Genomic DNA, 57,671 nt, shown 5'->3' with positions numbered 1-57,671 from the left:
AATACTGTAATAATAATGGCGGCTAGGATCATCACGCCGCCCATGGTTGGTGTGCCACGTTTGCTAAAGTGAGATTCAGGGCCGTCATTACGAACAACTTGGCCAATTTGTAGCATTTGCAGACGCTCAATTAAACGAGGTCCCATCCACAGCGACAGACATAAAGCCGTCAAAATACTCGCGATTGCACGAAACGATAGGTATTCGAACAAACGGAAAAAAGAAAGGTGTGGCTGTAGTAGCTCTGCAAGCCAAATTATCATGAAAAGTTCTCCTTTAAAGCAGCGGCTATTTTACTCATTCCTGCACTATTCGCGCCTTTTACCAACAAGGTATGTGACGCGTTTTCTGGCAAGCATAAGTGCTGCTCTATGTGCGCGATCATCGCTTGATGCGTTGCAAAGTGGGTACCATTACAGACCTCACTAATCACCTTGGTATCATCACCGTAAGTGAGTACATGCTCAAAAGCGAATGGGGCAGCATATTCACCGACTTGACGGTGAAGTGCAAGGCTTTCGTCGCCTAATTCAGCCATATTGCCTAAAATCAACCAACGTTGACCTTTGAAGCTCGACAGCAATTTGGCTGCCGCCTTCATCGCGGGTACGCTGGCGTTATAACTGTCATCTATCAGCTTGATATTCTGACTTAATTGTTGAACCTCAACTCGTCCTTTGACGGAGATAAGATTCGCTAAACCATTTTTTACTTCTTCAAGCGTGGCACCAAACTGAATACTCAACGCTGCCGCCGCCAACGCATTTGCTACGTTATGCTGACCAATAATGCCAAGCTCAACCGGCATAGCGCCTTGCGGTGTTTGCATCTCAAAGCAAGCTTCACCCTTCTCATTAATGCGAATATTCTTAGCAAAGTAATCTGCCGTACTGTCGCTTTCTGAAAATGTCAGTACCGTTTTATCTGCGAGTACTTCATTCCAAAAGTCGCCACCGTTGCTTTCTAGATTAACAATAGCAGTATCACCGGCAGCAAGCCCCTGAAAGATTTCACCTTTCGCTTGTTTAACACCATCAATTGAGCCAAAGCCTTCTAGATGCGCGGCAGCTACGTTATTCACCAACGCCACCTGCGGTTTCACAAGTTGCGTGGTATAGGCGATTTCACCAATATGGTTCGCGCCCAGTTCTATCACGGCATAGTCGTCATTGGGCTCACTGCCCAGTAAGGTTAGTGGTACACCAATATCATTATTGAAGTTACCCGCCGTAAACAGCACCTTGCCACGTTGCTGCAGAATGCTCGCCACCATCTCTTTGACGGTCGTTTTGCCACAGCTTCCTGTAATCGCCATGGTTGGCACGTCACATTGTTTGTGGATCCAAGCACTTAGCTGACCTAAAGCAAGTTTAGTGTCTTCAACAACAACTTGAGTAATATTTAGGTCAAGTTTTCGTTCGACTAACAACGCACTCGCATTTGCCTCAACCGCTTGATGACAAAAGTAATGCGCATCGAAGCGTTCTCCGACAATAGCCACAAACAATGCGCCTTCTTCAACGGTGCGAGTGTCGGTAGAAACGGCATTAATTACGGCATTGTTTGAGTTACCAGCCTCAATCAACTCACCGCTGACCGCTGAACAAATCTGTTCGAGTGATACATCAATCATTATGAAATACCTAAAAGTTGAAGCGCAGACTCTCGATCTGAGTAATGGATCGTTTCGTCTTTTAATACTTGGTAATCCTCATGGCCTTTACCAGCCAAAAGAATAATGTCATTGCTGTCTGCCTGTTCAAGCGCGAACTTAACCGCTTGGTAGCGATCGTGTTCCACAAATGCAGATTCTGGTTTGCTTAAGCCTGCCAGCATGTCTTTGACAATCAAGGCCGGATCTTCGCTACGAGGGTTGTCATCTGAAATAATGATTTTATCGGCGAACTGCTCTGCGGTCGCTGCCATCATAGGACGCTTACCAGTGTCACGGTCACCGCCGCAGCCAAAGATAGACCACAATTTTCCAGAACAGTGAACTCGCAGTGCTGCTAATGCTTTTTCTAAAGCGTCTGGCGTATGCGCGTAGTCGACAACCACTTTTGCTTTGTTCGGCACTTGGAACAGTTCCATACGACCAATCACAGGTTGCAGCTGAGGCGCAGTATCGACCAAGATTTGCTTATCTATACCTAATGACAGCAAGGTCGCAAAGGCCACCAGTACGTTTGATGCGTTAAACTGACCAATTAATGGAACCGAAAGATCGCCTTGTCCCCAACTACCATCGAAAGAGAGCTTAATCCCAGTTTCTGCATAGGCAACATCAGATGCCCATACCGACTGTTGGTAGCCCGTTAATGGAAGTAATGAAACAGCAATCGCATTCGATAAATCTGTCATCCAAGCTTTGCCCACTTCGTCATCAACATTTATCACAGCGTGCTTGCATTTGTGTTCAGTAAACAGGCTCTTCTTAGCCAAAGCGTACTCTTCCATCGTGCCATGGTAATCAAGATGATCACGGCTCAAATTAGTGAATACACCGACTTCGAAGTCCAAGGCTTTAACGCGACCTTGCACCAAACCATGAGAAGATATTTCCATAGCTGTGTAAGCCGCGTTTTCTTCAGCTAACTCACTCAGTGTGCGTTGTATTTCAATCGCACTGCCTGTGGTATTCGCCGCAGTTTTTAGATTGTCTAAAAAGCCATTACCCGTGGTGCCCATTACTGCAGAGCGTTGACCAACAAGATCAAGCCATTGAACAATCAATTGGGTGATGGTGGTTTTGCCATTGGTGCCGGTAACACCTATCAACTTAGTCGCTTGAGACGAGTAAACACGACCGGCCAACTCAGATAACACCAAGTTAAGGTCTTTAATGTAAATTACTGGAACAGCATCCAACCACTCAATCAGACCATGGGCCTTTTCAGCATCAGCTTGTGCGATAACGGCATTGGTTCCCTGTGCGACCGCTTTGTCGATGAAACGACGGCCATCAACAGCATGCCCAACCACAGCAACAAAAATATCGCCGTCTTTGATGGCACGACTATCCAACTCCAACTGCTCAACAGCAATCGCATCCAGCTCAGGTGAACTAAAGTCACCCCAAGGAGAAAGTAAAGATGACAGCGTGAGGCTATTACTCATATTGAATCCTGATTGGCTCTATTCTTGAAACTTGTTTTCATCAGCAGGGACATTCAGTATTTGCAATGCACCCTTCATGATTTCAGAAAAAACGGGGGCAGCAACTGAACCGCCATAGTAAAGGTCACCTTGAGGCTCATTGACCACAACAACCAGCGCGACTCTTGGGTCACTAACCGGGGCAAAACCTGCGGTGATCGCAATGTATTCGTCACTGTATCCGCCAGCTTCAGCCTTACGAGAAGTACCCGTTTTTGCTGCAACTCGGTAACCAGGAACGGCCGCTCTTGTTGCTGTGCCGCCTTTTTGAGTCACCCCTTCGAGCATATTCAAAACCAGTTCAGCGTTCTCGCGCTTGATGATCTGCTTAGAAAAGTCTTGGTCGTTGCTCTTAATAATATGAATCGGTTCATACATGCCTTTGTTGGCTAGCGTCGCATACGCGTGGGCCAACTGCATCGGTGTCACAGACAAACCGTAACCGAATGATAGTGTTGCAATTTCAAACTTAGACCAGCGACGACGATTCGGGAAAATACCGCTCGTTTCACCGATTAAGTTCAGCCCAGACATTTCGCCTAGACCAACAGAACTGTACATCCCAAGCAGGGCTTCTAAAGGCATGTTAAGTGCCAACTTCGCCACACCGATGTTACTCGACTTCTTGAGGATCAGTGCTAAATCAGCCTTACCGACTTTAGAAGAGTCTCGCACACGGCTACCACCGATCTGCATGATGCCGTTGCCAGTATCAATAACGATATCTGGATCTGCCGTGCCGTTCTCTAGCGCCGCCAAAACCACAAAAGGTTTCACGGTAGAGCCGGGCTCCATCGCATCAGTAAGTACGCGGTTACGCATCTTAAAACTTTGTAAATCCGCACGATTGTTCGGGTTATAAGAAGGGGCATTGACCATCGCCAACACAGCGCCGGTTTTTACATCCAACAGAATAGCAGAGCCAGAAGTCGCCTTATGATCGGCCACCGCCTGTTTAATCGCTCGGTAGGCGATCGCTTGTAATCGTTGATCGATCGTTAGCTCGAGTGGTTTGCCTTCTTCACGCTCTTCTAAAGCAATGTTTTCAACAACACGTCCGTAGCGATCTTTACGAATCGTTCGCTTACCCGCCTCGCCTGTGAGCCATTTGTCATAGCTGCGCTCAACACCTTCTAGGCCGTGTCCATCAATGCCGGTAACACCGATAAGGTGCGCGCTGACTTCGCCGGCAGGATAGTAACGTCGAGATTCCGCCTTCAGACCAACACCCACCAGCTTAAGCTCACGGATATACTTAGCCATTGCAGGGCTAACTTGTCTTTGCAGGTAAATAAATCGACGGGATTTGTTACTAGAGATCTTGTCGATCATCGATTGTCGCTCTAAGCCAAGTACATCGGCTAACGCGTACCAACGATCAATTTGGGCCATGCCGTTTTTATCGAAAATCGTTTTAGGATCGGCCCATACCGCTTCAACTGGAACACTCACAGCAAGCGGCTCGCCATTACGGTCTGAAATAATACCGCGAGCAGAAGGAATTGCCTTAACACGTACCGAGCGAAGGTCGCCCTGACGAATTAAGTTATCTGGTTCAATGATTTGGATGTAAGCCACACGACCAACCAGCGCAGCAAAGGCAAGAAACACGAAAGCAATAACGACGTTGAAACGCCATTTAATAAGAATTGGATCCGAGTCCTTTTCGCTCTTCACTCGCTCTTTCGTTGGTTTCTTAACGGCTTTTGCGGGTGCTTTTTCCTTTTTACCGGTCATTTCAGTGTGATCACAACTTCTTTTTCAGAGTCTGGACGTTTCATGTCTAGCTCTCTTTTTGCCGATGCTTGAACGCGACTATGTTCAGCCAGAGCCGTCTCTTCAAGCATTAAATTTCGCCACTCATCATCAAGCTGTTCTCGCTCCACCAACGCCGTGTCTTTTTGCGTGATCGCCTGACGTGACATATGTGTCGTAAGAACGACCCCCATCGCACTCGCGAAGATACAGATAAGAAGCATCAATGGGACCTTGCCCACGGAGATCAAATCAAAAAATATTATCTTGGCTAAGTTCGGTTTGGAGGTCTTCATTGACTATAGCTTTTCTGCGATTCGTAATACTGAGCTACGCGAACGAGTATTCTCATCCACTTCATCTTTAGAAGGCTTGATCGCTTTACCAATTGGTTTTAGATCGGCACTACCTAAAGCTTTAATTTGATCTTCTGTTAGCGGTAAACCATGAGGAACCTGTGGCCCTTGGCTCTCTTTACGGATAAAGCGCTTCACCATGCGGTCTTCAAGGGAGTGGAAGCTGATAACAGAGATACGACCTTGAGGAGCAAGAATGCTTGCTGCACCTTTCAGTGCGGTATCGATCTCTTCAAGTTCGCTGTTGATATAGATACGGAAGGCTTGGAAAGCACGTGTTGCTGGGTGCTTTTTCTCTTTGAAGCTTTTTGGAGCTACATCCGAGATAAGCTTAGCCAACTGACCAGTGCGCGTTAGTGGTTCGTTCTCTTCATTCTCTTGATAAGCGATGATTCCTTTCGCGATACGACGAGCGTGTTTGTCTTCACCGAACTCACGAATAACCCAAGTGATATCATCAAGATCCGCTTCAACTAACCACTGAGAAACAGGAATACCAGTTGTTGGGTCCATACGCATATCAAGCGGGCCGTCTTTCATGAAGCTAAAGCCACGCTCAGCATCATCTAGCTGTGGTGAAGAAACACCTAGATCCAGTAAAACGCCATCCACTTGACCGACTAAGTCATAACGCTCTGCATATTCAGCCATACCTGAGAACGGGCCGTGAATAATCGTAAAACGAGGGTCATCAATCTTTTGCGCTTCTGCAATCGCTTGTGGATCGCGGTCAATACTAAAGAGTCGTCCATTCTCGCCCAGTTTAGACAGGATTGTACGGCTGTGACCACCACGGCCAAAAGTACCATCGATGTAGGTACCGTCAGGTTTGATCGCAAGTCCGTCAATAGATTCGTTAAGCAATACTGAAATATGTTTGAATGCTTCTGTCATAGTCTTCTCAGTGAGTGGATTGAGCCATTAGTTCGGCAATAATTTGTTCTATTAACGTTTTAGTGTACTGATTTCACGCCGTATCTCCACCATATTGTGTATAGGCTTTGGGAATTTTTGACCCAAGCTCATATCAGGATGAAGGATTCTAAGGAAATCTAAATAATTTACGTCAATATAAAGCAAAAAACCCATCACTACCGTTAAGTAATGATGGGTTCTTTATATAGGTGGAGTTGACACATACGCCGGGTTCTGTTCCGCTTGCGCGGCGGTAACCATTCGTCTAGGCCTGCAATCGCTCACAGGCTCAAGCAATCTACCCGCCCCCATACGCGAGCAACGCAATGTGAGGGCCTATTTGATCTTGCTCCGGGTGGAGTTTACCTTGCTACGAACTGTTGCCAGTCGCACGGTGCGCTCTTACCGCACCCTTTCAGCCTTACCTGTACCCCTTCCGAAGAAATGAGGCCATCGGCGGTCTTCTCTCTGCTGCACTTGTCGTGGGCTCGCGCCCCCCAGACGTTATCTGGCACCCTGCTCTATGGAGCCCGGACGTTCCTCCCCTCTACCAGTCTCCCGAAGGACTTCAACGTCAGTTTCCCGAAGGACCTCAACGTCAGTCTCCCGAAGGACATCAGCAAAGCAGCGATTACCCGTTCAACTCCGAGGGCGGATTGTATAGAGATTAGGGTGCAGTGTCTAGCGAGATCACAAATATGGTGCAAACCTCTAAGCAACTGCGTAATTTTTACACAATTCAGACAAAAAAAGAGGAATGACGGCAATACCATCATTCCTCACAAGCTTTTTCAATAAAGGTTATCTACTCTATAAATAGGTATCTAGTCTATAAAGAGTTATCTAGTTGTCTAGATGCTCTAGGCCCCATTTGTATAAAGCGTTCTTTTTCAGATTGTAGATTTCTGCCGTCATCGCCGCCGCTTTTTTAAGAGGCAGCTCTTTGGTTAGAATGCCTAGTGTGCGAGTCGCTTCGTCTGGCAATTCTGTGCTCGCTTCTTCACGGTGGCCGTGAATCAGTAACACCATCTCACCACGTTTACGGTTCGCGTCTTCTTCAATCCACTCAATAAGTTCACCCAGTGGCAGCCCTTGGATGGTTTCGAAGGTTTTGGTTAGCTCACGCGCCAATACAACCTCACGGTCAGGACCAAGAATCTCAAGCATGTCTTGTAGAGAGTCTGAAATACGGTGCGGTGATTCATAGAAGATGCAAGTGCGCTCTGCTTTTGCGATCTCTAAGAACTTGTCTTTACGACCTTTGCTCTTTGGTGGCAAGAAGCCTTCAAAACTGAAACGATCCGACGGTAAACCAGAAGCACTCAACGCGGTAATCACAGCACAAGCACCAGGAAGTGGCACAACTCTCACACCCGCTTGACGACATTGTGAGACAAGATGGTAACCTGGGTCACTAATTAAAGGAGTACCCGCATCAGAGACTAATGCGATAGACTGACCTTCTAATAACCTTTCGACTAGAACTTGTGCTTTAGTTTGTTCATTATGCTCATGTAAAGCGAACGTTCTGGTTGATATATTGAAGTGAGCAAGCAGCTTACCCGTGTGGCGTGTGTCTTCGGCTGCAATAACATCGACACTTGATAAAATTTCAATTGCTCTTTGAGTGATATCTCCCAAATTTCCGATTGGGGTTGGCACAATGTAGAGAGTTGGGCTCTCTGTGAGCAAGGTTTTGTTATCTGTCATTTGTTTACCATCACTTCAACGATTAATATAGATACAAATTTATACGGAATTTAAAGAACTCATGGCAACGATGAACCATAAGAGACTCAGTGTACCACGCTTACTAACTCCAATTGCATTAGCAATTACATTGGCGGCTTGTTCTTCAGGTCCTCAAGCACCAACGAGCGTTGATATTACACTAGATCCAGCGCAATCAACTGAAAGTTACATGATGCAGGCGGATAGTAGCAAAGGAAGTCTACAAAACGACTGGTTAATCATGGCACTTAAGGCTTCTGTGCAAGCTGGAAAAACCGATCAAGCCACTCTGCTGATCAAACGCTTAGCAAAACAAGAGCTGAGCGAAACGCAACAAGCGGAATGGCAATTAGCTCGCGCTCAACTGTTGGTGAATAACTCGCAGCCTGAACAAGCTTATAGCCAACTGAACTTCCAGCCTTGGTGGAAACTTCCGAACGAGCAGTGGAAAGATTATCACGAGCTACGCGCGAACATTTCTGAAATGCAAAGCGAGTATTTTGAAGCAAGCCGTGAGTTAGTTCTTTATTCAGAATATCTAGACGCTGACGACGAGCTCCAACAACAAGCTGCTGACCGTATTTGGCAGAACCTAAATAGCTACTCTCAATATGAGATTCTAGAGCTTAAGACGTCGCCTACAGAAGACGTTCTTGCAGGTTGGTTACAGCTGGCGATTTACATGAAGACGCTGAACTCAAACCTTCCAAACCTGCAGGAAACCCTGTCTAATTGGCTAGCAGAGAACCCTCAGCACCCAGCAGCGACATACACACCTCAGGCGATCACTGACATCTTGGCGCTAGAGATCAGCAAGCCAACCAGCACTGCACTATTACTGCCTCTAACCGGTAAATACGGTAAGCAAGCACAACTTGTACGTGACGGTTTCATCTTTGCGATGATGAATGACAAAGAGCGTGAAGAAGATGCAACGCTGACGGTAATGGATACCAACGTGCAAAGTGCAGCTGAAATCAAAGCGACACTGGAAGAAAACAACGTTGATTTCATCGTTGGCCCGCTGATTAAGAGCAACATAACTAAGCTTCAGCAAGCGCAGAAAAACCACGAAAACTCGATTCCAGCATTAGCTCTGAACATTCCAACGCAACTAGAACCAGATACCAACATTTGTTATCTCGCTCTATCGCCAGAACAAGAAGTCGCTCAGGCAGCGAAACACCTATTTGCTCAAGGCTACAAGTACCCGCTTATCCTTGCGCCAAGAGGACGTTTAGGTGAGCGTGTTGAGCAAGCGTTTAAAGAAGAGTGGAAAAAATACAGCAGCAACGATGTTGCTATCAGCTTGTTCTCTGACAAACGCCAACTGCAACGTAATGTGAATCAGGTATTCGGCTTGCAAGAGAGCCAACAACGTATCGCTCAAATGGACGGGTTACTGAACCTAGACCTAGAAACAGAGCCACGCAGCCGTCGTGATATCGATTCTGTCTACATTGTGGCTAAGAACTCAGAGCTAACGCTAATCAAACCCTTCATTGAAGTTGCAATTAACCCTGATGCGAGCCAACCCGCTCTGTTCTCAAACTCACGCAGCAACAGCGGTGATAAGCAGTATGAAGACCTAACAGGTGTGTTCTACAGCGATATCCCGCTATTAGTTGAGAATAAAAACGAGCTTAATAAAGAGCTCAACGACCTATGGCCTGCACACTCAAACGGCCAAAAGCGTCTGCAAGCACTAGGAATGGATGCCTACTACCTAATGGATGCACTGCCACAGATGAAAGCAGTACAGGGTTACAGCATTCCAGGTGAAACGGGTGTGCTAACCATCGATAACAACTGTGTGGTTCAACGTGAAATCAGCTGGGCAGAGCATGGGGCTTTTTAGCCGAAAGTTCCTATCCAAACCAACCATCACCCACAAACAAGTGGGTGATAAATACGAGACCGTGGCAAAATCTTATCTGATTAACCACGGTTTATCGTTAATAGAAGAAAACTTCATAGCAAAATGTGGCGAGATTGATCTTATAATGCGCCATAACAATACGGTTGTGTTTGCTGAGGTAAAATACCGCAAGCAAACCCGCTACGGACATGCCGCTGAAATGGTGACTGTCAAGAAGTCACAGAAACTGCTCAAAACAGCCAATGTTTGGCTTATGCAGCAAGGCTTGTCGGTGCACTCTACAGATTTCAGGTTTGATATTGTTGCCATTGAAGGGCCGAATGACACTATCGACTGGATTCAAAACGCGATTACCCAAGGATAAACATGCTAGACAGCATTAAAGAAAGTTTCACAGAAAGTATTCAAATCCAAATTGCGGCTGCAGAAGCTCTGCCTGACGCAATCACGCATGCCGCTCAAGCAATGGTTGCGACCTTGCTTAACGGAAACAAAATTCTTTGTTGTGGTAATGGTGGTTCGGCGTCGAATGCTCAGCAATTTGTATCGTGCCTACTCAACCGATTTGAAACAGAGCGCCCTAGCCTTCCTGCGATGGCACTCACAGCAGACAACACCACGCTAACAGCCGTGGCTAACGACTACCACTATGAAGAGATCTTCTCTAAGCAGGTGCGTGCGTTTGGTCAAACTGGCGATATCCTGCTGGCTATCTCGACTAGCGGTAACAGCAAGAACATCATCAAGGCAATGGAAGCGGCGGTAACTCGCGACATGACCATCATCGCCTTTACCGGTAAAGATGGTGGCGAAATGGCAGGCTTGCTTGGTGAACACGATGTAGAGATTCGTATCCCTTCACACCGTACAGCACGCATTCATGAAGTACACATGGTGACACTCCACTGCCTATGTGACCTAATCGATCAAGTACTCTTCCCTGCTCACGAAGAGTGATAGACGGAGCATCACAATGAAATCATTAACCTCTATGAGGCTGTTTAAGCTGATTAGTGTTTCGCTACTTACACTGTCTCTGTCTGGTTGTGCTGGCATTTTCATTGCTGGTGCAGCAACTACAGCAAACCTAGTCACTGATACACGAACCACCAAAGAGATTTGGAACGACAACAACATCGAATTCGAAGTTGCAGCGATTACCAATAAACAACCTTTCCGTGGCAACGTACGCGTCACCGCAAGCTCATACCGAGGTTCGGTGGTACTGATGGGGCAAGCGACCACAGATTCAGAACGTCGCGCTTTTGAAAACCAAGCCAAAGAAGTGGCTGGCGTTGAGAGCATCCACAATCAAGTTCGAGTGAAAGAGCCATTGTCTGTGAGCGCTATCAGTAAAGACAGCTGGATTACCACTAAAGTGAAGTCAGCTCTGCTTGCAAATGCTGAGCTTAACGGCATCAAAGTAAAAGTGATTACTGAGGATTCAGAAGTATTCCTGCTTGGCCTCGTGACTAGAGAGCATGCCGATATCGCGACAGAAGTTGCGCGTAACATATCTGGCGTAAAACAGGTTATTCGAGCGTTTGAATACGGTGAAGAAGAGACGGCTGTTAACTAGCCGTAAGCCAGTCAATTAAATGCTATATAGCAGAAAAGAAAAAGCAGCGACGAGTCGCTGCTTTTTTATTTGGTTCGTTATTTAACTAACGTTATTTGATAACACGAAGGCTTGGGCGACCTTTCGCTGGACGAGGTGGCTCAGGATCTGAGTCAGGCTCTTCAGCATCTACGTCTGCCGTTGCTACGCTCAAAGATGGGCCTTTCTCTTGTTCTTCAAAAGGACTTTCTTCAATCCCTTCTTCAAACGCTTCCATGTAAGCCTCTTCAGGTTCAAACATGGTACCAGCACCATTTTCACGAGCATAAATCGCTTGTACTGCGTAAAGCGGAACGATCACAGAGTGTGGACGACCACTAAAGCGAGCACTAAACGTCACAGCTTCGTTACCCAGTTCAAGTTGTCCAACCGCACGAGGCGCGATGTTCAGAATGATCTGACCATCTTGAACAAACTCTTCTGGAACTCGCACACCCGGCAATGTTGCTTCAACAACAAGGTGTGGAGTTAGTTCGTTATCAACCAGCCACTCATAAAATGCACGAAGCATGTATGGTCGGCGTGGAGTCATATTTGAAATATCCATAAACGCTTAGCGAACGAGTCGCATCTCACGCTCAGCTTCAGTTAGAGAAGCTAGGAATGAATCACGTTCGAATACGCGGTTCATGTAAATCTTAAGCTCTTTAGAACCAGGACCAATCAGTTCGATACCAAGCTCAGGTAAACGCCATAGTAGCGGAGCTAGGTAACAATCAATTAGGCTAAACTCTTCGCTCATGAAGTATTCATACTCAGCGAAGATAGGAGCAAGAGTCAGTAGGTCGTTGCGCAGTTTAACGCGAGCTGCTTCAGATTCTTCAGCGTTGCCTTTAACGATCTTCTCTGCAACTGAATACCAGTTACGCTCAATGCGGTACATCATTAGACGGCTGTTACCACGAGCAACCGGGTATACAGGCATCAAAGGTGGATGAGGAAAACGCTCATCTAGGTATTCCATGATGATCTTTGAGTCATATAGAGCAAGCTCACGATCAACAAGAGTAGGTACTGATTTGTACGGGTTCAGTTCAACAAGCTCTGCTGGTAGATTTTTTTCATCAACCAACTCAACTTCAACACTTACGCCTTTTTCAGCAAGAACGATGCGCACCTGATGGCTATACATATCAGAAGCACTTGAGAAAAGAGTCATTACAGAACGTTTATTGGCAGCTACAGCCATGGAGCCCTCCAGTACACTTTAAATAAAAACAATGGAGGCCTAAAGCCTCCATTGAACATTAACATAATTTGGGAATTAGCACGGTATTATAGCACAATTAGTGCACATCACGCCAATACTCTTTCTTCAGCAAAATCACGATGATAGTGAAGATTACTAAGAAGGCCATTACCCACCAACCCATAGCGTGACGCTCAAGTTGAACTGGGTCGCCCGAGTAAACCAAAAAGTTAACAAGGTCACGAACAGCTTCGTCGTATTCACCAGCACTTAATTCGCCAGAGCCGTCAGTCTCAGTGCCGACAACAACCGTCACTTCCTCGCCATCTACCATATGAGTATCATAGATTGGTGTTGGGATACCTTGCAGTTCTTCAAGAACGTGCGGCATACCAACGCTTGGGAAAACAATGTTGTTCACGCCAAATGGACGAGACGGATCTTCATAGAAAGTACGAAGGTAAGTGTACAGCCAGTCTGCACCACGAACACGAGCAACCAATGTTAGGTCTGGTGGCGGAGCACCAAACCAACTTGCCGCTTGATCAGAAGGCATAGCATTAACCATCAGGTCACCGATTTTCGCTTCAGGGTCAAAAATCAGGTTTTCCTTCATAAGATCAACGGGGATCTCTAAATCATTCGCAACACGTTCATAGCGCTGGTACTGCGTTGAGTGACAAGCGAAACAGTAGTTCATGAACATCTTAGCGCCATTTTGCAATGAAGCTTTGTCTGTTAAATCATTGTTCGCTTTGTCTAATGGTACGTTTGCACCCGCTGCCATCACCAGTGAAGGCAACATAGCAAATAAAATTACAATCCACTTTTTCATTTGAATGTCACCCTTTCTGGTAATGGTTTCGTCGCTTCATTTTTACTGTAGAACCACAGTAGAACGAAGAACATGAAGTAACCTAAGCTAAAGATTTGAGCCAGTAGCGTGTATGTTGGCGTTGCTGGAAGCGCACCAAGTACACCAAGCGCAATAAAGCTTATTGTGAATTGGATGATATTAATCAAATGCAGTTTGCTACGGTAACGGTAAGAACGCACTTTACAACGGTCGAACCATGGTAGTAGGAATAGCACAACAATAGATGCGCCCATTGCTACAACACCTAGCAACTTATCAGGAACAGCACGCAGAATTGCGTAAAACGGCGTGAAGTACCATACCGGAGCGATGTGCTCTGGTGTTTTCAGTGGGTTAGCAGCTTCAAAGTTTGGCGGCTCAAGGAAGAACCCACCCATTTCTGGGTTAAAGAACAGCACATAACAGAAGAAGAATAGGAAACCGGCCACACCAACCATATCTTTCACAGTCCCGTATGGGTGGAAAGGAATAGAGTCAATGATGTCGTATTTCTTAGTGTAATCCTTGTGGAATGGGAACTGAGTTTTGTAGTCGTCGCCCATTGTGCCTTTAGGAAGTTTCGTCTCGATACCGTCTGGGTTGTTCGAACCCACTTCGTGCAGTGCCAGTACGTGAAGTACGATAAGCAGCAGAAGTACGATTGGTAAAGCGATAACGTGCAGTGCGAAGAAACGGTTCAGCGTTGCACCAGAGATGATGTAGTCACCACGGATCCAAAGCGTTAGGTCATCACCGATAACAGGGATCGCACCAAACAGAGAAATGATTACCTGAGCACCCCAGTAAGACATTTGACCCCATGGTAGTAGGTAACCCATGAAAGCCTCAGCCATAAGCACTAAAAAGATCAACATACCGAAGATCCAAAGTAGCTCACGAGGTTTTTGGTAAGAGCCGTAGATTAGGCCACGGAACATGTGCAGGTAGATAACCACGAAGAATGCCGAAGCACCTGTTGAGTGCATGTAACGTAGTAGCCAACCGTATTCCACATCACGCATGATGTATTCAACAGAAGCAAATGCACCCTCACCTGATGGTACGTAGTTCATTGTTAGCCAAATACCCGTAAGGATTTGGTTAACCAGTACCAACATTGCCAAAGAACCGAAAAGGTACCAAAAGTTAAAGTTCTTAGGCATTGGGTATTCAGATAAATGCTTTTTATAAGCATTCATCGCGGGTAGACGTTTCTCTACCCAATCAAGCAATCCTTGCATTACGCGTCTCCCTCGTCCACACCGATCATGATCTTAGTGTCACTCAAATACATATGCTTTGGTACAACAAGATTCAATGGAGCTGGTACGCCTTGGAATACTCGACCTGCCATATCAAACTTTGAACCATGACAAGGACAGAAGAAACCAGACTTAACACCCTGAACTTGTTCTGCAAAAGAATCCGGCAGGTAAGTTGGAGAACAACCTAAGTGCGTACAGAAACCAACAGCAACGAAGAATTCCGGCTTAATTGAACGGAACTCGTTCTGTGCGTATTCTGGTTGTTGTTCAGCTTCAGATTGAGGGTCACGAAGTTGACCACCGATCGATTTTAGGTTTTCTAGTACCGACTCAGCACGGCGTACAACCCATACAGGTTTACCTTGCCACTCGACACGAACCATTTGTCCCGGTTCTAACTTACTGACTTCCACTTCCACCGGCGCGCCCGCAGCTTTCGCCTTGGCACTCGGATTCCATGATTTAATAAAAGGCACGGCTACAGCAGCTGCTCCTAAACCACCAACAACGGCTGTTGTTGCGGTTAAGAAACGCCTGCGACCGTTATTTAAAGGCGCGTTGCTCATCCAAACATTCTCCCATTTGCTCCTTGTGGATTGAAATAATTCCGATTAAAGAGCATGGCTAACAAAATATGTATTTAGTTCTATTTATTGACGGCAAATGATAAATAAAACCCTACTTTTTGACAAGATAAAGCTACCTTTTTGTAACAATCATGAGGCAAAGCGCACATTGGGTTACAAAAGCTTTCAAAATATAAGAATTTGGAAATAAAACGAGGGAGGGGAAGCGTTTAGAGGGGGTATAAAAACAAAAAGCTCGGCATATAGCCGAGCTTTGAACCACAATTCCAGTCGTAAAACTGGGAGCGTGTACTTTTTCGTAAAGAAAAATTAACGCTTAGAGAATTGAGGTTTACGACGTGCTTTACGTAGACCAACTTTCTTACGTTCAACGCAACGAGCGTCACGAGTAACGTAGCCAGCTGCACGTAGAGCAGGACGTAGAGTTTCATCGTACTCCATAAGAGCGCGAGTGATACCGTGGCGGATTGCGCCAGCTTGACCAGAAATACCACCACCAGAAACAGTGATGTAAAGGTCAAGTTTCTCAGTTAGTTCAACTAGCTCAAGAGGTTGCTTAACAACCATACGAGAAGTTGGACGACCGAAGTAAACATCAAGGCTACGCTTGTTGATTACGATCTCACCAGAGCCTGGTTTGATGAAAACACGAGCTGCTGAGCTTTTGCGACGACCAGTGCCGTAGTATTGATTCTCTGCCATTTTCATAATCCCCTTAGATGTCTAGTACTTGTGGCTGTTGAGCAACATGGTTGTGCTCAGTACCAGCGTACACTTTAAGCTTACGGTACATCGCGCGGCCTAGAGGACCACGTGGAAGCATACCTTTAACTGCTAGTTCTAGAACCATTTCTGGTTTCTTAGCAATTAGCTTTTCAAAAGTGATAGTTTTAAGACCACCTGGGAACTCAGAGTGACGGTAGTAAACCTTACCCTTAGCTTTGTTACCAGTTACAGCAACTTTCTCAGCGTTAACAACGATGATGTAATCACCAGTGTCTACGTGAGGAGTGTATTCTGCTTTGTGCTTGCCGCGTAGGCGAGAAGCGATTTCACTTGCTAGACGGCCAAGAGTTTTGCCTTCAGCGTCTACAACATACCAGTCGCGTTTTACAGTTTCTGGTTTAGCAACGAAAGTTTTCATGCTAATAATTACCTATTTAAAAAATTTACACTTAAGGAATACTCGCGTATTCCCACTGTCTAAGAGTTACCATTCATCACCCCTTCGAGTGTTGGAAAACTCTTGGCATAACGTGATTTTACTCATCGCTAGAGGCCCGCAGTAACGGTAGGTCGCAGGATTATAGAGAAGAGCGAAGAAAAAATCACCTCTTTTTGAACAAAATCACGATTTTTTTAATTCTATTTCTTATTCGAGATAATCAAAGCTAACTTAAGTGTTCTTTTGCCAAATATTCATGGCTCTGCATTTCAATTAAACGCGACTGACAACGTTTAAATTCAAACTCTAGCTGACCATGGGTGTATAGCTTTTCTAGCTCCACTTCCGCTGAAATAATCAGTTTCACATTGCGCTCGTAGAACTCATCAACTAATGCAATGAAGCGCCTCGCAGCGTCATCTGAAGTCGCGCCCATTTGCAACACATCCGCCAATAGAACCGTGTGATAAACCCGAGACAACTCAATATAGTCGTTCTGGCTACGAGCCGACTGACAAAGCTGAGCAAAGGTACCGTGCAGTACGCCATCACTCGCTTCGACTACATCTAATTGACGGTGATTAACCTCTATCTGCTTAAGCTTCTCTTTATCTTCGCCAACCAACTGAGCGTAATACTTTTCGAGATTGATATTCGCTTGGCTATCTAGCGGGTAATGGTAAATCTCAGCCTGTTCTAAGGTACGCAGACGATAATCAATGCCGCTATCGACATTAAGGATATGACAGTTGTCTTGAATGAGCTTAATGGCCGGTAAGAAACGCGCTCGCTGTAATCCGTTGCGATACAGATCCGCGGGTGGAATATTAGAGGTCGCCACCAAGATAACGTTTCGAGCGAATAACTCTTGGAACAAGGTTCCTAGGATCATCGCATCGGTGATGTCTGAAACAAAGAATTCGTCGAAACAAATAATGTCCGCTTCTTCCTTCAACTTGTCTGCGACTAAAGGCAATGGATCACTCACATTACCTAGCGCCTTTAGCTCATCATGAACTCGATACATAAAGCGGTGAAAGTGCACACGCATTTTTTTAGTGGTCGGTAAGGCATCGTAGAACGTATCCATTAGGTACGTTTTTCCTCGCCCTACGCCCCCCCAGAAATAGAGACCTTTTGGTGGTTGTAGCAGTTCTGGCTTTTTGCCCAATAATTTCTGGAAGCGAGTCAGTTGAGGAATGGGCGTATTCATGTAATCTTGAAATAGATGAAAGAGTTCATCTAAAGATTTAACGGCTTGCTCTTGTGCTGGATCTCTTTGAAATCCATGTTCTTTTATATCTTGTTCGTATTTTTTAATGGGATTCATGACGACATTTCCACAATGAAAGCAATATCAGACAACAACTAAAAATGAGCCCAAACAGTACGAGGAATAACGTGATGTGGTGAATAATGCAGCATCAAACTGCTAACTAGCGCACACGCATTTCTCTTTATACTGCGGCTTTCTCATAGTACCATGGAGCTGTATCACGTGTAACTAAGCAGTAACAAACATGTTAAAAAACAATAATAAGGAGCTGTTATGCCTTGGATGTATGCCGTTGCCGGTTTACTAGTCGGAGTTATTTTAGGGGTCGCTATTTCTCGTCTCATGACACCTGAATACAAAAAACAAAAGAACGTACAGAAAGAATTAGATAGCGCAAAGTTTGCCCTTGAGCAGCAGCGACAAGAGCTGGCTGATCACTTTGCGAAATCAGCAGAAATGTTGGACACATTAGGTAAAGACTACACAAAACTGTACCAACACATGGAAAAAACAAGCTCAGAGCTGATTCCTAACCTGCCAGAGCAAGATAACCCGTTTGTGAAAACAGCCGCTGCCCATTCGGACAAGCCACAAGAGAAGTCTTCAGCAAAAGAGGCGACACTTGAGGAACAACCGAAAGATTACGCTAATGGCGCAACCGGTTTATTTACAGAGCAGAAGAAAGAAATCATGGATGCTCCCGATGTTGTAACAGCAAAAGCATCGTAAACATTTAACACTTCTGTGAACTTTACAAAGGTTTTTGAGTCATAACTTTCACTCAGGTCATTTGAAACTTCTCATACTTATTAAACGTATAAGAGGGTTAAGACCTTAACTAGAGAGGAGTTTATGATGAAAAAACCTTTGCTTGCTTTATCAGTACTGACTTTAAGCTTAAGTTCAATCATCACCCCCATTCAAGCAACAGCCGCACTGCCATTAAGTGTGGGTAATGAACAATTACCAAGCCTTGCTCCTATGCTTGAACAAGTGACCCCCGCTGTGGTTAGTATTGCCGTAGAAGGCAAACAGGTACAACGTCAGCAAATCCCTGAACAATTTCAATTCTTTTTTGGTCCAGAACAAACACGAGAGCGTCCATTCCGCGGGCTAGGCTCTGGTGTCATCATTGACGCTAAGAAAGGTCATATCGTGACCAATTACCATGTCATTAATGGCGCAGACGATATCAAAGTAAAATTGCATGATGGTCGAGAGTACGATGCTGAGCTAATCGGCGGCGACCAGATGTCTGATATCGCACTGCTAAAATTAGAAGAAGCCAAGAACCTTACCCAGATAAAAGTCGCAGACTCAGACAAACTAAGAGTTGGTGATTTTAGTGTCGCGATCGGTAACCCATTCGGACTTGGGCAAACCGTGACATCCGGTATTGTTTCTGCACTTGGTCGTAGCGGCCTGAATCTAGAAAACTTTGAAAACTTCATTCAAACCGATGCAGCAATCAATAGCGGTAACTCTGGTGGTGCGCTAGTGAACCTCAACGGTGAGCTGATTGGTATCAACACCGCCATTCTTGGCCCTAACGGAGGTAATGTCGGTATCGGCTTTGCAATCCCTTCTAATATGATGACAAATCTGACAGAACAAATTCTCGATTTCGGTGAAGTAAAACGCGGCATGCTTGGCGTTCAAGGCGGAGAAGTGACCTCCGAATTGGCAGAAGCACTCGGTTATGAATCAAGTAAAGGCGCCTTTGTTAGCCAAATCGTCCCTGACAGCGCAGCAGATAAAGCCGGACTGAAAGCGGGCGATATTATTGTCTCTGTTAATGGCAAACGCATTGATACCTTCAGCGAGTTAAGAGCTAAGGTCGCAACACTCGGCGCTGGTAAGCAGATTGAGCTGGGTGTGGTTCGTGACGGTAAGAGCAAAACCTTTGATGTGACGCTTGGTGAATCCACCAATAATAAGACACAGGCTGAGAAGCTCCATGAAGGACTAGCCGGAGCTGAATTAACCAACACAACAGAGAGTGACTCTGCAACGGGTGTCAAGGTCTCAAGTGTTGCTCAAGGCTCACCAGCCGAAGCCTATCAACTTCTGAAAGATGACATCATCATCGGGGTAAACCGTCAAACGGTTAAGAACCTTGCTGAGTTTAGAGAGATTCTTGAAAAACAACCTGGTGTACTGGCGCTTAATATCCAGCGAGGCGACCGAACTATCTATCTTGTAATTCGATAGTCTTACGTCAGCGCAATTACAGGGAGGCCCAGTAAGTTTGCTTTAAACTTACTCAGTCTCCCTTTTCTTTAGATCAATCAAAATGCTATGCTTCACTTGTAATCAAGTCAGTCATCCATTGATGGAGGCTTCAAACCTTACTTGTTGAAGAGGGAAACATGCTGTCCTTTCTATTTCGTTCTATTTCCCTTGGACTCGTTTCAGCGGCGCTTATTCTTCTCGCCTTCCCGAGCTTAAGACCAGCGATTGTCGCTGACGTCACTAGTCCTAAAATCGATAATATTGGCTCTCTTCAGATTTCATTTAACCAAGCAGTTCGCCGCGCGGCACCAGCAGTGGTTAACATTTATAGCCGTAAATACGCTGAAAGCGATCGAAACAAACTGCTCACTCAAGGTTTGGGCTCTGGGGTGATTGTTAGCGAGAAAGGCTACATCATTACCAACTTCCATGTTGTGGCTCAAGCAGACCAAATAGTTGTGGCACTTCAAGATGGCCGAGTAGCAGCTGCGCAACTTGTCGGTTCAGACAAGCGCACCGATATCGCGATACTTAGAGTCAGCGGTGATAACCTACCAGTGATCCCACTCAATCCTAATTACAAAGCCAATGTCGGTGATGTTGTACTGGCTATCGGTAACCCATACAACCTAGGTCAAACAACAACCTTTGGTATCATCTCTGCAACCGGCCGTTCTTCGATTAGTGCCGATGGCCATCAAGCCTTTATCCAGACCGATGCGGCAATCAATGAAGGTAACTCAGGTGGTGCGCTGGTGAACTCACAAGGTGAGCTAGTCGGTATCAATACCGCGTCTTTCCAGCAAGCTACCGACATGGAAACCTATGGGATCTCATTCGCTATCCCCTATCCGCTTGCTAATAAAATCATGGAAAAGATCATCGCCGATGGTCGTGTGATCCGTGGATATATTGGTATCGATGGACAAGACATCAATTCAGTCACCTCACGCATGTTGGGTACTAAGAATATCGGCGGGATTGTTGTGTTGGGGATAGACCCTAATGGACCGGCTGCCGATGCGGGGTTTGAAGCTCAAGACATTATTGTCAGTATCAACGATAACCAAGTAAATGGTCGCCAGAGTGTAATGGACATCGTTACCGACCTGCGACCGGGTACAGTTATCGATGTGGGTATATTGCGCCAAGGTGAAAGCAAAACTCTAAAGGTGACCATCGCCGAAGATACTCGCCTGTAGAGCAAACTCTGTAAGCAGTGATTCAAGCTGCTAATACACAAGTACAAAAAACCCAGCTCATAGGCTGGGTTTTCTTTTATCTAAAGATTGTTTCAAGTATCTCTACGATTCACTTTGCTCTTCGATATCGATACGCGTCACTCGCTGTAGTCCTCTAGGCAATAGACCACCACGACGACCACGTTCACCACGGAAGTTTTCAAGATCCGCAGGTTTCAAACCAAGCTTACGTTTACCGGCGTAAATAGTCAGCGTCGCATTCTCTGGGATAGCCATAAGATGCGAGACAAACTCTTCACGCTCTTTTGCTTTCGCAGAAGGGATGTTGATGATCTTGTTGCCTTTACCTTTGCTCAGCTGAGGTAGGTCTTTAATCGGGAACAACAACATACGACCTTGGTTAGTAATCGCCAGAATCTGGTTAGAGTCCAAGTCAGCAATCGGGCTTGGCATCATCACTTCAGAAGCTTGTGGCAAGTTAACCAAGGCTTTACCGCTCTTGTTCTTAGACAGCAGATCGCTACCCTTACAAACAAAACCATAACCTGCATCAGAACCGACTAACCATAATTGTTCATTCTCTCCCATCACCACTTGGCGAATAGAAGTACCTGGGCTGACGTTCAAACGGCCTGTAATTGGCTCACCTTGGCTTCGCGCCGACGGTAGTGAATGTGACTCAAGGGAGTAGCTTCGGCCATCGCTGCCGAGGAACACCGCTTGCTGGTTACTCTTACCCTTAGCACTCGCTAAGAATCTATCACCAGACTTGTAGTTCAAGCCTTCAGCGTCCACTTCATGCCCTTTGGCATGACGAATCCAACCTTTCTCAGACAACACAACCGTGATTGGTTCGCTTGGCACTAAGTCGCGTTCTGTTAGCGCTTTCGCTTCAGCACGCTCAATCAGAGGTGAACGACGATCATCGCCGTATTTATCTGCATCTGCTTGGATTTCTTTTTTGATCAGCGTATTCAAGCGACGCTCTGAACCGAGTAGCTTTTCAAGCTTTTCACGCTCAGCTTCAAGCTCTTCTTGTTCCGCTCGGATTTTAAACTCTTCTAACTTAGCTAAGTTACGAAGTTTAATATCAAGAATCGCATTGGCTTGAATTTCAGAAATGTTGAAACGGCTCATTAGGACAGGACATGGTTCGTCTTCTGTACGAATGATTTCAATCACTTCATCGATATTAAGATAAGCAGCAAGCAAACCTTCTAAGATGTGCAAACGTGCCAATACTTTATCTAAACGGTACTGCAAACGACGGCGAACCGTTGTGCGACGGAACTCGATCCACTCTTTCAGGATTTGAACTAAGCCTTTAACTTGAGGACGGTTATCTAAACCAATCATGTTCAAGTTAACGCGGAAGTTTTTCTCTAGATCCGTCGACGCGAACAGGTGACTCATCAATTGGTCACAGTCGATACGATTAGAACGAGGAACAACAACGATACGCGTTGGGTTCTCGTGATCAGATTCATCACGCAAGTCGTCAACCATTGGCAGCTTCTTAGCGCGCATCTGGTTAGCGATTTGCTCAAGTAACTTCGCACCTGACACTTGATGAGGTAAAGCCGTGATAACAATATCAGAGCCTTCCTTGTGCCAAACCGCGCGCATCTTGATGCTGCCACGTCCAGTACGGTAGATCTTTTCGATGTCCGATTTCGGAGAGATAATCTCAGCTTCAGTCGGGTAATCAGGACCTTGAATGAAACCCATCACGTCTGAAAGCTCAGACTTCGGCGTATCAATTAGGTGAATGGCTGCATTAGCGACTTCACGCACGTTGTGTGGTGGAATATCGGTCGCCATACCTACCGCGATACCTGTAATACCGTTAAGTAGAATATGAGGTAGGCGAGCAGGCAGCATTTGAGGCTCTTTCATCGTGCCATCAAAGTTTGGTTGCCAATCAACCGTACCTTGACCTAGTTCACCTAGCAGAACCTCAGCAAACTTAGATAATTTCGCTTCGGTATAACGCATCGCAGCGAACGATTTCGGGTCATCCGGAGCACCCCAGTTACCTTGACCATCGACCAATGGGTAGCGGTAAGAGAAAGGCTGCGCCATCAATACCATCGCTTCGTAACAAGCAGAGTCACCGTGCGGGTGATATTTACCTAATACGTCACCAACGGTACGTGCTGATTTTTTGTATTTCGATGCAGCCGATAAGCCCAGCTCAGACATCGCATAGATAATACGACGCTGTACTGGCTTCAAACCATCACCGATATACGGCAATGCACGATCCATGATCACGTACATTGAGTAATTTAAGTAGGCATCTTCGGTGAACTTGCGCATTGGCAGCTGTTCAACGCCATCATATGTAATTTCGTTAGACATCCATTATACCTCGGCCATATCACCGTTAGTCTGTAGCCATGTACGGCGATCATCTGCACGCTTCTTACCAAGCAGCATGTCCATCATCTCGTTAGTCGCTTCGCTGTCGTCAATCGTTAACTGAACAAGGCGACGAGTATTTGGATCCATGGTGGTTTCACGCAACTGAAGTGGGTTCATTTCACCCAGACCTTTGAATCGTTGCACGTTGATCTTGGCTTTCTTCTGCGATAGTCGCTCAAGCACACCGTCTTTCTCTGCGTCATCAAGTGCGTAGAACACTTCCTTACCGCAATCGATACGATACAGAGGAGGCATTGCCACATAGATATGACCCGCTTCAACCAATGCATGGAAATGGCGAGTAAACAAAGCACATAGCAGTGTCGCGATATGAAGACCATCCGAGTCCGCATCGGCAAGGATACAGATCTTACCGTAACGCAGGCCTGATAAATCATCGTTATCTGGGTCGATACCCAGAGCTACCGAGATGTCATGCACTTCTTGCGAAGCCAATACTTGGTCTGCTGACACTTCCCATGTATTTAGGATCTTACCGCGAAGTGGCATCACCGCTTGGAACTCACGGTCACGTGCTTGTTTAGCAGAACCACCCGCCGAGTCCCCTTCCACGAAGAAGATTTCGGTACGGCTTAAATCTTGAACTGAACAGTCAGTTAGCTTACCCGGCAGTGCTGGGCCTGACGCGATTTTCTTACGCACAACCTTTTTGCTTGCGCGCATACGGCGGTGAGCATTCGCAATACAAGCTTCTGCTAGCTGTTCCGCCAATTGTGGCTTTTCGTTCAACCACAGGCTAAACGCATCTTTTACCACACCAGAAACAAACGCAGCGGTTTGACGAGAAGACAAGCGCTCTTTTGTTTGACCAGCAAACTGCGGATCTTGCATCTTCACCGAGAGTACGTACGAACAGCGATCGAAAATATCGTCGCCCGTTAGCTTAACGCCACGTGGTAGCAAGTTGCGGAATTCACAGAACTCACGCATTGCATCAAGCAGACCTTGGCGAAGACCGTTTACGTGTGTACCACCTTGCTTAGTCGGTACTAAGTTCACGTAACTTTCGGTGATCATGTCGCCGCCTTCTGGCTGCCAGATGATCGCCCAGTTTGCCATTTCTGTTTCAGCAACGAATTCGCCAACATACGGTTCTTCAGGCAGTAAGGTGTAACCTTTCACGCCTTCGGCAAGGTAGTCTTTTAGGCCATCTTCATAGAACCATTTATGCTCTTCGCCACCGACTTTGTCGATAAAGGTAATTTCTAAACCTGGGCAAAGCACTGCTTTTGCACGTAGGTTGTTAATCAGACGAAGTGTCGAAAATTTAGGGCTATCGAAGTACTTAGGATCAGGCCAGAAATGTACTGATGTACCACTGTTACGATGACCACAAGTGCCCGTTACAGTAAGCTCTGTTACGGCATGACCACCTTCAAGTGCGATCTCGTGAACCTGACCTTCTCGGCGTACAGTCACTTCAACACGTTTTGACAGCGCGTTTACGACCGAGATACCTACACCGTGCAGACCACCAGAGAACTTGTAGTTGTTATTCGAGAATTTACCGCCAGAGTGGAGCTTAGTTAAAATCAGCTCAACACCTGAGATCCCTTTTTCAGGGTGAATATCGACAGGCATACCACGGCCGTCATCGGTAACTTCTAACGATTGGTCTGCATGAAGTACCACTTTGATCTTCTTAGCGTGTCCCGCTAGTGCTTCATCGACCGAGTTATCAATGACTTCTTGGGCAAGGTGGTTAGGTCTTTCTGTCTCGGTATACATTCCCGGGCGGTGTCGCACAGGATCGAGACCTTCAAGTACCTCGAGGTCTTTTGCATTATATTGTTCAGTCATAATACGGAGTTTACTCAAAAAGTTTGCGTCAGTTCGCTGGCTCCAGTTTCACTAAAGCAGAATCATTACTATGAACCGTCATAGTAGAGCGAACGAGCGAAGTATTGGGGAATATAGTCTGGAAGCTGAGTAATGATGTCAAGCTAGTTCAAAAACTAAGACATCAAACTATGATATTTCACCATTGATAGATGAAATAACAGGCAAACAAGAGAGAATCACTTGGTTGGTGGAACAGATTAAAGATTTAGAAAGGTGATGATTTGTTGTGGGTAGCGTTCAAAATCAACAAAGCTATGATCCCCGCCCTCTTCTACTGTCTGTGTTGCACCTTGGTACTTCTCTACCGCTTGTCGGTAATCCAGAACTTCGTCTTCCGTTTGCTGAAGTAACCAGAAGTCGCTCGGCTTAGCGATCGCCGAAACCTCTAACGCCTTCAGTTCATCAATATGTTTTGTTTCCAGTACATATCGTTCATCTGTGTATGGGTTTACTTGTTCACCTAAATAGTCAGCAAGAAGCTCATACGGCTTCACTGCTGGGTTTACAACCACCGCTTTAAAACCATAGTGGCTATTCAGCCATGTTGAAAGATAACCACCCAGCGAGCTACCGACCAACGCTATTTGATATTGCTCTTTGTATTGCTCCACCAGCTGCTGCAAATGGAGTGCCGCTTGCTGAGGGAAACTCGGCAGTTGAGGGGTTACAACTTTAATATCAGCGCGATGCTCCGCACAGTAATCTGCCATTACGTTCGCTTTATGAGAACGTGATGAACTGTTAAACCCATGAATATAGAGAAGCAGTGATGGCTTATTAGCTTGCTGATCAGAGCCTGGCATTAGTAACCAGCAGCCTTAAAATCAGGCAAGAACTGCCCATGAGGCAGACGACGAACTTGCGTGCTGACCGTTCCGTCTTGATGTAATTCAATCTCTCTCCAACCCGGAGACAAAGTATCGACCGCGAAGTCATCTGAGTTAGGTTTGAATTGCACACAAGTCGACGGTGTTGCCATGACTTGTACACCATGATGATCTCGGTTCATGTCTTGATGAACGTGACCACACAGTACCGCTTTAACATTGGTGTGCTGTTGAACCACATCCCAAAATTGATCGGCGTCTTTTAGGTTATGTTGATCCAACCATGCGCTGCCCACCAATAATGGATGGTGGTGCAATAGAACCAAGGTATTGCGTTCAGGGAACTCCGTCAGCTTTTGTTCTAACAGATCAAGCTGTTGATCGCTGAGGCGACCATGAGGCACACCAACCACCTGCGAGTCTAGCATCACCATCTGCCAGTTATCGCCTAGCAAGGCATGCTCAACACACTGTATTTGTGGTGATGGTAAAACACTGCCCATATTAGGCTTAAAGTCATGGTTCCCTGGCAGCCAATAGCATGGCTTTTCCAAAGGTTGAATCCCTGACTCAAATTTCTGGTACGACTCAGCACTGTGATCTTGAGAGATATCACCGGTTGCTAAAATCGCTTGATAGTCAAAACCCTGACTAACAATGCCATCGACTACAGCACGAAAGCTATCTTGAGTGTTGATGCTTAATAAGCTGCCATTGCTCGGCGCAAATAAATGCGTGTCCGTTAGCTGCACAAGCTTAATAGTGCTCTCATCAAATTTTGAAGTGTGTGATAATTCCAAAATAACAAATCCAGATACGTTACTGTTTAGACTTTAAAAGTGTTGATAAATCGGCTCAATTAAAAGGCAATTGGGGTTCGGCTGATACCCGTTTTTAAACAAAACGTTAACCATTCCCCAAGAAATTTATTCAATTGAAATTTCTCGTCCTTTTGCAGAAGCTTAGTGTTGGGATAGTCATATTTCGCTTTGACTCGCGAAAAATCCCCGCTAGCGCACACTTCTGCAACTCGAGCGTCGTGATATAGCCTGACAGACATTTTTGGCAAAGGAAACACTGGCATCGCGTCACTCTGACATATATCTATTAATGTGGTGTATTTTGTGACCTCATTCACTGTCAATTGATACACCATATTAACGGCTTGGTAACAGCGAACGTCACCAACCTCATGCCCAACCGGTAACAAAGCGTTCAGTTTGGCATAGTTAGTCTCGTAAACTCGCATCAATTCAGCAAGATCAACATGATACGGTTTTTTGACCGCGATATTTGGCATGACGTTAATCTATCCACTCTGACTGTAATTCTTGGTAGTTCAATTGTAGCCACTGTAGCGCAATGATCGTGGCTCCATTTTCAAATGCACCATCTTTTACCAACTGATAAGCAGCTTCGCGACTCATCACTTGCACACGAATATCTTCACCTTCGTAGTCCAATCCGTGTACCCCTTTGGCTGTCGTTGCATCAACACAGCCAACAAAGACGTCGAGCTTTTCAGAGCAACCACCAGATGAAGGATAATACGAAGTAATAGGCAATACAGATCCGACTTCGACTCCGGCTTCTTCCATCGCCTCACGACGAGCGACATCTTGTGGTGATTCATCAGTATCAATGATCCCAGCAACAATTTCGTATTGCCATGGGTTCTTATGCTCTAGGGCACCGACACGGATCTGTTCGACGATCACCACTTCATCACTCACAGGATCATAAGGTAGCAAAGCGGCAGCATGTCCACGCTCAAACATCTCACGCTCTACTGGTTGGCTCCAGCCGCCCTCAAACAGTCTATGTTTAAATGTGTACTTAACCATTTTGAAAAAACCACGAAACAGCGTCTCTTTTGAGACTATTTCCACATCTTGCGGAGTAAACTCATGTCGTTGATTGTCATACTGTTGCATTTGGTACCTCACTAAGTGATCTTTATAGTTTACTCATTGTCCGAGTTAACTACCAAGGATAAGGTTCAACTTTTTATATAAAATTTATAATTAAAGTTAAGTTTTAAAAAATAAATATTGCACAAGTGGACAGTTAAATGTAAAAAAGTGCAAAGTTTCGAGTAAATTACCACCAAACTGGGTTAAACTCTTCTAAAGAAAATTCCATAAAAGGCAGGAATAGGAAAATGAAAAAACTGCTTCCACTATTTATCAGTGCAGCAATTGGCAGCCTGAGTTCGTCAGCTTTTGCTGATACGCTAGCTGAAGTTTACGACCAAGCAAAACAGAACGATCCACAACTTCTTCGTTCAGCAGCGCAGCGCGATGCCGCTTTTGAAGCAGTAACGTCAAGCCGTAGCTCTTTGTTACCGCAAATTAATCTAACAGCTAACTACGATATTAATCGTGGTGACCGAAGCGATATGAGCAATGATAACAACCAATGGGGTGTTGGCATTGGTTTCAGTCAGGAGCTTTACCAGCGTTCTTCTTGGATCACTCTAGACACGGCAGAGAAAACTGCTCGTCAATCTGATTCAGCTTACGCGGCAGAACAACAAGCCTTGATCCTTCGTGTTGCGACAGCATACTTCGAAGTGCTTCGAGCTCAAGATAACCTAGAGTTTGTTCGTGCAGAGAAAGCAGCGGTTGCTCGTCAACTAGAGCAAACTAAACAGCGTTTTGAAGTAGGTCTTTCAGCAATCACCGATGTGCACGATGCGCAAGCTCAGTACGATGGCGTTTTGGCTGATGAAGTTCTTGCAGAGAACGACCTAACAAATAGCTACGAAGGTCTTCGTGAGATTACAGGTCAGGAACACTCTAACCTAAGCATCCTAGATACTGATCGTTTCTCAGCGAGCAAATCTTCTGAATCTGCAGTTGCACTTGTTGAACAAGCAGAACAAAAGAACCTTAGCTTATTGGCTGCACGTATCTCTCAAGATGTAGCGAAAGATAATATCTCTCTAGCAAGCTCTGGTCACCTACCAAGCTTAACGTTAGATGGTAGCTACGGTCTTGCAGAACAGACAGACAGCTCTAACAGCGTAAATGACTACGACTCTGACAACCTAAACATCGGTTTGAACTTAGTTGTACCTCTTTACACGGGTGGTAGCACAACTTCTTTGACTAAACAGGCTGAATACAACTACGTTGCAGCAAGTGAAGACCTAGAAGCGACTTACCGTAGCGTTGTAAAAGACGTACGTGCATTCAACAACAACATCAGTGCTTCGATCGGTGCTCTACGCGCTTACGAACAGTCTGTAGTGTCTGCTCAGTCTGCTCTAGAAGCAACAGAAGCTGGTTTTGATGTAGGTACTCGCACTATCGTTGACGTACTAGACTCGACTCGTCGTCTATACGATGCGAACAAAAATCTTTCAGATGCTCGTTACAACTACATCCTAAGTGTACTTCAGCTTCGTCAAGCAGTTGGTACGCTAAGCGAACAAGATATTGTTGATGTAAACGCAGGTCTAAAAGTAGCAAGTAAGTAACTCTTAATTACTCAAGTTGCCGTTACAAAAATGCCGCTCATTGAGCTAACACTGATCATTTAAGCATTTTCCTGATCAGTTGAACGATCCTACAGATGGTTAACAATACCCTTAAGCACTTTTGTTTAAGGGTATTTTTTTATGCTGTCACACTGGTTAATCGATGTTGACGATTTTGCTAATCCAGAATCTCTTTCTTTGTTCCAAAAAGACCTTCCGCTAGATTGGATAAACCAAGCTTTATCTGAAACGAATAAAGCGAGTATGCGCCGTAGAAAGCTACCCGCAGAACTCGTTGTATGGTTAGTCGTTGGTATTGGTCTATATCGAGATAGACCGATTACCGATGTACTCGATAAGCTCGACCTCAAATTGTCTAATTCATTGGGTGAAACGATTGCACCTAGTGCAATTCCTCAGGCAAGAAAACGCCTCACCGCTAAGCCTTTAAAGTCATTATTCTCAATCACAGCAAAGCACTGGACACAGTCGGAAGATGCGGGTGATAAATGGAATGGTTTGAGCCTATTTTCAATCGATGGCACACAGTTTAGAACTCACGATAACCCAAGCTTAGCTGAGCATTATCAATATGTTTACTACCGAAAAGACAGGCACACTGAGTACCCAATCGTTCGAATGTGCGCACTCACATCACTACGGAGTCGCCTTATTCATGATGTGGCTTTTGGGGATAGTTCTAAAGGTGAAATCAGCTATGCAAAAGATTTAATTTCATCAGCAGTTCCGAATTCATTGACCATTTTTGACCGTTGCTACTTGAGCGCAGAACTAATGCTTAACTGGCAACAAGAGCATGGAACAAGCCACTGGATGACGCCAATAAAGTCAAATGTGAAATATGAAATCATCGAGCAGCTCGATGATGATGGGCGAGATCTGATTGTGGAGATGAAAGTCTCTCCCCAGGCTAGAAAACAAGCCCCGAGTCTCCCTGAAACGTGGAAAGCTAGGCTAACTCTATATCCCGATGACGTTGAACAGCAACCCAATCATATACAAGGGCTGCTAACTTCTCTAACAGATAGAAAATACAGTTTAAAATCATTATTAGATGTGTACTTCGAAAGGTGGGAAATCGAGAATAGCTATGGCGAGATTAAGCATGACATGCTTGGAGATGAAATCCTGCTCCGCAGTCAATCTGTAGAGGGTGTAGAGCAAGAGATATGGGGTATCCTTATCGCGTATAACTTAATCCGTCTGGAGATTAGCCGAATAGCAAAAGAGGCTGAAGTCTCGCCACTTAGGATAAGCTTTACGATGGCACTTCGAGATATTCAAGATGAGCTAATGTGGTGTGCTATCGCCTCCCCAGGTTCGGTTCCCAAAAAGCTGCGAGCAATGAGAGAGCGAGTGAAACGTTATATTTTGCCCGAAAAACAAAAACGGCCCAAAGATAGGACCGTTCGTTTTAGTAAGACTCGCTACACTGTGCTATCTAAACACCTTAAATGATAGGTGTTGGCTCATTGAGCGGCATTTTTATTATCTGTCGAATATTGGTATTGAGCGCTAAAACTTAGCCTCGACCACCTTTAATCGCTTTAATGATTTCAGTGGTAGAGCAACCATCTTCAAAGTTAAGTACTTTCACTTCACCACCAGCGGCAATCACTTCCGCACCACCAGCGATCTCTTCAGGTTTGTAATCACCACCTTTCACAAGAATGCTTGGCAATACCTCAGAGATTAAACGTTGAGGTGTATCTTCAGAGAATGGTACAACCCAATCAACCGCACCTAAGCCAGCCAATACCGCCATACGACGATCAGTTGGATTCACAGGACGACCTGGACCTTTCAAACGTTTTACTGATTCATCAGTATTAACCGCAACGATCAAACGATCGCCCAACTCAGCAGCATGATTCATGTAAGAAACATGCCCAGCGTGCAGAATATCAAAGCAGCCATTGGTCATAACCACTTTCTCGCCTTTCGCACGAGCACGCTTCACCGCTTCAACCAGTGCTGCTTCAGAGATAACGCCGTAGTCTGTATCTTGGCTACCGTGAATCGCTTCCGCTAATTCTATCGTAGACAGTGTCGATGTACCTAGCTTACCAACAACTACACCAGCAGCCGCATTCGCTAATGCACACGCTTCATCCAGAGGTTTACCAGCAGCAACAGAAGCTGCAAGGACAGAGATAACCGTATCGCCGGCACCTGTGACATCGTACACTTCCTTGGCTTGAGTCGGTAAGTGGAACGGTGCCTGACCTTTACGCAGCAGAGTCATACCGTTCTCGCTGCGAGTCACCAGCAATGCTTCAAAGTCGTATTTTTCGATTAAGGCAATGCCTTTCTCGATAAGGTCTTCTTCAGATTTAACCTTACCTGCAACCAACTCGAACTCTGCCATGTTTGGCGTAAGCAACGTTGCACCACGGTAACGCTCTAAATCAGCCCCTTTTGGATCGATGAATACCGGAACATTCGCTGCACGCGCTTTTTGAATAAAGCTCTGCACGTGCTCTAACGCACCTTTTGCGTAATCAGATAGAATTACCGAACGCACATTTGGCAGCGCTTGCTCCATGCGAGACAGTATCAATTCAGGATCCGTATTCTCGAATTTGTCTTCAAAATCAAGACGGATCAACTGCTGACCACGACTCATCACACGCAGTTTAGTAATGGTTGGGTAGTCTTCCAACTCAACGAAATCACACTTAACCTTTAGTGCGCCTAAGGTATTTTTTAACACCTCAGCAGGCTCATCTTTACCCGTTAAACCAACGACATGAGCATGGCCACCAAGAGAGGCAATATTCATTGCCACGTTGGCAGCACCACCAGGACGCTCTTCGTTATTTTCTACTTTCACAACGGGAACTGGTGCTTCTGGTGAAATACGGCCAGTTGGGCCATACCAGTAACGGTCAAGCATTACGTCACCGACAATAAGAACACCTGATTGGCTGTAGTCAGGTAGAATTGGTTTCATTGTTGAGCTCCAAAAATCGAATCTGGCTAGAGTCTAGCACACTGATTACAGTGGCTAAACTACAGATAAATGAGTAAAAGCCTATCAAGATAAACATAGCACTCGCTACGCTATGACTGAATTATGCTTCCATCCACTGCTTCCATGCCTGAACAACATGTTCTCTTTCCATTTCAAACTTTTCAATCGCCACATCCGCATCAAGGTTAAGTAGATTACGGTGGTGGATTTCATCCCTTAATGTGGTGTACGCATTGGTCAATGCCATACCTTGTTGCTCGTCCATTATCCCTTGCGACAACAAGCTTTCAAAGATTCTCACATTGTCACACCAACGAGTAAGCTTAGGTTTCTCGTTGCTGTATCTAAGTACTAAATATTGCGCCAAAAACTCAATATCAGTGATACCACCGGCATCTTGTTTCAGCATGAACCGGTCGACTTTTTTGCCACCTAAATGGTCGCGCATTTTTTCACGCATATCCACAACGGACTTTTTGAGTGTTGTCTCATCACGCGCTAGGCACAAAACCTCATGACGTGTTTTGTTAAATGCCGAAGCCAATAACTCATCACCATAAATCATACGAGCGCGAGTCAAGGCTTGGTGCTCCCATGTCCACGCGTCATTATGCTGATACTCGTCAAAGGCATCGGTTGGACTCACTAACAGGCCAGATGCACCAGAAGGGCGTAGACGAGTGTCGACTTCGTACAGAATGCCAGAAGCGGTTCTGGTCGAGAAAATATGAATAATACGCTGCGCTAATCTTAAGTAGAATTGGCGCCCATCGATCTCTTTCTTTCCATCAGTATAGATGTGTACCGGGCAGTCGTGCATGAACACGATATCGAGATCGGAGTTATAACCAAGCTCCCAGCCGCCAACTTTGCCATAACCAACGACAGCAAAACCGCGGCCTTCACGGTCTTTAACATGAGTGGGCTCACCAAACTTAGCCGACACTTGTAACCAAGCTTGGTTAACACCGGCTTCAACAACCGCTTCTGCTAAGTAAGTCAGGTGATCACTCACCTTCATCACCGGCAGCACACCCGCTATATCCGCCGCAGCAATCCTTAGGATACAAGTCTGCTTAAACTGACGCAGACCTTCCATCTGCTGCTCCATGTCGTCTTCAGGAATACGGGCAAGGTAATCACGCAGCTCGGTCTTGTAAGACTCTAAAGGCACTGGATTGTAGAGTTGCTGAGGGTCGATAAGTTCATCTAACAGAATTGGATAACGACCCAACTGCTCCGAAATCATCGGGCTTGCCGTACATAAACGAACTAACTGAGTCAACGCTGCAGGGTGTTCATCTAGCAGCTCAAGGTAAGTGGTACGCGTAACGATTTTATGCAGTAGATGCAGTACTCGCGACAAACCAAACTCGGCATCCTTAGCTGTGTACAGTGCTTGAAAGACTTTTGGCATCAGTCGATTGAGGACTTCACGCCCACGTGGGCCAAGGGTCTTCTTAGCTAGATCAGCTTTAAATTGGATGATGGTTTTTGCCGCTTCTGGTGGGCTAGCGACCGCAATATCATGCTCCAGTACATGTTCAATCACGTCTGGTTTATGGGCCATATCCCACAGTTCGCTAAAATGACTCGCGATCGGATTAGCGTCATCTTCATCAACGCCAATTAGGTCTTCGAACACGGTATGTACATTCGCCATATGGGCGCGAGTTGCCACAATCAAGCTATCCCAATCGGAAAATTGCATGGCAACCGCAAGCTGCAGTTGTTCGAATTCGCCGTCAGGTAACGTTTGAGTTTGCTTGTCAGCCATTGCTTGTAACAGGTTCTCAAGGCGACGCAAAAACAGATAAGCCTCACGTAGGTGCCCTACCTCTTCTGATTCAAGCAAGTGCAATGACTCGATAGCCGTTAGGGTTTCCAGTAACCCTCGACCGCGTAAGCTAGGCTCGCGTCCACCACGAATCAATTGGAATACTTGCGCGATAAACTCAACCTCACGAATACCACCAGAGCCAAGCTTGATGTTGTTCGAGAGACCACGACGACGCACTTCGCTGCTGATCATCGATTTCATTCGGCGCAGAGATTGAATCGCACTAAAATCAATATAACGGCGGAACACAAACGGACGTAGCATTTGGCGAAGCTCTTGATACTCCGGATACATCTCGCTGCCCATCACGCGCGCTTTAACCATAGCGTAGCGTTCCCAATCGCGCCCTTGCTCTTGGTAATAGTCTTCAAGTGCGGCATAGCTCATCACAAGTGGACCACTCTCACCAAACGGGCGCAGACGCATGTCGACTCGATAACAGAACCCATCAAAGGTTTGCTGATCAAGCGCCTTGATAACACGTTGCCCTAGACGGGTAAAGAACTGCGCATTGGCAATGCTTCGTCTCGCACCTTGGGTTTCGCCATTCTCTGGGTAGGTGAAGATCAGATCGATATCGGAAGAGAAGTTAAGCTCACCGCCCCCTAGCTTGCCCATACCAATGATCAACATCGGCTGTGCTTCGCCTTGTTCATTACAAGGTGTGCCCCACTCTTTACAACAAATATCGTACTGCCATTGGTAGGTTTCGAAGATCATCGCCTCAGCCAACATCGATAGATGATTTAGGCTCTGCTCTAGCTCCCACGAACCCATGAAATCACGCCAAGCAATGTAGGTCATTTCTCGATTACGGAATTGACGCAGTACGCGCTGACCGCTCATTTCATCGGCGCAACCAGAAAGTAATTCAGCCAATCGTTCTCGGTACGCTTCAGCGCGTTCTTCGCATGCCAACATATCAGGTAAGTCAGCACATAAAACCGTATCACGCTGCAGGCAATCTCCAATAAAACAACTTAAACCGAGTACACGTTTAAGATCTTCAGTCAGTGGCTCAGACCAAGTACTGATGGCTTCACTTTGATGCTCTAATAATTGCTCAAAAGCAGACTGTGAGTGAGTGACGATTTGAGAAGGCAATGGCATGTTTCTTCCTTGTATAAGCTGCGCGCTGAACAATCGGTTCTGTTCTTTAGTAAATAGTTTTAACAGACGAGTTTAACAACGAGCTTTGATAACCCGTTTTAATATCTAGGGATAAGTTATACCAAAGTTCTGCCAATAAAAAACGCCCACATTAGCAATGTGGGCGTTTTATCAGTGAACTTATAGAGTTAGGCCTTTCTCTCTAGAAAACAGCCTCTATCAATAAGGGTTTAGAGAACAACACTAAACCTTAAATTGCTTAATCTTACCGTCGAGTTCTTGTGCGTTGCTTTCCATAAGCTGAGAGGTCTCCAACAGCTCACCAACGACCACTACAGAGGCTTCAACAAGCTCACGAACATTGGTTAGGTTAACACTCATCTCTTCAGCAACACTGCTCTGTTGGCCTGCAGCGGTCGCGATCTGGAAGTTCATATCATTGATTTGGTTGACTTGGCTTACGATGCCATCTAGCTCTGAACCAGCATTGGTTACCAGATCAACGCCTTCAGCCGCTTCTACAACACTCTTCTCCATCAACTCTACGGCTGAGTTAGCGCTGCTTTGTAGGTGACTGATCATATCTTGAATCTCGACTGTCGCTTGTTGAGTACGCTGCGCAAGGTTACGAACCTCATCGGCAACAACCGCAAAACCACGTCCCGCTTCACCTGCACGCGCGGCTTCAATCGCTGCGTTCAGTGCTAACAGGTTCGTTTGTTCTGAAATACCTTGGATAGTACCCACAACGCTACCAATTGAGTCAACGCGTTCTTCTACTTGGTTTACCGCAGCTGCAGATGCTGCGATATCTGAGGATAGCTCACTCATCTTAGACACTGACCCTTGAACGAACTTCTGACCAGTAAGAGCTTGGCCTGATGCTTGTTCAGTCAATGACGAAGCGCTTTGCGCATGCTCAGCGACAGTTTGTACCGTAGAGGTCATCTCACTCATTGCTGTTGCTAGCTGATCGATCTCGTTGAACTCTTCTTGCGCTGAATCTTTGGTTTCAGACATGCTGATGGTCATCACTTCCGTCAGAGCAAACAGCTCATCAGAAGAGGCTACCTGAGTTTTGATCATGTCGTTCAGTTGGACGCGAGTTTTTTCAAGTTCGCGTGCCACATCGCCGTATTCATCTTTACAGTCCATTTGAATCGGCACTGATAAGTTCTTGTCGGCCATGGTTTTAATGGCGTCATTAAGGTATTGAGTCTGACGCAGCATAACGCGCGCCGCTGCTAATAGAAGAACCACAAACACAATGATCATTAAGGCTGTTTGCCAAGCTACTTGAACAAGATAAGTCTCGTAATGCTGCTGTGCGACTTGTGCGTTATTGGTTACAGCAAGCAATGAATCGTAAAACGTACTTGCGTCCCAAAGCTGCTTCGAAATGATCAAGATAGTGCTGAATATCATCAGCATGACCATTTTTGGAACGAGACGAACGTCAGAGATTACCCTTTCCCACGGCTTGAATGACAGTTTAGTCATTGTCAGTTCTCCATTAATTCTTATATATTGATGGCTTCTATATCCGCGAGGTGGCTATGTCAGTCAAAGTTCGCGATTTATTTTGAGCCTCGTATGAATGTTGAATAATACCAAAAACGCCACCAAGCCGATGAGCTTATTGTCACTGATTCTCTCTTTCTTGGCGTTATTTGTGATCTCAGGCTTATTGTTCGTACCGATCGATAAAGAATCGAAACAAGTCCTTATCGGCCTCGATTTTATAATCTGTAGCGTTTTTCTTTTTCAGCTCACTATTGATCTATTCAGGTCACAAAACAAAAAAGAATATCTAAAAGTACACTGGATCGATTTCTTAGCAAGCATCCCAATGATCGAGCCACTTCGTTTCGCTCGCATTTTTCAGATCTTGCGCGTGATTCTCGTTCTTCGGTCGGGAAAGCGTGTTTTCAGAGAGCTGTTTCGCAATAGAAAAGAAACGACACTCGCCTCAATTATTTTGCTATTGGTTATTCTCCTAACCATAGGGGCCGGAACAATATTGCTGTTAGAACACAAAGATCCCGGTGCCAACATCACCACTGGGCAAGATGCTTTATGGTGGGCATTTGTGACCATCAGTACGGTGGGATATGGCGATCATTATCCAGTCACGAGTTCCGGAAAATTAGTCGCCTCTCTGGTGATCATTTGCGGAGTGGGTGTGTTTGGTATGATTTCAGGCTTGATTACTTCTTTGATCACCTCTCCAACTCATCATGAGAATCAACGAGCGGAAAACAAAGAGAAGCACCTTGAGAAGATCATAGAGCAACAACAGAAGATCTTAGAACGACTCGAAAAGCTTGAGCAACAAACAAAAAAATAGGGCCGGAGCCCTATTTTCAAATTCATACTTATATTGATATAGATATTGAATCTAGTCTTGCCAGTATGGCTCAACCTCAACACTGATTTGGCGCGTCTGTTCCATCGCATGCAAGATGGACACTTCTTGACGAGCCAACCAACGCTCTAACTGAACCTTCTCATCGCCTTCCAACTTCTCAGTCAAAGGCTCTAATGTTTTAAGTGCCAGCAAGTCATCAATGCCTTGCACCATATCGGCCCAAGGTAAACGGAAACTGTTTCGCTCAGCGTCATCATACAAACTCGCAAAGCCAACACCAGAATATAGGTTTCGCATCAAACGGTATTGCTGCTCAATATACGCTTGGCTGGTCATCACTCGCTCTGGCGGGAAAGCTTCCATCAAGTCTGCCCATGTACGGTCGAGTTGCTGCACGGAAAACCATTCGATACCACGACCCATTTGCTCACGCGCTTTCTCATCTAAGAAAGGCTGCCAGCCACGAGACAAGATCCAACGGCTCAGATCCAACAATAAACCAGTGTAACGAGCAGAGCTCAGCAAGGTAAGCAGATCTTCACGATCTGGCAGTTGCTCTTGCATCTCTTTAAGCTCAGCGACTAAGAACTTACGCGCATCGAGTTTACGTAGTACGTGTCCTTTATCTTCCAGCAAGTCTTCGAAGTGATCATAGCTTTTCAGCCAGTCGAGCTCTTGCTCAAGCCATTTCAACTCTTGACGTAAAATAGCACTCGCGCGTCTTGGGACAATGCCACCGTAGATAGTGAAGGTTTGACGAATAAAACTCAGCGAGTGACTGATCTCATGCAGCGCTTCAATCGATTGGCGCTCGGTGAAGATCTGCTCGTGATAGTGCCAATGAGCGAGAGCATGCTCTAAAGATTGAATGAAACACGATTCAACGGTATCACTTTTGTCAGTATCAACTAAGGTCAAAGGAGTGACTTCATCTCCTTGATAACCTTGAGCAAGGCGGTAACCCTTAGCTGCTTTGCTTAGGTTACCCAAACGCATACCACCTTGTTCGCAGAATTGGCGAGACAATGTAAATAGCGCATCCGTCTGACCGGATTTAAGTTCCAATTCGACTTCGCAAATCGGTTCTTGCAGGTCGCCTGATTCGACAAAGCCTTGATCGAATGCGACCTCGACTTGGCTACCATCAGGCATACCAATCAACCACTGCTCACGCGTGAAGTTGGTAGAGAACAGAGGAGTCAGCTCAGCTTGCAACGTTTCGATGTCTTTACCCGCTGGCCAGATATCCTCTGGGTGCAAGGCTAGCTTAGGTTCGTTGCTGTCGTGCTCTGCATTGTATTCAGGCCTTTGGTGCAGGCCAGCAACCACACGACCAGCAGTTTTTACGGTTTGTACAAATACGTCATCAAAGCGTCGAATGCGTAAGCCTGTATCGTGCTTACGTAGCCAGTTGTCAGCGGTGTCAAAGTAGATGTTACCTAGCTCACGACAACTGTGCTGAAGTACTTTAGTTTCAGCAATTTTATTGCGTAAAGTCTCTGAAAATTCAGGAGAAACAAAAAACTTCAGTTCTATCTCGGTTTCCATAGTTATACCTTTCTGTGAAGATAGGGACAGGATATTGCCAATTTGAAAAGTCGGCAAGTCAGAAATATCGCCCTTATGATGATCTAAAACAGTTTTAATGAGAGATTGATTAGGTTAACATGCGCGACTTTGTAGCCATCGCTTAACATTTCACCATGAATATGGTGTATGTTGTTTTAAGGTTATTATTTATTAGGTTGGATGACCATGCCAGTAAATACAATTATGGGGTTATTTGCAAAGTCCCCAATTAAACCTTTGCAGCGTCACGTAGTATGCGTGAACGAATGTTGTTCTCACCTAGTTAATTTCTTTGAAGTTTCTTCAAAAGGTGACTGGGAAAAAGCATCAGAAATTCGAGCTCAAATTTCTCACCTTGAGAAAGAAGCTGACGTACTAAAACGTGAAATTCGCCTTAAACTTCCTCGTGGTTTGTTTATGCCAGTTGATCGCACCGATATGTTGGAGCTATTAACGCAACAAGACAAACTCGCAAACCTAGCGAAAGACATTGCTGGCCGTGTATATGGTCGTCAACTTGTCATTCCTGCTCCAATGCAAGAAAACTTCATCGCTTACGTTAAACGTTGTCTAGATGCAGCGAACCAAGCACAAAACGTAATCAATGAATTAGACGAATTACTTGAAACTGGCTTTAAAGGCCGTGAAGTAACACTCGTTGCCGAAATGATTCATCAATTAGATGTAATTGAAGATGACACGGATGCGATGCAGATCGAACTACGCCAACAACTAATGGCAATTGAAGGCGATCTGAATCCAGTTGATATCATGTTCTTATACAAAATTCTTGAATGGGTTGGTGGTATTGCAGATCAAGCACAGCGTGTAGGCGCTCGTCTTGAAGTAATGCTTTCTCGATCTTAAATCATACGTTAACCATATAACGAAGAGCATTTTTTGAACAAACCACTTATGCGCTGAGTATTTCTCTCGCTGAGCGGTTTTTTGCGTCTAAATTTGTTCCGCTTGTTATCAAACAACTAGGTATTACGATGGATATCCTTGCTAACTACGGCACTGTCCTGATTATTGTTGCAGCAGCTTTCGGTTTCTTGATGGCTATTGGTATTGGTGCAAATGACGTTGCGAACGCAATGGGCACCTCAGTAGGCTCTAAAGCTCTAACCGTTAAACAAGCGATCATTATCGCAATGATCTTTGAATTCGCAGGTGCTTACCTTGCGGGCGGCGAAGTAACAGACACGATCCGTAAAGGTGTTATCGAAACGTCTCTATTCGCTCATCAACCTGATGTACTTGTGTACGGCATGATGTCAGCACTTCTTGCTGCTGGTACATGGCTACTTCTCGCTTCTTACATGGGCTGGCCTGTTTCTACGACTCACTCAATCATCGGTGCAATCATCGGTTTTGCGTGTATTTCTGTAGGTACTGAAGCTGTAGACTGGAACAGTGTTCAAGGTATTGTGGGCAGTTGGATTATCACACCCGTTATTTCCGGCTTCTTCGCTTACGTGATATTTGTAAGTGCTCAACGACTGATTTTTGATACAGAGAACCCGCTATTCAACGCGAAACGCTTTGTACCGGTATACATGTTCATCACAACGATGGTGATTGCACTTGTAACCATCAAGAAAGGTCTTAAGCACGTTGGTCTTCACCTAAGCAACACTGAAGCATGGGTTTGGGCTGCTGCCGTTTCTGCGCTTGTTATGGTCGGCGGTTACCTATACATCCAGAAGAAATTTGCTAATCGTGAAGAAGACCACGGCTTTGCCGGTGTTGAAGGCATCTTCTCTGTACTAATGGTTATCACAGCTTGTGCGATGGCATTTGCACACGGTTCAAACGACGTTGCGAACGCGATTGGTCCACTGTCTGCTGTTGTATCAACCGTTGAGCACATGGGTGAAATCACAGGTAAGAGTACTATCGCATGGTGGATTCTTCCTCTAGGTGGTTTCGGTATCGTTGTTGGTCTTGCAACAATGGGTCATAAAGTAATGGCAACCGTTGGTACTGGTATTACAGAACTAACACCAAGCCGTGGCTTTGCTGCACAACTTGCAACTGCATGTACAGTTGTACTAGCTTCAGGTACTGGCCTTCCAATCTCTACTACACAAACACTCGTTGGTGCTGTTTTAGGTGTTGGTTTTGCTCGTGGTATCGCAGCACTAAACTTAGGCGTTGTACGTAATATCGTGGCTTCTTGGATTGTGACACTGCCTGCAGGTGCTCTACTTGCTGTTGTGTTCTTCTACGGAATTCAAGCTGCGTTTACTATGTAATCGCGACTGCGCTAGTGAATACTAGCGTCAGAACAGTGTGAGCTTCAGTAGCGATATGTAAATGCCATGTCATTATTGACTCAAACGCACAGAAAGGGAGGCTTTGCCTCCCTTCTTTGTTGCACCGCATAAAGAAACTAAATATTATTTGCTGATTGAGGCTGACTCATACGCCTACCCAATTTGAATCGTTAAGGGATTTACTGTGAAAAAACTGATTAGCTTAGTTTTGTTCGCAATGCTTGCGGCTCCAGCTGCCTTTGCACAAGACCGTTATATTGCTGACAAACTATTTACTTATATGCATTCTGGCCCAAACAACACATTCCGTATCATCGGTAGTGTTGATGCTGGTGAAAAGATTACATTCCTACAAACTAACAAGAGTACGGGTTACACCCAAATTCAAGACAACCGTGGCCGTAAAGGTTGGGTTGAAAGCAAGTTTGTGAGCACTCAAGAAAGCATGGCACTGCGTATGCCTAAGCTAGAGAAAGAGCTGACGGAAGTTAAAGGTAAGCTAGCGAATGCTCGTCAGAGTGCTGACAGCGAAAAAGCTGGCCTAGCAAGCTCTCTAGATTCTCGTAACAAGCAGATTGCTGAACTAGAACAGAACTACAGTGAAATTAGCCAACAGCTAACGAGCTCTCAAACAGAGAACCGTGAACTGCGCGCTAAGCTAGATACTCAAAAAGACGACCTGCTATTGAAGTACTTCATGTACGGTGGTGGTGTTGCGGGTATTGGTCTACTTCTAGGCCTTGTTCTGCCACACATCATGCCTCGTCGCAGAAAATCACCAAACGGTTGGGCGTAGACGTAACGCTTGTATCAGGTACAGTAAATTCAGTATCGAATCTCAAAAAGGAGCACCTAGGTGCTCCTTTTTATTTGTCTGTTATCTAAATACTTATAGAACTCGCTAGCCTTTCCACTCGTACAGAGCTGGGATTTCTATCTTCTGCTGGTTGAACTCTATGATCACCGATTGCGGCTTAATCTCGAGTAACTGAATGTCTCGTCCAATCCAATCCCCTTGCGCCACCTCTTGGCCGTTCACTTTTACCCAACGCTTGGTTTCACTACTCGAGTACATATGAGTTTGTAGGTCTAACTTAGGTAGCACTCCTGATAAGCTATTAGTGTGCGTTTCCAATTCAATGACCTGAGAACCTCCTTGCCCTGCGGGTCTAGAGTCCATCGGCTCAGGAGCGCTTTGTTGCTCACCCATGATGGATTCAAGCTTCAATGCCAAATCAGGTGGCAACTCACTGAGGTCTAGCCCTTGCAGCAGATCGCTGTCTGATTGCTGATAATTGCCTTTATCGCTTACACCAGGTCCAACTTCAGGCTCAGCTAATGACAGCTCTGAATCATCTATCGTTCGCGTACTGCTCTCGGCTATGACTACCGGCACAGTAACTCCACTAGAGAGGTTAGTGCTGTCAAAATAAACCTGAGCATAAACCTCTTGCCGAGGTAACGACTTTAACGCCTTACTTGTCGGTGCTGAACGCACCACAAACAGAGGCCCATCTTCCATTTCTTCTTCCGCATTCAAGTCAGCCGTTTCGACATCCTTGAATTGAGCTGGCTGTGGTTCTGTGTTCGAGGTGGTGACAGCTTGGCTAGCCGTTTGCTGTTGATGGTAAGATTGATAAGCCAGAACGCCACCTACCAACAAAGAAGGAACCAAGATTAAAAGTAGCCCCATCGCTAACGATGAACCTCGCTTGTTGCTCATCCCTTTGGCAGAATTAGGAACATGATGATTCTGGTAGCCTTTGAAGCTTGGCTTGCTAAGAGAGTGCTGATTAATAGAAGACGCCTTGTGAGACGACTGTTTAAGTTCGTGCATAATACGTGACATTAGCTTTCGCCCCCTTCTAGTGACATCAGCTTAGGCGAATCGAGTTGAGCTAATCTCTGCAACCTTGCCAAGGTGCGCTTACCTGCAATGCCATCAACCGACATACCCTGCCACGTTTGAAATGCTTCGATTTTCATTTTTAACTCATAATCAAATACATCACTACCAGAAACAACCTCTCCCAATACTTCAGAAAGTAACAAATCAAGCAAAGCAACCGCTTCACCTTGATAGCCCTCTTTGAGGGTCTCTCGCAGCGGCTGTTTCCAAATAGCGACATAATCGCCTTGCCAGATTTGCTCTAAGGATTGCTTCGGCATCACCAACAACTTTTCATTCACCAGTAACTCGACAGAATCCTTAGACACACCATACAGCACAGCAAACACTGGCTTTTGGTCTATGTCGAGATTAAGTACCACAGGCACGCCTAGTTCTAACAATGTATCCAAATTGGCCTGTTGCTGCTCGCATACAAAGACACTTTGTGGCTCACTTAAGCACAAGCCATCACGCAGTGAAGATTGATATCCCCACAGCGTATACAAGTCTTTGATAGCAAGAGAACGATTGGTCCCCTGCATCAAATGTTGTTGAATGTGTTGTGGCAATTCAAACTTGGCAGGTTTTGGCTCAGCAACCAACTTTGGAACATCTGATATCAAAGAACGCTGAGTGCGTGCTAACACTTCAGTCTTAGCTTCACCTGAAGTTTCGGCAGATAGCCATGAATTGATATAGCTTGGAGCGAAGTTAAAGGTCGCAATTGCAAGACCAACGCTTAACGTCGCAACCCCTGCGTATTGGAATAACTTGGGCGCAACACGAAAAGTTCGAGGTTTCTCGACGTGATACACATCGGCCTGAAAGGACATAACCTGCTGACATGCTCGGTTAACCGTTTCATTGCTCGGTAGCTGCTCTCCATCATGAAAAGCCAACTGCAGTGCTTTGTCACACACCAAGTTAATGAGCCTTGGAATACCATGCGTATATTGAGCAATCAGCTTGATAGAACGGTTCGAAAACAACATCTGCTCGCCACCCGCCGTCTCCAAACGAAACGCGATGTACTTGCCCGTTTCTTCGGTATTAAGAGGCAGTAAGTGATAACGACCAGTAATACGCTGTGCTAGCTGACGTAGCTGAGTGGTTTGTAAGTGCTGTTGTAATTCAGGCTGGCCGACCAACAGTACTTTTAACAGCTTGCGACTGTCGGTTTCCAAGTTCGTCAGAAGGCGTAGCTGCTCCAACACATCGGCAGCTAAGTGTTGAGCTTCATCTATCACCAATAAGGTTTGAATACCTTCCGCATGACTATCCAGTAAGAAGTAGTGAATCGCCTGACTCAGTTGCTTGAGTGATGCCTGCTGCGGATAGTCGATTTCGAACTCATCGCAAATAGCTTCAAGTAAATCCGTATTGGAAAACGTAGGGTTGAGTATAAGGCCAGCTTGAGTGTGGCTATCAAGAGAAGACAACATCGCCTTAGCGACCGTTGTTTTACCTGTTCCCACCTCACCAGTAAGCATTGCAAAGCCCCCACCCTCACCTAAACCGGCTTGTAGGTTCTGCATCGCCTCTTGGTGGCGCTGACTCAAAAACAAGTAGCGAGAATTTGGTACAATCGAAAATGGCATCTCAACGAAGCCAAAATATTCCTTATACATGTGCTGCCCTATAATTACGATTAATGGAAAGTACCATTGCTTGCCGTAAAGTCCAGCAGTGATAAAACATTTCGAGGTGATAAGTTGCAAATATACGATAGCCTACCAAAAGAGAATGGGCTACAGCGCTATCTAGTCGGTGGGGCGGTGCGCGATAAGCTACTCAATATTGATAGCTATGATAAAGATTGGGTCGTGGTCGGCAGTACCCCTCAACAGATGGAAAGCCTTGGCTTCACTGCTGTGGGTAAAGATTTCCCGGTATTCCTGCATCCAAAAACCAAGGAAGAGCACGCACTGGCTCGCACTGAGAGAAAATCAGGCTCTGGTTACACAGGCTTCGAATGTTACTTCGCGCCGGATGTTAGCCTGGAAGAAGATCTGATGCGCCGCGATCTAACGATCAACGCCATCGCACAAGATGATGAAGGCAATCTTCACGATCCTTACCATGGCCAGAGAGATCTCTCAGATCGTATCTTAAGACATGTTTCGGACGCTTTTGTTGAAGATCCATTGCGTGTGCTGCGTGTTGCTCGCTTCGCTGCCAAGCTTCACCACCTCGGTTTTAGCGTCGCACCTGAAACCATGACCATGATGGCGACAATCGTTCAATCAGGAGAACTTACTCACCTTACTGCTGAGCGAGTGTGGCAAGAGTGGCACAAATCACTCAGCACGCCACACCCAGAAGTGTTCCTTTCGGTGTTGAGAGAGTGCGGAGCATTAGGGGTTGTTTTGCCAGAGATTGACATTCTATTTGGTGTTCCTCAACCGGAAAAGTGGCACCCTGAGATCGACACGGGTATTCATACTCTGATGGTTGCTCAGCAAGCAGCGCTATTAAGCCCATCGCTACCCGTACGCTTTGCTGCTCAAGTGCATGACTTAGGTAAAGGAGTTACACCTGAGAGTGAGTGGCCAAGCCACAAAATGCACTGCCACACAGGTGTTAAGATCATCAAAAAGCTATGTGAGCGAGTCAGAGTACCTAATGAGTTCAGAGATCTTGCGCTGTTAGTGTGTGAGCAGCACTCAAACATTCATCGTGCCGGCGAGCTCAAGCCGACAACCTTCCTTAAGGTTCTCAACAAGTTCGATGTTTGGCGCAAACCAGATCGACTTAACGATATCTTGCTTTGCTGCCAAGCTGACCACGCTGGCCGTAAAGGGTTAGAAGCTCAGCCTTACCCTCAAAAAGCACGTTTTGAAGTCGCTTACCAAGCGGCGCTTCAAGTAGAAGTCAAAGCGATAATTGCTGATGGTTTTCAAGGCAAAGATATTAGAGAAGAACAAGAAAAGCGTAGAGCCATCGCAATTGAAAATGCCCTATCAGAAATCGCTGATAATTAATCGCCATAACGCTGATTACCATGCATAAAAAAACCCGCGACTAGGCGGGTTTTTCCGTTTCAATCTGTAGGACGAAACATTTGTCTACGTAAGTCGAGTGCTACTGCATCATCAAGAAAGCAAATAGACCAAAACCTAGAATCAGGCGGTAGATAACAAACGGTGTCATACCCATACGAGAGATAAGCTTCAAGAAGAAGTGGATACAGATGTAAGCACTGATGAAAGAAACCACGATACCCGTTAGCAAGGTGCCAACATGGATTGGGTCACCGCTTGTCACCAACTTAAGACCTAAATAACCACCAGCCAGAGTGATGATTGGGATAGACATCAAGAAAGAGAATCGAGCCGCTGCTTCACGTGTGAAACCAAGGTAAAGCGCCGCGGTAATGGTTGCGCCAGAACGAGACGTACCCGGAATGATCGCCATTGCTTGAGCAAGACCAATAAACAGCGCCTTTTTCCAACCCGCTTGGTATTCGTCATCGCGCAGGCTTGAGTTCTTGTCCACCCACCATAGCAATAGACCAAAGATAATCGTTGTCGTCGCGATCACCCACGCACTGCGTAAGTAAAGCTCAACAATATCTTTCATCAGCAAGCCAAAGATACATGCAGGAATCGTCGCGAGAATGATCATCCACGCTAACTTCGCTTCTTTACTGCGATCGCCTTTAAACACTGAACCAAAGAATGCGCTCAACAGAGAGACCACTTCTTTACGGAAATAGATCACTACCGCGGCCAAAGTACCAACGTGGACAGCCACATCAAAAGCCAAGCCTTGATCTTCCCAACCTAAAACAGCAGAAGGAAGGATTAAGTGTGCAGAACTGGAAATAGGTAAAAACTCAGTAAAGCCTTGCACCAACGCCAATATAAACGCTTCAAAATAACTCATTACTTACCTTAAAAATTATAGTTTTATATCTACGACAGAGAGCGAGTCTAATTGCTGCATCTTCTGCCATATTTCACTGACTGTTCTTCCGTCTTGCGGGATCACTCTCGCAGGACAAAGATCATAAAGCGGTTGTGTTACAAAAGGATATTTGTAGATATCACTGCGTGGTAATTCTGGTTCACGCTCAGAAACCTCCTCTCCAAACAACACAATATCAAGATCGAGTTTTCGATCTTGTAGTTTGTGCGCATCTTGAGAGCGACCCCATTTAAACTCAATTTTACGCAGCTGCTGTGAAAATTCAGTCAATGAGAGTGACGTGTCAAGCTCTATCACAAAGTTATAAAACGGATGGCTATTAAAACCCACGGGCTCACAGTGATAGACTTTAGAGCATTTAAGGTTAGTCCCTAACGATTGAAGCTCTGTCCATGCCACCCTTGCATGCTTGTCGCGGTCTATGTTCGTGCCAACACCAACATAGGCTACTGTCATGCTTGGCCTCGCTCGATGATCACGCCAACAGCTTTTGCTTGTGGTACCGCGCCCGGTTTAGCCAATCGGATTTTGATCCAAGGCACAGAGAATTGAGTCATGATCAATTCAGCGACTTCTTCAGCCACACGCTCCACCAACAGAAATCGGCCATTCGCAATGTGGTCAAGCACGGCAGTACTCACTGTCGAGTAATCCAAAGCATCAACCACATCATCACTCTTACCTGCAGGGCGGTTGTCATGAGCCATTTCAATATCAAGCACAAGTTTTTGTTTAATCTCTTGTTCCCAATCGTAAACACCGATCGTTGTAATTACTTCTAGCTGTTCAATGAAAACTTTATCCAGTGCCATGACTTGTCCTTTTAGAGGTCGGATACCCATATTGGGGAAAAAAACGTATTATTTGCGTAATTCGAGATATGATATCAATTACTCTTGGATTGAGCATTATTTTCCCATCGTTAGGCTTATAACCGTTTAAGGAAAGACATGACCCCATTGGCACTAATCATGATCATTGCAGCCTATTTGCTAGGTTCAATCTCTAGTGCGGTCTTGATATGCCGAGTCTTAAGGCTTCCTGATCCAAGAACGGTGGGATCCAATAACCCTGGAGCCACTAATGTACTGCGCGTTGGCGGCAAAGGCGCAGCTGCTGCTGTCCTCCTATGTGACATGCTGAAAGGCACCATCCCGGTCTGGCTTGGTTACTACCTTAAGATCGACCCAATCATTTTAGGGGTTGTCGCAATTGCGGCGTGCCTTGGCCATATGTATCCGATCTTCTTCCACTTTAAAGGTGGTAAAGGTGTCGCAACGGCACTTGGCGCTATCGCCCCAATAGGATTCGATCTAACGGGCATGATCATGGCGACGTGGTTAGTGGTCGCGTTTTTATTTCGTTATTCTTCTTTAGCGGCGCTGGTTACCGTACTACTTGCACCTTTCTACGCTTGGTTAGTCAAACCGCAATACACACTGCCCGTGGCTATGTTGTGTTGTTTGATCGTGTTGCGTCACCATCAGAATATCCGCCGATTACTTGATGGCAGTGAACCAAAACTCGGACAAAAAAAATCGGCTTAACCTTATATATCCGTTTGAATATAAAGATTTAAGCCGATAAGTTTTAGCTGTCGAGAGTGCTTATAGCAGATGTTTATCTAAAAACGTCTTCAACATTGTGTTCACAAACTCTGGCTGCTCTAACGAGCTAATATGACCTGCGCCAGGAATCACCACTAATTCACTACCTGTAATACAATCGTGCATGAGATATGACTCAAGTACCGGACGTGGTTTGTCTTCTTGTCCAACAGCAATCAAAACAGGCAGAGCGAAGTTCTCTACCGATTCAATCATATCTCGACGTCCAAAGACTATTCGACCAATTCGTGCTACTTCTTCCGCGTTTTCGCCTTCAAGAGCTGATAACTGCTGAGTAAAACCTTCCACCAAATCTGGCGTGTTGGTTTGAGCATCGTTTGCGAAGAACAATGGAACCACAGCTTCAACAATCGGTTGAGGAACCATCTTAATTTGAGTGATGGTGTCTAACATATTGAAGTATTTAGCATGAGCAACTTCTGGCTCTAAACCAACAAAGGTATCCATAAGTACCAAAGACTTGATTCGAGCAGGTGCTAACTCCGCTAGCTCAGTTCCCCACATACCGCCAACCGATAAACCGACTACGGAGAATTCTTCGATTTCTAAATGATCAAGCAGAGCCAAAATGTGTTGAGCGTAATCTTTTAAGTTGCGCATCGAGCTCGGCGCGGCTTGTGATTCACCATGAGACCAAAGCTCTGGAACAATACAGCGATACTGAGTTTTTAATGCATCGATCTGCGGCTTCCACATTGCACTGTCCCAAAGGTAGCTGTGGCCTAATACAACAACAGGGCCTTGACCTTCATCTAGGTACGCCATCGATTGATTGTCTACTGTGAACTTGTTCATTTTCTTCCCTAATCTCTATCAGCAATTATTTATCGACATACAGTCGGTAAGCTAGGATATAAAAACGGCCGCACTCAGCGACCGTTTATCGAAATACTATGGTTTATTTGGCGATTGGTTATGATTAAACAATCGGCTCTAGCTGGTCAATTGGCCAACGCGGTGTGGCATGGACAGATAAATCAGCCGTTTCACCATTCTTCAGGCGCTGCATGCCCGCATAAGCGATCATCGCACCGTTATCTGTACAGAACTCAGTGCGTGGGTAGTACACCTCTCCACCGATTTTCTTGGCTAATGCTTCAAGCTCAACTCGTAGTTGTTTGTTGGCACTCACACCGCCAGCAATCACGATACGTTTCATACCCGTCTCTACCAACGCACGCTTACACTTGATTACCAAGGTCGCACAAACCGCTTCTTGGAACGCATAAGCGATGTCAGCACGAGTTTGGTCATCATTGTCATTAGCACGAATGGTATTTGCCGCGAACGTTTTCAAGCCCGAAAAGCTCATATCTAGACCCGGACGATCGGTCATTGGACGTGGGAACTTAAAACGACCTGGCGTGCCTTTTTCTGCGAGTCGAGATAGCAGTGGACCACCTGGGTAATCTAAGCCCATTAGCTTCGCGGTTTTATCAAACGCTTCACCCGCCGCATCATCAATCGATTCACCAAGGATTCGGTATTCACCAATACCTTTCACTTCTACCATCATGGTATGCCCGCCAGAAACCAGCAGAGCCACAAATGGGAATGGAGGAGGGTTGTCTTCTAACATTGGCGCAAGAAGGTGACCTTCCATATGGTGAACAGGCACAGCAGGCACGCCCCACGCATAAGCAATACTGCGACCAATCGTTGCACCTACAAGCAAAGCACCCACTAAACCAGGGCCAGCTGTGTAAGCCACACCATCAATGTCTTTCGACGTTAGGTTAGCTTCAGCCAATGCCGCTTTAATCAGTGGAATGGTTTTTTTCACGTGGTCACGCGAAGCTAGCTCAGGCACCACACCACCGTAATCGGCGTGCAGCTTTACTTGGCTATATAATTGATGAGAAAGCAGCCCTTGCTCATCATCATAAATCGCGATTCCTGTTTCATCACAAGAGGTTTCAATACCAATAATGCGCATAATTTTCTCGGCACGCTTTCGTCTAAAATGGGAAATTAGCGCAATATTACCCTGCCTAAGCTCTTCAAACAAATATTGTACAGACTATAATCGACAAAGTGCTTTACAAAGCCACTGTGATCGGATTAAAATTCCGCACCATTTTTGATCAAGCTGGTTAATGGCCAAACGCGAATAGAGAGTTAGCTCGATGGGTAACTTCTCTGATTTGGTACTGAGTGGCCAGCGATAATGAATAACCCCTGAGGTGAAAGGCATATGCCAATAGTTAAAGTACGTGAAAACGAACCGTTCGACGTTGCACTACGTCGTTTCAAGCGCTCTTGTGAAAAAGCAGGTATCCTTTCTGAAGTTCGCCGTCGCGAGCACTACGAAAAGCCAACTACAGTTCGCAAACGCGCTAAAGCAGCAGCTCAAAAGCGTCACGCTAAGAAGCTAGCTCGCGAAAACGCACGTCGCGTTCGCCTGTACTAATAACTTAATCCATAAGGACTGAGTTATGGCTCTTATTGAACAACTCAAAGAAGAGCAAAAATTAGCGATGAAAGCCAAGGACAAACCGCGCCTTGGCACTATCCGCTTAGCTCTTTCAGCAATTAAGCAACGTGAAGTTGACGAACGGATCACTCTGAACGACGACGACATTCTTGCTGTATTAGTTAAAATGGTTAAGCAACGTCGCGATTCTGTTGCTCAATATGAATCGGCAAATCGTCAAGATCTTGCTGACGTGGAAAAAGCAGAAATTACGGTACTTGAAGGCTTTATGCCTCAACCGCTAACTGATGAAGAAGTTATTGCACTACTTGATAGCGCAATCGCCGAAGCTCAACCAGCGGGCATGCAAGACATGGGTAAAGTAATGGCTATCTTGAAACCACAAATTCAAGGGCGTGCAGATATGGGTAAAGTTAGTGGTTTAGTTCGTTCTAAACTCGCTTAATCCCAAATCAAATTGCAACAAGCCGTGCAATCCTTCGGAACGCACGGCTTGTTTGTATCTGTAACCCATTCAAACTATTATTATCCACACTCTCAGTTAGTGCATTTTTCTAAGGTTTTATGGCAGGACACATCCCGCGTAGTTTCATCGATGATCTCCTAGCGCGTCTCGACATTGTCGACATTGTGGACGCACGCGTGAAACTTAAGAAAAAAGGCAAAAACTATGGTGCTTGTTGCCCATTCCACAACGAAAAGACCCCTTCTTTTAGCGTAAGCCAAGAAAAACAGTTTTATCACTGCTTTGGTTGTGGCGTACACGGTAATGCTATCGACTTCATTATGGAGTTCGAACGTCTCGATTTTGTTGAAGCTATTGAAGAGCTAGCCTCTTTCTTAGGCCTCGATGTTCCTAGAGAACAGCGCAGCGGCGAGATATCAACAGCACCAAGAGCCAACAGCGAACAAAAACGTAACCTCTACGATTTGATGGGCGGCATCAGTAATTTTTACCGCTCTCAACTGAAAATATCAGCCAACAAACCTGCGATTGATTACCTAAAGAATCGTGGCCTTTCGGGCGAGATCGTCCAGAAGTTTGGCATTGGTTATGTGGCCGATGAATGGGACTTAGTTCGTAAGAACTTTGGCCAACAGAAAGAAGCCCAAGACATGCTCGTGACTGGCGGCATGTTAATTGAGAACGATAAAGGTAACCGATACGACCGATTCCGTGGACGCGTAATGTTCCCGATTCGCGATCGTCGTGGCCGTGTGATTGGTTTTGGTGGTCGTGTATTAGAAGACGGCACACCAAAATATCTCAACTCACCAGAAACGCCTATCTTCCATAAAGGTAAAGAGCTTTACGGCCTTTATGAAGTGCTGCAAGCCTACCGTGAACCGCCGCAAATTCTTGTGGTTGAAGGTTACATGGATGTCGTGGCTCTCGCGCAATATGGTGTCGATTACTCAGTAGCATCACTGGGCACCTCGACAACTGGCGACCACGTTCAAATGTTGTTCCGTCAGACCAGCACTGTGGTTTGTTGTTACGATGGTGACCGAGCAGGTAAAGAGGCCGCATGGCGCGCACTAGAAAACGCACTTGAGTATCTGAAAACAGGTAACACGCTTAAGTTTCTGTTCTTGCCCGACGGTGAAGATCCAGACAGCTATATTAGAGAGCATGGCAAAGCCGCTTTCGAACAGCTAGTTCACAATGCGACGCCACTTTCGACCTATTTGTTCGATAACCTGATTGAAATACACAAGTTAAACTTGGGGACAACGGAAGGGAAATCAGCACTGCGTGCACACGCCAGCGCCTTGATTAATAAAATTCCTGACAGTTACTTCCAAGAATTGCTCGAAAAACTGCTCGATGAGCGAACTGGATTTGATAACCAATTGCGACGTGCGCGTGTTCATACACAGAACCCGACACCTCAGCCGCATAAAGAGCTCAAGCGCACTCCAATGCGTGAAGTTATCGCTTTGCTTATCCAAAATCCGAGCTATGCTGATATGGTACCGGATTTATCAAGTGTCAAAGGCTTACAGTTGCCTGGACTAAGTTTATTCGTCGAAGTACTTGATAAATGCCACGCGCATCCCCATATCAACACAGGCCAATTATTAGAGCATTGGCGACACAATAAACATGAGGCTCTTCTGTCTCGTCTCGCGAGCTGGGAAATCCCCCTCGACGAAGACAATCAAGAAGACATATTTTTAGACTCATTGGACAACATACTTGCCCAGTGCGTTGAAAAACAAATTGAAAACCTGCAGGCCAAAGCAAGAAGCGTCGGTTTATCAGCCGAAGAAAAAAGGGAGCTACTAGCTTTAATGCTAGATCTAAAAGCGTAACCCTGTTTGATTAGTCAGCATTTAATAAATTTGTTAACATAATTGGTTTGCATTTGAGAATGCAACGTCCTTCACCAGACCTGAAGTTGGATATCATCTATGGATCAAAATCCGCAGTCACAGCTTAAATTACTTGTTATTAAAGGCAAGGAACAAGGCTATCTGACCTACGCCGAAGTAAACGACCACCTACCTGCAGAAATCGTGGATTCTGAACAGGTAGAAGACATCATTCAAATGATCAACGACATGGGTATCAAGGTAGTTGAAACTGCACCTGATGCTGATGATCTAGCACTTAATGATGACGATGCCAATATAGATGAAGATGCAGCCGAAGCTGCAGCTGCTGCGCTTTCAAGCGTAGAAAGCGAGATTGGCCGTACAACTGACCCAGTTCGCATGTACATGCGTGAAATGGGTACGGTTGAACTACTGACTCGTGAAGGCGAAATCGACATTGCGAAACGTATTGAAGATGGTATCAATACTGTTCAACTATCGGTTGCTGAGTACCCTGGCACTATTCCATATATCTTGGAACAGTTTGACCGTGTACAAGCAGAAGAGATTCGCTTAACAGACCTAATCAATGGCTTTGTTGACCCTGACGACGATGGCACAGCTGCGCCAACGGCGACTCACATCGGTTCAGAACTTGCTGAAACTGATCTGGAAGACGAAGACAAAGAAGACGCTGAAGACGACGAGGAAGAGGAAGAAGAAGATACAGGTATCGATCCTGAGCTTGCTCTTGAGAAGTTCACAGCGCTTCGTACTAGCTACCAGAACCGTCAGCTAGCGATCAACGAGTACGGCCATGAAAGCCCGAAAGCAACGCTTGCAACGACAATGATGCAAGACGTATTCAAAGAGTTCCGTCTAACACCAAAACAGTTTGATTACCTAGTAAACGAACTGCGTAACTCTATGGATCGTGTACGTACTCAAGAACGCCTAATCATGCGTCAAACGGTTGAGTACGGCAAAATGCCGAAGAAATCTTTCATTGCTCTATTTACTGGCAACGAATCTAGCGAAGCATGGTTGGATGAAGTTCTTGCTTCAGACAAGCCATACGCAGAAAAGATCAAACGTAACGAGCACGACATCCGTCGCTCTATCCAAAAACTGGATATGATCGAACGTGAAACGTCTCTTACTGTTCAAAGCATCAAAGATATCAGCCGTCGCATGTCTATCGGTGAAGCGAAAGCTCGTCGTGCGAAGAAAGAGATGGTTGAAGCGAACTTACGTCTAGTAATCTCGATTGCTAAGAAGTACACAAACCGCGGTCTACAATTCCTGGATCTAATCCAAGAAGGTAACATCGGCCTGATGAAAGCCGTAGATAAGTTTGAATACCGTCGTGGTTACAAGTTCTCTACTTACGCTACTTGGTGGATCCGTCAAGCAATCACTCGTTCGATTGCCGACCAAGCTCGTACTATCCGTATTCCGGTTCACATGATCGAAACGATCAACAAACTAAACCGTATCTCTCGTCAAATGCTACAAGAGATGGGTCGTGAACCACTTCCGGAAGAGTTGGCTGAGCGCATGCAAATGCCTGAAGACAAGATCCGTAAAGTACTGAAAATCGCTAAAGAGCCAATCTCAATGGAGACACCAATCGGTGACGACGAAGATTCGCACCTAGGTGATTTCATCGAGGATACAACACTAGAACTACCTCTGGACTCTGCAACGGCAACCAGCCTACGCGGTGCGACGAAAGACGTTCTTGCTGGCCTAACACCTCGTGAAGCTAAAGTACTGCGTATGCGTTTCGGTATCGACATGAACACTGACCACACTCTTGAAGAGGTTGGTAAACAGTTCGACGTAACTCGTGAACGTATCCGTCAGATCGAAGCAAAAGCACTGCGTAAACTTCGTCACCCAAGCCGCTCAGAAACTCTGCGTAGCTTCCTAGACGAGTAATCACACACTCAAGTGTGGTTAGCTTTTAAGCATAAATAAGAAAAGGTGAGCGTTGGCTCACCTTTTTTTTATCCGTGTGATTTAAGTGGCTAAGATGTAAGCGGAATTGCCCCTTATAGTGTCTAGACACCACTGAATGCTTCCCCTATAATCTATGCCCTACGGCCCCTTAGCTCAGTGGTTAGAGCGCACGACTCATAATCGTTCGGTCCCCAGTTCAAATCTGGGAGGGGCCACCAAATTAGAAAAGCCAGAACAGTTCATGCTGCTCTGGCTTTTTGCTTTTCTAGAACAGCACAAATCACACCCTGCACCTCTTAAGAATAACGAATCATCCCGCACACAATTCCAATTGCCTCTCTGTGACTAAGCTTACTTTTCTTTTATGGAAAAATCGGCAATATGAATGTACACAAATCACTCAATTGTTCAGGGAAGACACATGAAAGACGAAACGCTCTCGATTCACTTCGGCTACGAAACCGATCCAACTACCAAATCGGTCGCAACACCTATCTATCAAACCGTCGCGTATGAATTCGATGATGCACAACACGGCGCCGACCTCTTTAACCTTGCAGTGCCCGGCAATATCTACACTCGCATAATGAACCCAACCAATGATGTGTTAGAAAAACGCATGGCTGCCTTAGAAGGTGGTATTGCAGGCCTGGTCGTAAGTGCGGGCAGTGCCGCGATTAATTACGCGATTCAGACGTTGGCACAGATCGGTGACAACATCGTCTCGACACCTCAACTTTACGGCGGCACGTACACCCTATTTGCTCACATGCTACCAAACCAAGGGATCGAAGTTCGCTTTGCTAAAGATGACAAACCAGAAAGCTTAGCGGCGCTTATCGATGAGAAAACCAAGGCGGTTTACTGTGAAAGTATCGGTAACCCAGCAGGTAATATTATCGACTTAGAGCGTGTCGCAGAACTTGCTCACGCCAAAGGTGTACCTGTGATTGTCGATAACACAGTAGCGACACCAGTGCTTTGCAAGCCTATCGATTTTGGCGCTGACATCGTGGTTCACTCACTCACCAAGTACGTTGGTGGTCACGGTACAACCTTAGGTGGCGTGATTGTCGACTCAGGTAAATTCCCATGGACAGAACACAAAGATCGCTTCCCTGTGTTTAATCAGCCAGAGCCTTCTTACCATGGTGTGGTTTATACCGAAGCCTTTGGTGAGGCTGCATTTATTGGTCGAGCTAGAACGGTTCCCCTGCGTAATACAGGTGCTGCGCTGTCGCCAATGAATGCCTTCATGCTAATGCAAGGTCTAGAAACTTTATCGCTACGCATGGAGCGACACACAGAGAATGCACTGAAAGTAGCTGAGTACCTTCAGCAACATGAGAAAGTGAGTTGGGTGAGCTACGCGGGTTTACCAACGTCTGAGTTCTATCCGCTGGCTGAGAAATACATGCAAGGTAAGCCGTCTGCCATTTTATCTTTTGGCTTGAAAGATGGTTATGAAGCAGGTGTTCGTTTCTATGATGCTCTACAAATCTTCAAGCGCTTGGTGAACATCGGCGATGCCAAGTCTCTCGCTTGTCACCCTGCCTCTACAACACACCGTCA

The 57,671-nt window shown here is 45.7% G+C and carries 52 protein-coding genes, 1 tRNA gene and 1 other RNA gene (2 of these 54 only partly in view); 21 read left to right on the top strand and 33 right to left on the bottom strand.

Features of this window, described 5'->3' with window-relative positions; genetic code table 11:
- From mraY to rsmI, 8 genes are all read right to left on the bottom strand, one after another.
- Positions 1-263, bottom strand: the start of a protein-coding gene (gene mraY, locus AC3CH3_RS02400) for a phospho-N-acetylmuramoyl-pentapeptide-transferase (protein ID WP_019824581.1). Its footprint begins 820 nt before the window's first position; only the first 263 of its 1,083 coding nucleotides appear in the window; it begins with the start codon at positions 261-263; its stop codon lies off the left edge, out of view.
- Positions 260-1,633 (bottom strand): UDP-N-acetylmuramoyl-tripeptide--D-alanyl-D-alanine ligase, encoded by a 1,374-nt coding sequence (locus AC3CH3_RS02395; protein ID WP_488537657.1) that lies wholly within the window; start codon positions 1,631-1,633, stop codon positions 260-262. Before AC3CH3_RS02395 ends, mraY begins: the two co-directional genes overlap by 4 nt.
- A complete protein-coding gene (gene murE, locus AC3CH3_RS02390; RefSeq protein ID WP_488537656.1) occupies positions 1,633-3,117 on the bottom strand; it encodes a UDP-N-acetylmuramoyl-L-alanyl-D-glutamate--2,6-diaminopimelate ligase in 1,485 nt (494 codons plus the stop codon). Before murE ends, AC3CH3_RS02395 begins: the two co-directional genes overlap by 1 nt.
- Before the next feature lie 18 nt (positions 3,118-3,135).
- On the bottom strand, positions 3,136-4,893 hold the full coding sequence (locus AC3CH3_RS02385; protein ID WP_019824584.1) for a peptidoglycan glycosyltransferase FtsI: 1,758 nt from the start codon (positions 4,891-4,893) through the stop codon (positions 3,136-3,138).
- Entirely contained in the window at positions 4,890-5,207 is a 318-nt protein-coding gene (ftsL, locus tag AC3CH3_RS02380; RefSeq protein ID WP_019824585.1) for a cell division protein FtsL, read from the bottom strand. The genes AC3CH3_RS02385 and ftsL overlap by 4 nt, the downstream gene beginning before the upstream one ends.
- 3 nt (positions 5,208-5,210) lie before the next feature.
- On the bottom strand, positions 5,211-6,161 hold the full coding sequence (rsmH, locus tag AC3CH3_RS02375) for a 16S rRNA (cytosine(1402)-N(4))-methyltransferase RsmH (protein WP_017084764.1): 951 nt from the start codon (positions 6,159-6,161) through the stop codon (positions 5,211-5,213).
- A 228-nt stretch (positions 6,162-6,389) separates the two neighbouring features.
- Positions 6,390-6,829, bottom strand: an RNA gene (rnpB, locus tag AC3CH3_RS02370) — RNase P RNA component class A.
- 196 nt (positions 6,830-7,025) lie between these two features.
- Positions 7,026-7,892: a 16S rRNA (cytidine(1402)-2'-O)-methyltransferase gene (gene rsmI, locus AC3CH3_RS02365; RefSeq protein ID WP_488537655.1), complete on the bottom strand. Its 867-nt coding sequence runs from the start codon at positions 7,890-7,892 to the stop codon at positions 7,026-7,028.
- Positions 7,893-7,953: 61 nt separating this feature from the next.
- Here rsmI and AC3CH3_RS02360 point away from each other — a divergent pair, with 61 nt between their 5' ends.
- From AC3CH3_RS02360 to AC3CH3_RS02345, 4 genes are read left to right on the top strand one after another with little or no spacing between them, the layout of a single operon-like run.
- Complete coding sequence (locus AC3CH3_RS02360) at positions 7,954-9,771, top strand: penicillin-binding protein activator (protein WP_488537654.1); 1,818 nt, start codon at positions 7,954-7,956, stop codon at positions 9,769-9,771.
- Entirely contained in the window at positions 9,758-10,156 is a 399-nt protein-coding gene (locus AC3CH3_RS02355; protein ID WP_029405593.1) for a YraN family protein, read from the top strand. Before AC3CH3_RS02360 ends, AC3CH3_RS02355 begins: the two co-directional genes overlap by 14 nt.
- A 2-nt stretch (positions 10,157-10,158) precedes the next feature.
- Positions 10,159-10,749: a phosphoheptose isomerase gene (locus AC3CH3_RS02350; RefSeq protein WP_004729817.1), complete on the top strand. Its 591-nt coding sequence runs from the start codon at positions 10,159-10,161 to the stop codon at positions 10,747-10,749.
- Positions 10,750-10,765: 16 nt separating this feature from the next.
- Positions 10,766-11,371: a BON domain-containing protein gene (locus AC3CH3_RS02345; RefSeq protein ID WP_017059276.1), complete on the top strand. Its 606-nt coding sequence runs from the start codon at positions 10,766-10,768 to the stop codon at positions 11,369-11,371.
- Positions 11,372-11,462: 91 nt separating this feature from the next.
- Here the strand turns inward: AC3CH3_RS02345 and sspB are convergent, their stop codons facing one another.
- The 8 genes from sspB to zapE form a co-directional block, all read right to left on the bottom strand.
- Complete coding sequence (sspB, locus tag AC3CH3_RS02340; protein WP_488537653.1) at positions 11,463-11,942, bottom strand: ClpXP protease specificity-enhancing factor; 480 nt, start codon at positions 11,940-11,942, stop codon at positions 11,463-11,465.
- A 21-nt stretch (positions 11,943-11,963) separates the two neighbouring features.
- Positions 11,964-12,599 carry a stringent starvation protein SspA gene (sspA, locus tag AC3CH3_RS02335; RefSeq protein WP_009848943.1) on the bottom strand — a complete coding sequence of 212 codons (636 nt, stop codon included), beginning with the start codon at positions 12,597-12,599 and terminating at the stop codon, positions 11,964-11,966.
- Positions 12,600-12,696: 97 nt separating this feature from the next.
- Positions 12,697-13,434: a cytochrome c1 gene (locus AC3CH3_RS02330; protein ID WP_017061436.1), complete on the bottom strand. Its 738-nt coding sequence runs from the start codon at positions 13,432-13,434 to the stop codon at positions 12,697-12,699.
- Positions 13,431-14,696 carry a cytochrome b gene (locus AC3CH3_RS02325; protein ID WP_017061435.1) on the bottom strand — a complete coding sequence of 422 codons (1,266 nt, stop codon included), beginning with the start codon at positions 14,694-14,696 and terminating at the stop codon, positions 13,431-13,433. Before AC3CH3_RS02325 ends, AC3CH3_RS02330 begins: the two co-directional genes overlap by 4 nt.
- Positions 14,696-15,286, bottom strand: coding sequence for a ubiquinol-cytochrome c reductase iron-sulfur subunit (petA, locus tag AC3CH3_RS02320; RefSeq protein ID WP_017061434.1), 591 nt, complete (start codon positions 15,284-15,286; stop codon positions 14,696-14,698). Before petA ends, AC3CH3_RS02325 begins: the two co-directional genes overlap by 1 nt.
- 330 nt (positions 15,287-15,616) lie before the next feature.
- On the bottom strand, positions 15,617-16,009 hold the full coding sequence (gene rpsI, locus AC3CH3_RS02315) for a 30S ribosomal protein S9 (protein WP_004740758.1): 393 nt from the start codon (positions 16,007-16,009) through the stop codon (positions 15,617-15,619).
- A gap of 13 nt (positions 16,010-16,022) precedes the next feature.
- A complete protein-coding gene (gene rplM / locus AC3CH3_RS02310) occupies positions 16,023-16,451 on the bottom strand; it encodes a 50S ribosomal protein L13 (protein WP_010434689.1) in 429 nt (142 codons plus the stop codon).
- Positions 16,452-16,698: 247 nt separating this feature from the next.
- Complete coding sequence (zapE, locus tag AC3CH3_RS02305) at positions 16,699-17,802, bottom strand: cell division protein ZapE (RefSeq protein WP_488537652.1); 1,104 nt, start codon at positions 17,800-17,802, stop codon at positions 16,699-16,701.
- Positions 17,803-18,021: 219 nt separating this feature from the next.
- Here zapE and zapG point away from each other — a divergent pair, with 219 nt between their 5' ends.
- The 3 genes from zapG (at position 18,022) to degS (ending at position 21,182) form a co-directional block, all read left to right on the top strand.
- Positions 18,022-18,477 (top strand): Z-ring associated protein ZapG, encoded by a 456-nt coding sequence (gene zapG / locus AC3CH3_RS02300; protein WP_019824592.1) that lies wholly within the window; start codon positions 18,022-18,024, stop codon positions 18,475-18,477.
- A gap of 126 nt (positions 18,478-18,603) precedes the next feature.
- Positions 18,604-19,959, top strand: coding sequence for a Do family serine endopeptidase (locus AC3CH3_RS02295; protein ID WP_488538146.1), 1,356 nt, complete (start codon positions 18,604-18,606; stop codon positions 19,957-19,959).
- A 158-nt stretch (positions 19,960-20,117) separates the two neighbouring features.
- Positions 20,118-21,182: an outer membrane-stress sensor serine endopeptidase DegS gene (degS, locus tag AC3CH3_RS02290; RefSeq protein WP_488537651.1), complete on the top strand. Its 1,065-nt coding sequence runs from the start codon at positions 20,118-20,120 to the stop codon at positions 21,180-21,182.
- A 102-nt stretch (positions 21,183-21,284) separates the two neighbouring features.
- Here the strand turns inward: degS and parC are convergent, their stop codons facing one another.
- The 6 genes from parC to nudF all read right to left on the bottom strand — a co-directional run bounded on the left by parC (position 21,285) and on the right by nudF (position 28,230).
- On the bottom strand, positions 21,285-23,543 hold the full coding sequence (parC, locus tag AC3CH3_RS02285; protein ID WP_050622285.1) for a DNA topoisomerase IV subunit A: 2,259 nt from the start codon (positions 23,541-23,543) through the stop codon (positions 21,285-21,287).
- 3 nt (positions 23,544-23,546) lie between these two features.
- Positions 23,547-25,427 (bottom strand): DNA topoisomerase IV subunit B, encoded by a 1,881-nt coding sequence (gene parE, locus AC3CH3_RS02280; RefSeq protein ID WP_017061428.1) that lies wholly within the window; start codon positions 25,425-25,427, stop codon positions 23,547-23,549.
- A 239-nt stretch (positions 25,428-25,666) separates the two neighbouring features.
- Positions 25,667-26,272, bottom strand: a complete 606-nt coding sequence (gene yqiA / locus AC3CH3_RS02275; RefSeq protein WP_019824174.1) for an esterase YqiA — start codon at positions 26,270-26,272, stop codon at positions 25,667-25,669.
- Positions 26,272-27,096: a 3',5'-cyclic-AMP phosphodiesterase gene (cpdA, locus tag AC3CH3_RS02270; RefSeq protein WP_488537650.1), complete on the bottom strand. Its 825-nt coding sequence runs from the start codon at positions 27,094-27,096 to the stop codon at positions 26,272-26,274. The genes yqiA and cpdA overlap by 1 nt, the downstream gene beginning before the upstream one ends.
- Positions 27,097-27,155: 59 nt before the next feature.
- Positions 27,156-27,596, bottom strand: coding sequence for a DUF1249 family protein (locus AC3CH3_RS02265; protein WP_008222561.1), 441 nt, complete (start codon positions 27,594-27,596; stop codon positions 27,156-27,158).
- Between the two features lie 4 nt (positions 27,597-27,600).
- Positions 27,601-28,230, bottom strand: coding sequence for an ADP-ribose diphosphatase (nudF, locus tag AC3CH3_RS02260; protein ID WP_488537649.1), 630 nt, complete (start codon positions 28,228-28,230; stop codon positions 27,601-27,603).
- 227 nt (positions 28,231-28,457) lie between these two features.
- On the opposite strand from nudF, the gene tolC reads away from it, so the two are divergent.
- Both tolC and AC3CH3_RS02250 read left to right on the top strand, forming a co-directional pair.
- Positions 28,458-29,777: an outer membrane channel protein TolC gene (gene tolC / locus AC3CH3_RS02255; RefSeq protein ID WP_019824182.1), complete on the top strand. Its 1,320-nt coding sequence runs from the start codon at positions 28,458-28,460 to the stop codon at positions 29,775-29,777.
- A gap of 141 nt (positions 29,778-29,918) precedes the next feature.
- Positions 29,919-31,256 carry an IS4 family transposase gene (locus tag AC3CH3_RS02250; protein WP_488537130.1) on the top strand — a complete coding sequence of 446 codons (1,338 nt, stop codon included), beginning with the start codon at positions 29,919-29,921 and terminating at the stop codon, positions 31,254-31,256.
- Positions 31,257-31,320: 64 nt separating this feature from the next.
- Here the strand turns inward: AC3CH3_RS02250 and hldE are convergent, their stop codons facing one another.
- From hldE to AC3CH3_RS02235, 3 genes are all read right to left on the bottom strand, one after another.
- Positions 31,321-32,751: a bifunctional D-glycero-beta-D-manno-heptose-7-phosphate kinase/D-glycero-beta-D-manno-heptose 1-phosphate adenylyltransferase HldE gene (gene hldE / locus AC3CH3_RS02245; RefSeq protein ID WP_371724401.1), complete on the bottom strand. Its 1,431-nt coding sequence runs from the start codon at positions 32,749-32,751 to the stop codon at positions 31,321-31,323.
- Positions 32,752-32,872: 121 nt separating this feature from the next.
- Entirely contained in the window at positions 32,873-35,722 is a 2,850-nt protein-coding gene (glnE, locus tag AC3CH3_RS02240; protein ID WP_019826851.1) for a bifunctional [glutamate--ammonia ligase]-adenylyl-L-tyrosine phosphorylase/[glutamate--ammonia-ligase] adenylyltransferase, read from the bottom strand.
- Positions 35,723-35,965: 243 nt separating this feature from the next.
- On the bottom strand, positions 35,966-37,222 hold the full coding sequence (locus AC3CH3_RS02235; RefSeq protein WP_019826853.1) for a methyl-accepting chemotaxis protein: 1,257 nt from the start codon (positions 37,220-37,222) through the stop codon (positions 35,966-35,968).
- A 97-nt stretch (positions 37,223-37,319) separates the two neighbouring features.
- Here AC3CH3_RS02235 and AC3CH3_RS02230 point away from each other — a divergent pair, with 97 nt between their 5' ends.
- On the top strand, positions 37,320-38,069 hold the full coding sequence (locus tag AC3CH3_RS02230) for a potassium channel family protein (protein ID WP_488537648.1): 750 nt from the start codon (positions 37,320-37,322) through the stop codon (positions 38,067-38,069).
- A 51-nt stretch (positions 38,070-38,120) separates the two neighbouring features.
- Here the strand turns inward: AC3CH3_RS02230 and AC3CH3_RS02225 are convergent, their stop codons facing one another.
- Positions 38,121-39,638 carry a CYTH and CHAD domain-containing protein gene (locus tag AC3CH3_RS02225; protein WP_017102953.1) on the bottom strand — a complete coding sequence of 506 codons (1,518 nt, stop codon included), beginning with the start codon at positions 39,636-39,638 and terminating at the stop codon, positions 38,121-38,123.
- 207 nt (positions 39,639-39,845) lie between these two features.
- Between AC3CH3_RS02225 and AC3CH3_RS02220 the strand changes: the two genes are divergently transcribed.
- From AC3CH3_RS02220 to AC3CH3_RS02210, 3 genes are all read left to right on the top strand, one after another.
- A complete protein-coding gene (locus tag AC3CH3_RS02220; protein ID WP_010434644.1) occupies positions 39,846-40,526 on the top strand; it encodes a TIGR00153 family protein in 681 nt (226 codons plus the stop codon).
- A 128-nt stretch (positions 40,527-40,654) separates the two neighbouring features.
- Positions 40,655-41,917, top strand: a complete 1,263-nt coding sequence (locus tag AC3CH3_RS02215) for an inorganic phosphate transporter (RefSeq protein ID WP_048609672.1) — start codon at positions 40,655-40,657, stop codon at positions 41,915-41,917.
- A 205-nt stretch (positions 41,918-42,122) separates the two neighbouring features.
- Positions 42,123-42,734, top strand: coding sequence for a TIGR04211 family SH3 domain-containing protein (locus AC3CH3_RS02210; RefSeq protein WP_017062917.1), 612 nt, complete (start codon positions 42,123-42,125; stop codon positions 42,732-42,734).
- A gap of 105 nt (positions 42,735-42,839) precedes the next feature.
- On the opposite strand, the gene AC3CH3_RS02205 is transcribed toward AC3CH3_RS02210, so the two are convergent.
- Both AC3CH3_RS02205 and AC3CH3_RS02200 read right to left on the bottom strand, forming a co-directional pair.
- Positions 42,840-43,787 (bottom strand): general secretion pathway protein GspB, encoded by a 948-nt coding sequence (locus AC3CH3_RS02205; protein ID WP_488537647.1) that lies wholly within the window; start codon positions 43,785-43,787, stop codon positions 42,840-42,842.
- Positions 43,787-45,457, bottom strand: a complete 1,671-nt coding sequence (locus AC3CH3_RS02200) for an ExeA family protein (protein ID WP_488537646.1) — start codon at positions 45,455-45,457, stop codon at positions 43,787-43,789. The genes AC3CH3_RS02205 and AC3CH3_RS02200 overlap by 1 nt, the downstream gene beginning before the upstream one ends.
- A 36-nt stretch (positions 45,458-45,493) precedes the next feature.
- Here AC3CH3_RS02200 and AC3CH3_RS02195 point away from each other — a divergent pair, with 36 nt between their 5' ends.
- Positions 45,494-46,810 carry a multifunctional CCA addition/repair protein gene (locus AC3CH3_RS02195; RefSeq protein WP_019826867.1) on the top strand — a complete coding sequence of 439 codons (1,317 nt, stop codon included), beginning with the start codon at positions 45,494-45,496 and terminating at the stop codon, positions 46,808-46,810.
- Positions 46,811-46,910: 100 nt separating this feature from the next.
- Here the strand turns inward: AC3CH3_RS02195 and AC3CH3_RS02190 are convergent, their stop codons facing one another.
- Genes AC3CH3_RS02190 through folB form a run of 3 tightly spaced genes read right to left on the bottom strand, consistent with a single transcriptional unit; the run spans position 46,911 to position 48,568 of the window.
- On the bottom strand, positions 46,911-47,714 hold the full coding sequence (locus AC3CH3_RS02190; RefSeq protein WP_019826869.1) for an undecaprenyl-diphosphate phosphatase: 804 nt from the start codon (positions 47,712-47,714) through the stop codon (positions 46,911-46,913).
- Positions 47,715-47,729: 15 nt separating this feature from the next.
- A complete protein-coding gene (gene folK / locus AC3CH3_RS02185) occupies positions 47,730-48,212 on the bottom strand; it encodes a 2-amino-4-hydroxy-6-hydroxymethyldihydropteridine diphosphokinase (RefSeq protein ID WP_019826871.1) in 483 nt (160 codons plus the stop codon).
- Positions 48,209-48,568, bottom strand: coding sequence for a dihydroneopterin aldolase (gene folB / locus AC3CH3_RS02180; RefSeq protein ID WP_004735969.1), 360 nt, complete (start codon positions 48,566-48,568; stop codon positions 48,209-48,211). Before folB ends, folK begins: the two co-directional genes overlap by 4 nt.
- 138 nt (positions 48,569-48,706) lie before the next feature.
- Between folB and plsY the strand changes: the two genes are divergently transcribed.
- The gene (plsY, locus tag AC3CH3_RS02175; RefSeq protein ID WP_009847793.1) at positions 48,707-49,303 is read left to right on the top strand and encodes a glycerol-3-phosphate 1-O-acyltransferase PlsY; all 597 of its coding nucleotides are present in this window, start codon (positions 48,707-48,709) and stop codon (positions 49,301-49,303) included.
- 60 nt (positions 49,304-49,363) lie between these two features.
- Here plsY and AC3CH3_RS02170 read toward each other — a convergent pair whose 3' ends face one another.
- Both AC3CH3_RS02170 and tsaD read right to left on the bottom strand, forming a co-directional pair.
- Positions 49,364-50,179: an alpha/beta fold hydrolase gene (locus AC3CH3_RS02170; protein ID WP_488537645.1), complete on the bottom strand. Its 816-nt coding sequence runs from the start codon at positions 50,177-50,179 to the stop codon at positions 49,364-49,366.
- A gap of 124 nt (positions 50,180-50,303) precedes the next feature.
- Complete coding sequence (tsaD, locus tag AC3CH3_RS02165; protein ID WP_009847795.1) at positions 50,304-51,320, bottom strand: tRNA (adenosine(37)-N6)-threonylcarbamoyltransferase complex transferase subunit TsaD; 1,017 nt, start codon at positions 51,318-51,320, stop codon at positions 50,304-50,306.
- A 258-nt stretch (positions 51,321-51,578) separates the two neighbouring features.
- Here tsaD and rpsU point away from each other — a divergent pair, with 258 nt between their 5' ends.
- From rpsU to AC3CH3_RS02135, 6 genes are all read left to right on the top strand, one after another.
- On the top strand, positions 51,579-51,794 hold the full coding sequence (gene rpsU, locus AC3CH3_RS02160) for a 30S ribosomal protein S21 (protein ID WP_004396009.1): 216 nt from the start codon (positions 51,579-51,581) through the stop codon (positions 51,792-51,794).
- 25 nt (positions 51,795-51,819) lie between these two features.
- Entirely contained in the window at positions 51,820-52,263 is a 444-nt protein-coding gene (locus AC3CH3_RS02155; protein WP_017069475.1) for a GatB/YqeY domain-containing protein, read from the top strand.
- Between the two features lie 119 nt (positions 52,264-52,382).
- Positions 52,383-54,134 (top strand): DNA primase, encoded by a 1,752-nt coding sequence (gene dnaG, locus AC3CH3_RS02150; RefSeq protein WP_017069474.1) that lies wholly within the window; start codon positions 52,383-52,385, stop codon positions 54,132-54,134.
- 99 nt (positions 54,135-54,233) lie between these two features.
- Positions 54,234-56,078 (top strand): RNA polymerase sigma factor RpoD, encoded by a 1,845-nt coding sequence (rpoD, locus tag AC3CH3_RS02145; RefSeq protein WP_017061407.1) that lies wholly within the window; start codon positions 54,234-54,236, stop codon positions 56,076-56,078.
- A gap of 163 nt (positions 56,079-56,241) precedes the next feature.
- Positions 56,242-56,317: transfer RNA gene (locus AC3CH3_RS02140), tRNA-Ile, on the top strand.
- Between the two features lie 203 nt (positions 56,318-56,520).
- A protein-coding gene (locus AC3CH3_RS02135; RefSeq protein ID WP_488537644.1) for an O-acetylhomoserine aminocarboxypropyltransferase/cysteine synthase family protein crosses the window boundary here: on the top strand, positions 56,521-57,671 show its 5' portion. 118 nt of this gene lie beyond the right edge of the window; the window shows 1,151 of its 1,269 coding nt (coding positions 1-1,151); the start codon lies at positions 56,521-56,523; the stop codon falls past the right edge of the window.

The sequence above is a fragment of the Vibrio sp. QJM3NY_35 genome (assembly GCF_057785915.1).
Note: the sequence above shows the minus strand (reverse complement) of the source record. Positions and strands in the feature narration are given on the sequence as shown.

What these genes read in the sequence shown, in the direction of transcription:
- AC3CH3_RS02395 (WP_488537657.1), bottom strand. Translation starts at nt 1,633, where the DNA reads ATGATTGATGTATCACTCGAACAGATTTGTTCAGCGGTCAGCGGTGAG.
- murE (WP_488537656.1), bottom strand. Translation starts at nt 3,117, where the DNA reads ATGAGTAATAGCCTCACGCTGTCATCTTTACTTTCTCCTTGGGGTGAC.
- AC3CH3_RS02385 (WP_019824584.1), bottom strand. Translation starts at nt 4,893, where the DNA reads ATGACCGGTAAAAAGGAAAAAGCACCCGCAAAAGCCGTTAAGAAACCA.
- ftsL (WP_019824585.1), bottom strand. Translation starts at nt 5,207, where the DNA reads ATGAAGACCTCCAAACCGAACTTAGCCAAGATAATATTTTTTGATTTG.
- rsmH (WP_017084764.1), bottom strand. Translation starts at nt 6,161, where the DNA reads ATGACAGAAGCATTCAAACATATTTCAGTATTGCTTAACGAATCTATT.
- rsmI (WP_488537655.1), bottom strand. Translation starts at nt 7,892, where the DNA reads ATGACAGATAACAAAACCTTGCTCACAGAGAGCCCAACTCTCTACATT.
- AC3CH3_RS02360 (WP_488537654.1), top strand. Translation starts at nt 7,954, where the DNA reads ATGGCAACGATGAACCATAAGAGACTCAGTGTACCACGCTTACTAACT.
- AC3CH3_RS02355 (WP_029405593.1), top strand. Translation starts at nt 9,758, where the DNA reads ATGGGGCTTTTTAGCCGAAAGTTCCTATCCAAACCAACCATCACCCAC.
- AC3CH3_RS02350 (WP_004729817.1), top strand. Translation starts at nt 10,159, where the DNA reads ATGCTAGACAGCATTAAAGAAAGTTTCACAGAAAGTATTCAAATCCAA.
- AC3CH3_RS02345 (WP_017059276.1), top strand. Translation starts at nt 10,766, where the DNA reads ATGAAATCATTAACCTCTATGAGGCTGTTTAAGCTGATTAGTGTTTCG.
- sspB (WP_488537653.1), bottom strand. Translation starts at nt 11,942, where the DNA reads ATGACTCCACGCCGACCATACATGCTTCGTGCATTTTATGAGTGGCTG.
- sspA (WP_009848943.1), bottom strand. Translation starts at nt 12,599, where the DNA reads ATGGCTGTAGCTGCCAATAAACGTTCTGTAATGACTCTTTTCTCAAGT.
- AC3CH3_RS02330 (WP_017061436.1), bottom strand. Translation starts at nt 13,434, where the DNA reads ATGAAAAAGTGGATTGTAATTTTATTTGCTATGTTGCCTTCACTGGTG.
- AC3CH3_RS02325 (WP_017061435.1), bottom strand. Translation starts at nt 14,696, where the DNA reads ATGCAAGGATTGCTTGATTGGGTAGAGAAACGTCTACCCGCGATGAAT.
- petA (WP_017061434.1), bottom strand. Translation starts at nt 15,286, where the DNA reads ATGAGCAACGCGCCTTTAAATAACGGTCGCAGGCGTTTCTTAACCGCA.
- rpsI (WP_004740758.1), bottom strand. Translation starts at nt 16,009, where the DNA reads ATGGCAGAGAATCAATACTACGGCACTGGTCGTCGCAAAAGCTCAGCA.
- rplM (WP_010434689.1), bottom strand. Translation starts at nt 16,451, where the DNA reads ATGAAAACTTTCGTTGCTAAACCAGAAACTGTAAAACGCGACTGGTAT.
- zapE (WP_488537652.1), bottom strand. Translation starts at nt 17,802, where the DNA reads ATGAATCCCATTAAAAAATACGAACAAGATATAAAAGAACATGGATTT.
- zapG (WP_019824592.1), top strand. Translation starts at nt 18,022, where the DNA reads ATGCCTTGGATGTATGCCGTTGCCGGTTTACTAGTCGGAGTTATTTTA.
- AC3CH3_RS02295 (WP_488538146.1), top strand. Translation starts at nt 18,604, where the DNA reads ATGAAAAAACCTTTGCTTGCTTTATCAGTACTGACTTTAAGCTTAAGT.
- degS (WP_488537651.1), top strand. Translation starts at nt 20,118, where the DNA reads ATGCTGTCCTTTCTATTTCGTTCTATTTCCCTTGGACTCGTTTCAGCG.
- parC (WP_050622285.1), bottom strand. Translation starts at nt 23,543, where the DNA reads ATGTCTAACGAAATTACATATGATGGCGTTGAACAGCTGCCAATGCGC.
- parE (WP_017061428.1), bottom strand. Translation starts at nt 25,427, where the DNA reads ATGACTGAACAATATAATGCAAAAGACCTCGAGGTACTTGAAGGTCTC.
- yqiA (WP_019824174.1), bottom strand. Translation starts at nt 26,272, where the DNA reads ATGCCAGGCTCTGATCAGCAAGCTAATAAGCCATCACTGCTTCTCTAT.
- AC3CH3_RS02265 (WP_008222561.1), bottom strand. Translation starts at nt 27,596, where the DNA reads ATGCCAAATATCGCGGTCAAAAAACCGTATCATGTTGATCTTGCTGAA.
- nudF (WP_488537649.1), bottom strand. Translation starts at nt 28,230, where the DNA reads ATGCAACAGTATGACAATCAACGACATGAGTTTACTCCGCAAGATGTG.
- tolC (WP_019824182.1), top strand. Translation starts at nt 28,458, where the DNA reads ATGAAAAAACTGCTTCCACTATTTATCAGTGCAGCAATTGGCAGCCTG.
- AC3CH3_RS02250 (WP_488537130.1), top strand. Translation starts at nt 29,919, where the DNA reads ATGCTGTCACACTGGTTAATCGATGTTGACGATTTTGCTAATCCAGAA.
- hldE (WP_371724401.1), bottom strand. Translation starts at nt 32,751, where the DNA reads ATGAAACCAATTCTACCTGACTACAGCCAATCAGGTGTTCTTATTGTC.
- glnE (WP_019826851.1), bottom strand. Translation starts at nt 35,722, where the DNA reads ATGCCATTGCCTTCTCAAATCGTCACTCACTCACAGTCTGCTTTTGAG.
- AC3CH3_RS02235 (WP_019826853.1), bottom strand. Translation starts at nt 37,222, where the DNA reads ATGACTAAACTGTCATTCAAGCCGTGGGAAAGGGTAATCTCTGACGTT.
- AC3CH3_RS02230 (WP_488537648.1), top strand. Translation starts at nt 37,320, where the DNA reads ATGTTGAATAATACCAAAAACGCCACCAAGCCGATGAGCTTATTGTCA.
- AC3CH3_RS02225 (WP_017102953.1), bottom strand. Translation starts at nt 39,638, where the DNA reads ATGGAAACCGAGATAGAACTGAAGTTTTTTGTTTCTCCTGAATTTTCA.
- AC3CH3_RS02220 (WP_010434644.1), top strand. Translation starts at nt 39,846, where the DNA reads ATGCCAGTAAATACAATTATGGGGTTATTTGCAAAGTCCCCAATTAAA.
- AC3CH3_RS02215 (WP_048609672.1), top strand. Translation starts at nt 40,655, where the DNA reads ATGGATATCCTTGCTAACTACGGCACTGTCCTGATTATTGTTGCAGCA.
- AC3CH3_RS02205 (WP_488537647.1), bottom strand. Translation starts at nt 43,787, where the DNA reads ATGTCACGTATTATGCACGAACTTAAACAGTCGTCTCACAAGGCGTCT.
- AC3CH3_RS02200 (WP_488537646.1), bottom strand. Translation starts at nt 45,457, where the DNA reads ATGTATAAGGAATATTTTGGCTTCGTTGAGATGCCATTTTCGATTGTA.
- AC3CH3_RS02190 (WP_019826869.1), bottom strand. Translation starts at nt 47,714, where the DNA reads ATGAGTTATTTTGAAGCGTTTATATTGGCGTTGGTGCAAGGCTTTACT.
- folK (WP_019826871.1), bottom strand. Translation starts at nt 48,212, where the DNA reads ATGACAGTAGCCTATGTTGGTGTTGGCACGAACATAGACCGCGACAAG.
- folB (WP_004735969.1), bottom strand. Translation starts at nt 48,568, where the DNA reads ATGGCACTGGATAAAGTTTTCATTGAACAGCTAGAAGTAATTACAACG.
- plsY (WP_009847793.1), top strand. Translation starts at nt 48,707, where the DNA reads ATGACCCCATTGGCACTAATCATGATCATTGCAGCCTATTTGCTAGGT.
- AC3CH3_RS02170 (WP_488537645.1), bottom strand. Translation starts at nt 50,179, where the DNA reads ATGAACAAGTTCACAGTAGACAATCAATCGATGGCGTACCTAGATGAA.
- tsaD (WP_009847795.1), bottom strand. Translation starts at nt 51,320, where the DNA reads ATGCGCATTATTGGTATTGAAACCTCTTGTGATGAAACAGGAATCGCG.
- rpsU (WP_004396009.1), top strand. Translation starts at nt 51,579, where the DNA reads ATGCCAATAGTTAAAGTACGTGAAAACGAACCGTTCGACGTTGCACTA.
- AC3CH3_RS02155 (WP_017069475.1), top strand. Translation starts at nt 51,820, where the DNA reads ATGGCTCTTATTGAACAACTCAAAGAAGAGCAAAAATTAGCGATGAAA.
- dnaG (WP_017069474.1), top strand. Translation starts at nt 52,383, where the DNA reads ATGGCAGGACACATCCCGCGTAGTTTCATCGATGATCTCCTAGCGCGT.
- rpoD (WP_017061407.1), top strand. Translation starts at nt 54,234, where the DNA reads ATGGATCAAAATCCGCAGTCACAGCTTAAATTACTTGTTATTAAAGGC.